56 protein-coding genes and 2 tRNA genes (2 of these 58 running past the window's edge) are annotated in these 56516 nt (G+C 67.0%); 38 read left to right on the forward strand and 20 right to left on the reverse strand.

Annotated elements, in window-relative coordinates; genetic code table 11:
- Nucleotides 1-1495: the 3' portion of an Asp-tRNA(Asn)/Glu-tRNA(Gln) amidotransferase subunit GatB gene (gene gatB / locus QQ25_RS12280; RefSeq protein ID WP_039318746.1), read on the forward strand. The gene continues 17 nt to the left of window position 1, outside the view; 1495 of the gene's 1512 nt are visible here — the last part of the coding sequence; the start codon falls outside the window, past its left edge; its stop codon occupies nt 1493-1495.
- 7 nt (nt 1496-1502) lie between these two features.
- Here gatB and QQ25_RS12285 read toward each other — a convergent pair whose 3' ends face one another.
- Nucleotides 1503-2162: a TetR/AcrR family transcriptional regulator gene (locus tag QQ25_RS12285; protein ID WP_052235787.1), complete on the reverse strand. Its 660-nt coding sequence runs from the start codon at nt 2160-2162 to the stop codon at nt 1503-1505.
- 101 nt (nt 2163-2263) lie between these two features.
- A complete protein-coding gene (locus QQ25_RS12290) occupies nt 2264-3385 on the reverse strand; it encodes a PQQ-dependent sugar dehydrogenase (RefSeq protein WP_198530789.1) in 1122 nt (373 codons plus the stop codon).
- 135 nt (nt 3386-3520) lie between these two features.
- On the opposite strand from QQ25_RS12290, the gene QQ25_RS12295 reads away from it, so the two are divergent.
- A complete protein-coding gene (locus QQ25_RS12295; RefSeq protein ID WP_039318750.1) occupies nt 3521-4363 on the forward strand; it encodes a DoxX family protein in 843 nt (280 codons plus the stop codon).
- Between the two features lie 11 nt (nt 4364-4374).
- Here QQ25_RS12295 and QQ25_RS12300 read toward each other — a convergent pair whose 3' ends face one another.
- Nucleotides 4375-4716 carry a PH domain-containing protein gene (locus QQ25_RS12300; protein WP_052235788.1) on the reverse strand — a complete coding sequence of 114 codons (342 nt, stop codon included), beginning with the start codon at nt 4714-4716 and terminating at the stop codon, nt 4375-4377.
- A 410-nt stretch (nt 4717-5126) separates the two neighbouring features.
- Between QQ25_RS12300 and QQ25_RS12305 the strand changes: the two genes are divergently transcribed.
- Genes QQ25_RS12305 through ilvC form a run of 3 tightly spaced genes read left to right on the forward strand, consistent with a single transcriptional unit; the run spans nt 5127 to nt 8569 of the window.
- Nucleotides 5127-6989: an acetolactate synthase large subunit gene (locus QQ25_RS12305; RefSeq protein WP_039378941.1), complete on the forward strand. Its 1863-nt coding sequence runs from the start codon at nt 5127-5129 to the stop codon at nt 6987-6989.
- Nucleotides 6989-7501, forward strand: a complete 513-nt coding sequence (gene ilvN, locus QQ25_RS12310; protein WP_019343133.1) for an acetolactate synthase small subunit — start codon at nt 6989-6991, stop codon at nt 7499-7501. Before QQ25_RS12305 ends, ilvN begins: the two co-directional genes overlap by 1 nt.
- 54 nt (nt 7502-7555) lie before the next feature.
- Nucleotides 7556-8569 carry a ketol-acid reductoisomerase gene (gene ilvC, locus QQ25_RS12315; RefSeq protein WP_029111412.1) on the forward strand — a complete coding sequence of 338 codons (1014 nt, stop codon included), beginning with the start codon at nt 7556-7558 and terminating at the stop codon, nt 8567-8569.
- A gap of 74 nt (nt 8570-8643) precedes the next feature.
- On the opposite strand, the gene QQ25_RS12320 is transcribed toward ilvC, so the two are convergent.
- The 5 genes from QQ25_RS12320 to QQ25_RS12340 form a co-directional block, all read right to left on the reverse strand.
- Nucleotides 8644-8982: a hypothetical protein gene (locus QQ25_RS12320; protein ID WP_039378942.1), complete on the reverse strand. Its 339-nt coding sequence runs from the start codon at nt 8980-8982 to the stop codon at nt 8644-8646.
- Nucleotides 8983-9072: 90 nt separating this feature from the next.
- Nucleotides 9073-9411, reverse strand: a complete 339-nt coding sequence (locus tag QQ25_RS12325; RefSeq protein WP_039318758.1) for a hypothetical protein — start codon at nt 9409-9411, stop codon at nt 9073-9075.
- A 135-nt stretch (nt 9412-9546) separates the two neighbouring features.
- On the reverse strand, nt 9547-9822 hold the full coding sequence (locus QQ25_RS12330) for a hypothetical protein (RefSeq protein ID WP_131546153.1): 276 nt from the start codon (nt 9820-9822) through the stop codon (nt 9547-9549).
- A 108-nt stretch (nt 9823-9930) separates the two neighbouring features.
- A complete protein-coding gene (wrbA, locus tag QQ25_RS12335) occupies nt 9931-10542 on the reverse strand; it encodes an NAD(P)H:quinone oxidoreductase (RefSeq protein ID WP_039318761.1) in 612 nt (203 codons plus the stop codon).
- A complete protein-coding gene (locus tag QQ25_RS12340; RefSeq protein WP_101906302.1) occupies nt 10539-11969 on the reverse strand; it encodes a phytoene desaturase family protein in 1431 nt (476 codons plus the stop codon). The genes wrbA and QQ25_RS12340 overlap by 4 nt, the downstream gene beginning before the upstream one ends.
- Before the next feature lie 60 nt (nt 11970-12029).
- Here QQ25_RS12340 and serA point away from each other — a divergent pair, with 60 nt between their 5' ends.
- The 3 genes from serA to QQ25_RS12355 all read left to right on the forward strand — a co-directional run bounded on the left by serA (nt 12030) and on the right by QQ25_RS12355 (nt 15349).
- Complete coding sequence (gene serA, locus QQ25_RS12345) at nt 12030-13616, forward strand: phosphoglycerate dehydrogenase (protein ID WP_039318763.1); 1587 nt, start codon at nt 12030-12032, stop codon at nt 13614-13616.
- Complete coding sequence (locus QQ25_RS12350; RefSeq protein ID WP_039378946.1) at nt 13613-14626, forward strand: 3-isopropylmalate dehydrogenase; 1014 nt, start codon at nt 13613-13615, stop codon at nt 14624-14626. Before serA ends, QQ25_RS12350 begins: the two co-directional genes overlap by 4 nt.
- Before the next feature lie 111 nt (nt 14627-14737).
- Entirely contained in the window at nt 14738-15349 is a 612-nt protein-coding gene (locus QQ25_RS12355) for a dihydrofolate reductase family protein (RefSeq protein ID WP_039318765.1), read from the forward strand.
- Between the two features lie 63 nt (nt 15350-15412).
- On the opposite strand, the gene QQ25_RS12360 is transcribed toward QQ25_RS12355, so the two are convergent.
- Complete coding sequence (locus QQ25_RS12360; RefSeq protein ID WP_039378948.1) at nt 15413-16603, reverse strand: MFS transporter; 1191 nt, start codon at nt 16601-16603, stop codon at nt 15413-15415.
- Nucleotides 16604-16688: 85 nt separating this feature from the next.
- Between QQ25_RS12360 and QQ25_RS12365 the strand changes: the two genes are divergently transcribed.
- The 5 genes from QQ25_RS12365 (at nt 16689) to QQ25_RS12385 (ending at nt 20544) form a co-directional block, all read left to right on the forward strand.
- Nucleotides 16689-17861, forward strand: coding sequence for an alpha/beta hydrolase family protein (locus QQ25_RS12365; RefSeq protein ID WP_082017564.1), 1173 nt, complete (start codon nt 16689-16691; stop codon nt 17859-17861).
- 60 nt (nt 17862-17921) lie between these two features.
- A complete protein-coding gene (locus tag QQ25_RS12370; protein ID WP_039378950.1) occupies nt 17922-18722 on the forward strand; it encodes a fumarylacetoacetate hydrolase family protein in 801 nt (266 codons plus the stop codon).
- A gap of 4 nt (nt 18723-18726) precedes the next feature.
- On the forward strand, nt 18727-20187 hold the full coding sequence (gene gltX / locus QQ25_RS12375; protein ID WP_039378951.1) for a glutamate--tRNA ligase: 1461 nt from the start codon (nt 18727-18729) through the stop codon (nt 20185-20187).
- A gap of 141 nt (nt 20188-20328) precedes the next feature.
- Nucleotides 20329-20403 (forward strand) — tRNA-Gln (locus tag QQ25_RS12380).
- Nucleotides 20404-20471: 68 nt separating this feature from the next.
- A tRNA-Glu gene (locus tag QQ25_RS12385) sits at nt 20472-20544 on the forward strand.
- A gap of 119 nt (nt 20545-20663) precedes the next feature.
- On the opposite strand, the gene QQ25_RS12390 is transcribed toward QQ25_RS12385, so the two are convergent.
- Entirely contained in the window at nt 20664-21365 is a 702-nt protein-coding gene (locus QQ25_RS12390; protein WP_029111385.1) for an IclR family transcriptional regulator, read from the reverse strand.
- A 118-nt stretch (nt 21366-21483) separates the two neighbouring features.
- Between QQ25_RS12390 and leuC the strand changes: the two genes are divergently transcribed.
- The 3 genes from leuC to QQ25_RS12405 all read left to right on the forward strand — a co-directional run bounded on the left by leuC (nt 21484) and on the right by QQ25_RS12405 (nt 24414).
- Nucleotides 21484-22938, forward strand: coding sequence for a 3-isopropylmalate dehydratase large subunit (gene leuC / locus QQ25_RS12395; protein ID WP_052235789.1), 1455 nt, complete (start codon nt 21484-21486; stop codon nt 22936-22938).
- Nucleotides 22939-22960: 22 nt separating this feature from the next.
- Entirely contained in the window at nt 22961-23554 is a 594-nt protein-coding gene (leuD, locus tag QQ25_RS12400) for a 3-isopropylmalate dehydratase small subunit (RefSeq protein WP_039318769.1), read from the forward strand.
- Nucleotides 23555-23769: 215 nt separating this feature from the next.
- Complete coding sequence (locus QQ25_RS12405) at nt 23770-24414, forward strand: HU family DNA-binding protein (protein WP_039318770.1); 645 nt, start codon at nt 23770-23772, stop codon at nt 24412-24414.
- A gap of 62 nt (nt 24415-24476) precedes the next feature.
- Here the strand turns inward: QQ25_RS12405 and mutT1 are convergent, their stop codons facing one another.
- From mutT1 to cofC, 3 genes are read right to left on the reverse strand one after another with little or no spacing between them, the layout of a single operon-like run.
- Entirely contained in the window at nt 24477-25415 is a 939-nt protein-coding gene (gene mutT1 / locus QQ25_RS12410; protein ID WP_039318771.1) for an 8-oxo-(d)GTP phosphatase MutT1, read from the reverse strand.
- Nucleotides 25416-25458: 43 nt separating this feature from the next.
- Nucleotides 25459-27666 carry an RNA degradosome polyphosphate kinase gene (locus tag QQ25_RS12415; protein ID WP_039378952.1) on the reverse strand — a complete coding sequence of 736 codons (2208 nt, stop codon included), beginning with the start codon at nt 27664-27666 and terminating at the stop codon, nt 25459-25461.
- A gap of 22 nt (nt 27667-27688) precedes the next feature.
- The gene (gene cofC, locus QQ25_RS12420) at nt 27689-28357 is read right to left on the reverse strand and encodes a 2-phospho-L-lactate guanylyltransferase (protein ID WP_039378953.1); all 669 of its coding nucleotides are present in this window, start codon (nt 28355-28357) and stop codon (nt 27689-27691) included.
- Nucleotides 28358-28420: 63 nt separating this feature from the next.
- On the opposite strand from cofC, the gene QQ25_RS12425 reads away from it, so the two are divergent.
- From QQ25_RS12425 to QQ25_RS12435, 3 genes are all read left to right on the forward strand, one after another.
- A complete protein-coding gene (locus QQ25_RS12425; RefSeq protein ID WP_234706081.1) occupies nt 28421-29419 on the forward strand; it encodes an NAD(P)H-dependent glycerol-3-phosphate dehydrogenase in 999 nt (332 codons plus the stop codon).
- A 30-nt stretch (nt 29420-29449) separates the two neighbouring features.
- On the forward strand, nt 29450-30556 hold the full coding sequence (locus QQ25_RS12430) for a cystathionine gamma-lyase (RefSeq protein ID WP_039378954.1): 1107 nt from the start codon (nt 29450-29452) through the stop codon (nt 30554-30556).
- A 61-nt stretch (nt 30557-30617) separates the two neighbouring features.
- Nucleotides 30618-31739 (forward strand): D-alanine--D-alanine ligase family protein, encoded by a 1122-nt coding sequence (locus QQ25_RS12435; RefSeq protein WP_039318777.1) that lies wholly within the window; start codon nt 30618-30620, stop codon nt 31737-31739.
- Nucleotides 31740-31741: 2 nt separating this feature from the next.
- Here the strand turns inward: QQ25_RS12435 and QQ25_RS12440 are convergent, their stop codons facing one another.
- Together QQ25_RS12440 and QQ25_RS12445 are read right to left on the reverse strand one after the other, a co-directional pair.
- Nucleotides 31742-32320, reverse strand: coding sequence for a DUF3515 domain-containing protein (locus tag QQ25_RS12440; RefSeq protein WP_039318780.1), 579 nt, complete (start codon nt 32318-32320; stop codon nt 31742-31744).
- A gap of 10 nt (nt 32321-32330) precedes the next feature.
- Nucleotides 32331-32573, reverse strand: coding sequence for an Lrp/AsnC ligand binding domain-containing protein (locus tag QQ25_RS12445; protein WP_039318782.1), 243 nt, complete (start codon nt 32571-32573; stop codon nt 32331-32333).
- Between the two features lie 108 nt (nt 32574-32681).
- Between QQ25_RS12445 and QQ25_RS12450 the strand changes: the two genes are divergently transcribed.
- Entirely contained in the window at nt 32682-33665 is a 984-nt protein-coding gene (locus QQ25_RS12450) for a thiamine-phosphate kinase (protein WP_039378955.1), read from the forward strand.
- Nucleotides 33666-33715: 50 nt separating this feature from the next.
- On the forward strand, nt 33716-34501 hold the full coding sequence (locus QQ25_RS12455) for a uracil-DNA glycosylase (RefSeq protein ID WP_234711901.1): 786 nt from the start codon (nt 33716-33718) through the stop codon (nt 34499-34501).
- A gap of 5 nt (nt 34502-34506) precedes the next feature.
- On the opposite strand, the gene QQ25_RS30835 is transcribed toward QQ25_RS12455, so the two are convergent.
- Nucleotides 34507-34809, reverse strand: a complete 303-nt coding sequence (locus QQ25_RS30835) for a hypothetical protein (RefSeq protein WP_131546155.1) — start codon at nt 34807-34809, stop codon at nt 34507-34509.
- Nucleotides 34810-34915: 106 nt separating this feature from the next.
- Complete coding sequence (rpmB, locus tag QQ25_RS12465) at nt 34916-35110, reverse strand: 50S ribosomal protein L28 (RefSeq protein WP_039318786.1); 195 nt, start codon at nt 35108-35110, stop codon at nt 34916-34918.
- A gap of 272 nt (nt 35111-35382) precedes the next feature.
- On the opposite strand from rpmB, the gene QQ25_RS12470 reads away from it, so the two are divergent.
- The 3 genes from QQ25_RS12470 to QQ25_RS12480 are packed head-to-tail and all read left to right on the forward strand — an operon-like array spanning nt 35383 to nt 39955.
- On the forward strand, nt 35383-37017 hold the full coding sequence (locus QQ25_RS12470) for a fatty acid kinase ATP-binding subunit FakA (protein WP_039378957.1): 1635 nt from the start codon (nt 35383-35385) through the stop codon (nt 37015-37017).
- The gene (gene recG / locus QQ25_RS12475) at nt 37017-39251 is read left to right on the forward strand and encodes an ATP-dependent DNA helicase RecG (RefSeq protein WP_039318789.1); all 2235 of its coding nucleotides are present in this window, start codon (nt 37017-37019) and stop codon (nt 39249-39251) included. The genes QQ25_RS12470 and recG overlap by 1 nt, the downstream gene beginning before the upstream one ends.
- Nucleotides 39248-39955 (forward strand): HNH endonuclease family protein, encoded by a 708-nt coding sequence (locus QQ25_RS12480; protein ID WP_039378958.1) that lies wholly within the window; start codon nt 39248-39250, stop codon nt 39953-39955. The genes recG and QQ25_RS12480 overlap by 4 nt, the downstream gene beginning before the upstream one ends.
- Nucleotides 39956-39961: 6 nt before the next feature.
- Here the strand turns inward: QQ25_RS12480 and QQ25_RS12485 are convergent, their stop codons facing one another.
- Together QQ25_RS12485 and QQ25_RS12490 are read right to left on the reverse strand one after the other, a co-directional pair.
- Nucleotides 39962-40804, reverse strand: a complete 843-nt coding sequence (locus QQ25_RS12485) for an aldo/keto reductase (RefSeq protein ID WP_039378959.1) — start codon at nt 40802-40804, stop codon at nt 39962-39964.
- 5 nt (nt 40805-40809) lie between these two features.
- Complete coding sequence (locus QQ25_RS12490; protein WP_039378960.1) at nt 40810-41652, reverse strand: aldo/keto reductase; 843 nt, start codon at nt 41650-41652, stop codon at nt 40810-40812.
- Here QQ25_RS12490 and QQ25_RS12495 point away from each other — a divergent pair.
- From QQ25_RS12495 to mutM, 11 genes are all read left to right on the forward strand, one after another.
- The gene (locus QQ25_RS12495) at nt 41651-42787 is read left to right on the forward strand and encodes an alpha/beta hydrolase (protein ID WP_198530790.1); all 1137 of its coding nucleotides are present in this window, start codon (nt 41651-41653) and stop codon (nt 42785-42787) included. The genes QQ25_RS12490 and QQ25_RS12495 overlap by 2 nt on opposite strands.
- Nucleotides 42788-42814: 27 nt before the next feature.
- Nucleotides 42815-43666, forward strand: a complete 852-nt coding sequence (locus tag QQ25_RS12500; RefSeq protein WP_039378961.1) for a DsbA family protein — start codon at nt 42815-42817, stop codon at nt 43664-43666.
- Complete coding sequence (locus QQ25_RS12505) at nt 43663-44286, forward strand: vitamin K epoxide reductase family protein (protein WP_039378962.1); 624 nt, start codon at nt 43663-43665, stop codon at nt 44284-44286. The genes QQ25_RS12500 and QQ25_RS12505 overlap by 4 nt, the downstream gene beginning before the upstream one ends.
- Nucleotides 44287-44320: 34 nt before the next feature.
- Nucleotides 44321-47776 (forward strand): pyruvate carboxylase, encoded by a 3456-nt coding sequence (locus tag QQ25_RS12510; protein WP_052235790.1) that lies wholly within the window; start codon nt 44321-44323, stop codon nt 47774-47776.
- A complete protein-coding gene (rsmD, locus tag QQ25_RS12515) occupies nt 47773-48339 on the forward strand; it encodes a 16S rRNA (guanine(966)-N(2))-methyltransferase RsmD (protein ID WP_082017512.1) in 567 nt (188 codons plus the stop codon). The genes QQ25_RS12510 and rsmD overlap by 4 nt, the downstream gene beginning before the upstream one ends.
- Nucleotides 48340-48390: 51 nt before the next feature.
- Nucleotides 48391-48867 (forward strand): pantetheine-phosphate adenylyltransferase, encoded by a 477-nt coding sequence (gene coaD, locus QQ25_RS12520; RefSeq protein WP_039378964.1) that lies wholly within the window; start codon nt 48391-48393, stop codon nt 48865-48867.
- Between the two features lie 85 nt (nt 48868-48952).
- A complete protein-coding gene (locus QQ25_RS12525; RefSeq protein WP_039318810.1) occupies nt 48953-49519 on the forward strand; it encodes a hemerythrin domain-containing protein in 567 nt (188 codons plus the stop codon).
- A 117-nt stretch (nt 49520-49636) separates the two neighbouring features.
- Nucleotides 49637-50374, forward strand: a complete 738-nt coding sequence (gene sepIVA / locus QQ25_RS12530; protein ID WP_039318812.1) for a cell division protein SepIVA — start codon at nt 49637-49639, stop codon at nt 50372-50374.
- Between the two features lie 66 nt (nt 50375-50440).
- Entirely contained in the window at nt 50441-51052 is a 612-nt protein-coding gene (locus tag QQ25_RS12535) for a YceD family protein (RefSeq protein ID WP_039318814.1), read from the forward strand.
- Nucleotides 51049-51741 (forward strand): ribonuclease III, encoded by a 693-nt coding sequence (gene rnc, locus QQ25_RS12540; RefSeq protein ID WP_039378965.1) that lies wholly within the window; start codon nt 51049-51051, stop codon nt 51739-51741. Before QQ25_RS12535 ends, rnc begins: the two co-directional genes overlap by 4 nt.
- 6 nt (nt 51742-51747) lie before the next feature.
- Nucleotides 51748-52614 (forward strand): bifunctional DNA-formamidopyrimidine glycosylase/DNA-(apurinic or apyrimidinic site) lyase, encoded by an 867-nt coding sequence (gene mutM / locus QQ25_RS12545; protein WP_039318817.1) that lies wholly within the window; start codon nt 51748-51750, stop codon nt 52612-52614.
- A 3-nt stretch (nt 52615-52617) separates the two neighbouring features.
- Here mutM and QQ25_RS12550 read toward each other — a convergent pair whose 3' ends face one another.
- The gene (locus QQ25_RS12550) at nt 52618-53463 is read right to left on the reverse strand and encodes an Rv0361 family membrane protein (RefSeq protein WP_039378966.1); all 846 of its coding nucleotides are present in this window, start codon (nt 53461-53463) and stop codon (nt 52618-52620) included.
- 138 nt (nt 53464-53601) lie between these two features.
- Here QQ25_RS12550 and QQ25_RS12555 point away from each other — a divergent pair, with 138 nt between their 5' ends.
- The 3 genes in view from QQ25_RS12555 to smc are tightly spaced (at most 26 nt apart) and all read left to right on the forward strand, a layout consistent with a single transcriptional unit that may run on beyond the window.
- Nucleotides 53602-54009 (forward strand): OsmC family protein, encoded by a 408-nt coding sequence (locus tag QQ25_RS12555; RefSeq protein ID WP_039318821.1) that lies wholly within the window; start codon nt 53602-53604, stop codon nt 54007-54009.
- A complete protein-coding gene (locus QQ25_RS12560; RefSeq protein WP_052235791.1) occupies nt 54006-54314 on the forward strand; it encodes an acylphosphatase in 309 nt (102 codons plus the stop codon). Before QQ25_RS12555 ends, QQ25_RS12560 begins: the two co-directional genes overlap by 4 nt.
- Nucleotides 54315-54340: 26 nt before the next feature.
- Nucleotides 54341-56516, forward strand: the 5' portion of a protein-coding gene (smc, locus tag QQ25_RS12565; RefSeq protein WP_039378967.1) for a chromosome segregation protein SMC. The gene runs 1412 nt beyond the window's last position; the window shows 2176 of its 3588 coding nt (coding positions 1-2176); its start codon is at nt 54341-54343; its stop codon lies off the right edge, out of view.

The following is a 56516-nucleotide window of genomic DNA, read 5'->3' on the forward strand; positions in this document are numbered from 1 at the left end:
TGAACTCGTTGACTACGACGACGTCATCGCCGCCTACGAGCCCGTGATGGGCATGGAGGTGCACGTCGAGCTGTCCACGGCCACCAAGATGTTCTGCGGCTGCGCCAATCGGTTCGGCGCCGAGCCCAACACGCTGGTCTGCCCCGTGTGCCTCGGGCTGCCGGGCTCTCTGCCGGTGCTCAACGACGCGGCCGTCGAGGCGGCGATCCGCATCGGCCTTGCGCTCAACTGCGACATCGCCCCGTGGGGCCGGTTCGCGCGGAAGAACTACTTCTATCCCGATCAGCCCAAGAACTATCAAATCTCGCAGTACGACGAGCCGATCGCCGTCGACGGATACCTCGACGTGCCGCTCGACGACGGCACCACCTTCCGCGTCGAGATCGAGCGCGCGCACATGGAGGAGGACACCGGCAAGCTGACGCACCTGGGCAGCGATACCGGGCGCATCGCTGGCGCGACGACCTCGCTGGCCGACTTCAACCGGGCCGGCGTTCCACTGATCGAGATCGTCACCAGGCCGATCGAGGGCACCGGTGCCCGCGCCCCCGAAATCGCCCGCGCCTATGTCACCGCACTGCGAGACCTGTTGCGCAGCTTGGGTGTATCGGATGTGCGCATGGACCAGGGTTCGATGCGGTGTGACTCGAACCTGTCCCTCAAGCCGGTTGGTGCCACTGAGTTCGGCACCCGCACCGAGACCAAGAACGTGAACTCGCTCAAGAGCGTCGAAGTTGCCGTCCGGTACGAAATGCGCCGTCAGGCAGCGGTTCTCAACTCGGGCGGCACGGTCACCCAGGAGACTCGGCATTTCCACGAGGACGGCTACACCTCGCCGGGGCGCAGCAAGGAAACCGCGCAGGACTACCGCTACTTTCCCGAGCCCGACCTTGAGCCGATTGCTCCCAGCGATGAGCTGGTCGACCAGCTGCGTCAGACCATCCCTGAGCTGCCGTGGTTGGCGCGCAAGCGGATTCAGGAGGAGTGGGGCGTCTCTGACGAGGTGATGCGCGACCTGGTGAACATCGGCGCACTCGACCTGATCACCGCCACCGTCGCCCACGGCGCCTCCAGCGAGCAGGCCCGCGCCTGGTGGGGCAACTTCCTGGTGCAGAAGGCCAACGAAAGCGGCGTCGAACTCGACGCGCTGCCCATCACCCCGGCCCAGGTGGCCACCGTGGTCAAGCTCGTCGACGAGGGCAAGCTGTCGAACAAGCTGGCCCGGCAGGTGGTCGAGGGCGTGCTGGCCGGTGAAGGCGAACCCGAGCAGGTCATGGCCGACCGGGGGTTGGCGCTCGAGCGTGACGACTCGGTGATCCAGGCGGCCGTTGATAAAGCGCTCGAGGCTCAGCCCGACGTCGTGGAGAAGATCCGCGGCGGCAAGGTCCAGGCCGCCGGTGCGATCGTCGGTGCGGTGATGAAGGCGACCAAGGGATCCGCCGACGCGGCCCGAGTTCGCGAGTTGGTCCTGGCCGCCTGCGGCCAGAGCGGATGAGCGCCGGTCAGCTCACCGAACGCGCGAACATCGTCATCGCCGCAGCGGCATATTGTTCGAGCCGCTCGCGCGGATAGTTGTCCGGATCGTGGACGGCCAGGCGGCCCAACATCTCGGCGAACGACAGCAAGGTATGCCCGAGCAGTTCCGGGTCAAGGGCGGCCAGCCGGGGATCGACCGCGATGCCGGCCTTGGCCATCTCCTCGACCTGCGTGAGGATCTGGTTGCGCGCGTTGCGGACGGCCGCCCGATAGTCCCGCGGAGCGCTGTCGGGCACCGTGAGGATCAGTCGCCAGCGGGTCGGATTCTCCAAGACGCAGCGCAGGAAACCGGTGACCGTCGCGGTGTAGGCGTCGGTCGGGCTCGCCGCGGACAGATTCTTGGGCATGGCGTTCAACACCTGGTTCAGCCCATGCTGATGTTCGCGGATGAGCAGGGCGGTCACCAGTTCGGTTCGCGTCCGGAATGCGGTGTAGAGGACGGGTTTGCCGACACCGCCTGCCTCGGCAACGGCTTCCATCCTCAGCTCGTGCAAGGGGCAGTCGTGGAGCACCGACAGCGCCGCGTCGAGTAGTTGCTCGCGCCGTTCTTCACGCGGTAGCCGCGGAGCATATCTGCGGCGCTGGCGGTCAGGCACCCGGCCAATGGTACGTGATAGGCGAACCATTTCTAAGGGTCTGTTGTGAGATTCCGATGCGTACCGAGCGGTCTGCGGGCTGGGTTCCACCGCAGTCCGCCGAGTCGCAGCGGAACGAAATATGTTGTGGCTCAGGTGTTATCGGCGTTGCTGCGCGGGAAGCCGCCGCCCTGCGGGAAGAGCGGGAACACGACGTCGTCGAAGCTCTCGGCATCGCCCGCGGTTCGATTGACCGTCGCGCCCCACACGTTGCCGTCGGGGGAGAGCTGCAACGCCCACGCGTGGCCGCGCACGTTATCGCGGACCACCTCCGGGTCACCGGTGACCGCGCCCGTATCGGGGGCCTGGCGCACCGCGACGGTCTTCTTGGAGCTGACGAGGTTGACCAGCACGGTGCCCTCCAGGGCAGCGCACCCGGCAACCCCGGGGCGGTCCGGCCAGGTCCACACCGTGGACACCTTGGAGTCCTTGGTGACCCGCTGCAGGCGGTCTGCGCTCGGGGTGCGGTCGGTGACGTAGAGCGAGCCGTCCGACGAATCGACACACATGGCCCCGGCGGCCCCCAGTCCGCTCAGCGCCGTGGTGATCGGGGCCTGGTTGACCGTGGTGGGCTGCTCGATGCGCAGCACCTTGCCGGCCAGCGACGCGGGATCGGCGGCCAGTGCCGGATCGCCGGCGTCGCCTGTCTGCACCAACAGGGTGGTCTTGCTGGTGAAGGTCAGTGACCCCATGTTGCCGCTGGCGCCCTTGGGGATTCCGGTGAGGATCGGCTTGGGTACGTCTCCGTCGGCGATGCGGATCACCCGGTTGTCGGTCGGTGTGCTGACGTAGGCGTACATCAACCGGTCCTGGCCGTAGGTCGGCGACAACACAATGTCCATCAGGCCGCCGTCGCCGGACGGATCGACCGGAATCGTGACCTTCACCTTCGGCTCGGCCTTCACCGACACCTGCTTGACCGCGCCGGTGAGCCGCTCTCCGACCAGGGCGGACTGGCTGTCGGGCAGCATGACCAAACCGCTGGTGCTGTCCAGGCAGCCCTGCATCACACCTGTCGCCTTGCATTCCTTGGGGAACGGCTTGGCCGGCAGTGGTGGAGGTGGCGGCGGGGTCGTGGTCGGCCCCGGTTCCATCTTCGGTTCCGTGGTGAAAGGCTCGGACTGGGCCGCGTCGAACCGGGCGCAGCCCGAACCGACCAGCATCGCGGCACACAGAACGGCGGCCACCCCCGTCATCCGCCGACGCGATTTCATGCCGCCAGATTACGGATGCCTCGGCAGTACGCGCCACGTCGGGACCACGCACCAGGTCCATAGCAGCCCGATACCAGGCAGAAGCGCCGGGGTAAATACCCCGATCGGACCGACCTTGCACTTACCCTGGCAGCTGTGACCAGTCACCCGCAGGACCCACAAGCCTGGCAACGACCGGGTTACTCGGACGATTCCGCCAGGCCGGCCGGGGCCAGCCTGGTCGACCCAGAAGACGATCTGCCGTCGGCGACATACGGCGGGGACTTCGAAACCACCGCGATTCCCCGCTACGACTCCAAATCGGACGACCAGTCGGCGTTCAGCATGGTCTCCGACCCTGAGCCACTGCCGTACGCGCAACCGGGCGGACCTGCCCCGATCGGGCCTTTCGCGGCCGAACCGGCCGAGATCGAGCGCGACGAATTCGTGGACGACCGGGTCAGGGCTGCCGGTCGCAGAGGTACCCAGGACCTCGGTCTGCTGATCCTGCGCGTGGCCCTCGGTGGGCTGATGATCATCCATGGCCTGCAAAAGGCCTTCGGTTGGTGGGGTGGCCCGGGACTGGACGGGTTCAACTCATCGCTGAACGAGATGGGCTTCAAGAACGCCGACATTCTCACCTATGCGGCCACCGGAGGGCAGATCGCCGCCGGTGTCCTTTTGGTTCTGGGCCTGTTCACGCCGATCGCGGCGGCCGGCGCGCTGGCTTACCTGATCAATGGGGTGCTCGCGACGGCGATGGCGGCCCATGAGCAGGCCCGGCTCTCGGAGGTCATCACCGACGGCACCGAATACCGGATGATCGTCCTCGTGGCTGCGGCCGCGATCATCCTGACCGGCCCGGGCCGCTACGGATTCGACGCCGGTCGCGGCTGGGCCCGACGACCCTTCGTCGGATCATTTGTGGCCCTGTTGCTCGGCGTGGCCGGCGGCATCGCCATCTGGGTGCTGCTCAACGGCGGTAATCCGCTCGGCTGAGCGCTGACCCGTCAGGCGTACGGATTCGGTACGCGGCCGCCGCTCACCTCGGTCAGCAACGGCAATGTCGCGAAAGTCACGGCGGGCAGGCGCAGGTCGGTTCCGTCGTCGAGGTCGGCAATCGCCCACGACGACCGGTCGAATCGCAGTCCCTTGATATCGCCCCACGACACTGTGCGGCTGCGGGTGAGGGAACGTGCTGTGACGGTGTCGGCATCGGCGGTGGTGCGGTACCGAATGATGGCCGCCGACAAGACAATCGGGATCACCAGCAGCACTGAGAACAAGGTTGGATTGCTCAGCACCAGGGTCAGTAGGCCGAGCGTCAGGAAGCCGACTGCCAGGTGCGCCATGGGCGATATCCGGATGACGACAGGGGCGGTTGCCGATCGTGCGCTCACGGGTTCATCCTTGCACCAGCGCACGCTCGGCCCGTCGGCCGTCACCCGGTTGCCCCAGCACATGGGCGGTCCGCCGCGCGGCTCGTGGTCGTCCTGTGGTCGTCCTGCTGAGGGCGAATTTGACCTTTAACCTGTACGGCAGCTACCGTCAGGTGCTATGCACACCCCCGGATCGCTCGTAGTAATTGGTTGGCGCGTTGATGCCGCGCTGGCCCCCTGCCGGGCATAGCCGACCGCATCGACGCGCCACCCTCGTACAGCTACCGGCTGACGGGGGTTTTTTATTTGCCAAAAGGCGCCGCCACCAGTGAAAAAAGAGATTTCCTGAAAAGGAACGTGAATAGGACCGTGAAGAGGACATCGTGAGCGCACCGACAACGCGACCGCCAGCCCGGTCGGGAGCAGCGCCTGCCAACGGCGCAGCCAAGTCCAAGTCAGATTCGGCACAGCCCAATCGGGTTGCACCGCAGCAACTCACCGGCGCCCAGGCCGTCGTCCGGTCGCTGGAAGAGCTCGGTGTCGACGTCGTGTTCGGTATCCCCGGCGGCGCCGTGTTGCCGGTCTACGACCCGCTCTTCGACTCGCAGAAGCTACGCCACGTGCTGGTTCGCCATGAGCAGGGCGCCGGCCACGCGGCCAGCGGCTATGCCCACGCCACCGGCAAGGTCGGCGTGATGATGGCGACCTCGGGTCCGGGCGCGACCAACCTGATCACGCCGCTGGCCGACGCCCAGATGGACTCCATCCCCGTGGTGGCCATCACCGGGCAGGTGGGTCGCAGCCTGATCGGCACCGACGCCTTCCAGGAAGCCGACATCACCGGCATGACCATGCCGATCACCAAGCACAACTTCCTGGTGCGCAACGGTGACGACATCGCCCAGGTGATGGCCGAGGCCTTCCACATCGCCCGCTCGGGCCGCCCGGGCGCGGTGCTCGTCGACGTTCCCAAGGACATCCTGCAGGGCCAGTGCACCTTCTCCTGGCCTCCGCAGATGGACCTGCCCGGCTACAAGCCCAACACCAAGCCGCACAGCCGTCAGGTGCGTGAGGCGGCCAAGCTGATCGCCGCGGCCGCCAAGCCGGTGCTCTATGTCGGCGGCGGTGTCATCCGAGGCGAGGCCAGTGCCGAACTGCTCGAACTGGCCGAACTGACGGGCATCCCGGTCGTCACCACGCTGATGGCCCGCGGGGCGTTCCCCGATAGCCACCCGCAGCACCTGGGTATGCCGGGCATGCACGGCACCGTGGCCGCTGTGGGTGCGTTGCAGCGCAGCGATCTGCTGATCGCGCTGGGTACCCGGTTCGACGACCGGGTCACCGGCCAGCTGTCCACCTTCGCCCCTGACGCGAAGGTGATCCACGCCGACATCGACCCCGCCGAGATCGGCAAGAACCGGCACGCCGACGTGCCGATCGTGGGGGACGTGAAGGCCGTCATCACCGACCTGATCGAGGTGCTGCGCCGCGACGGAATCACAAGCGCCGCACTGAAACTCGACAGCTGGTGGGAGTACCTGTCCGGCCTCAAGTCGACCTACCCGCTGAGCTACGGCCCGCAGAGTGACGGCAGCCTGAGCCCCGAGTACGTCATCGAGAAGCTCGGCCAGATCGCCGGACCCGAGGCGGTGTACGTGGCCGGCGTGGGCCAGCACCAGATGTGGGCCGCGCAGTTCGTCAAATACGAGAATCCGAAAACCTGGCTGAACTCGGGCGGCCTCGGCACCATGGGCTACGCCGTCCCGGCGGCCATGGGCGCCAAGTTCGCGCGCCCCGAAGCCGAGGTGTGGGCCATCGACGGCGACGGCTGCTTCCAGATGACCAACCAGGAGCTGGCCACCTGCGCCATCGAGGGCGCGCCGATCAAGGTGGCGTTGATCAACAACGGCAATCTGGGCATGGTTCGGCAGTGGCAGACGCTGTTCTACGAAAAGCGCTACAGCCAGACCGATCTGGCGACGCACTCGCGCCGGATCCCCGACTTCGTCAAGCTGGCCGAGGCGCTCGGCTGTGTCGGGCTGCGCTGCGAGCGGGCCGAGGATGTCGAGGACGTCATCAACCAGGCCCGGGCCATCAATGACCGCCCGGTCGTGATCGACTTCATCGTCGGCGCCGACGCGCAGGTGTGGCCGATGGTCGCCGCCGGTACCAGCAACGACGAGATCATGGCGGCCCGGGACATCCGGCCGCTGTTCGACGAGAACGACGCCGAGGGGCACGCCTGATGAGCAACACCACCCCCACGCACACCCTGTCGGTGCTGGTCGAGGACAAGCCCGGCGTTCTCGCCCGAGTGGCGTCGCTGTTCTCGCGGCGCGGCTACAACATCCAGTCCCTGGCTGTCGGTGCCACCGAGCAGAAGCACATGTCCAGGATGACGATCGTGGTCAGTGTCGAGGAATCGCCGCTGGAGCAGATCACCAAGCAGCTCAACAAGCTGATCAACGTGATCAAGATCGTCGAGCAGGAGGACGACAACTCGGTGTCCCGCGAGCTCGCGCTGATCAAGGTGCGTGCCGACGCGAGCAACCGAGGGCAGGTCATCGAAGCGGTGAACCTGTTCCGCGCCAAGGTCGTCGACGTTTCGACCGAGTCTCTGACCGTCGAGGCAACCGGCACCCCGGAGAAGCTGGAGGCCCTGCTGAGGGTCCTGGAGCCCTACGGTATTCGCGAGATCGCACAGTCCGGCATGGTGTCGGTCTCGCGCGGACCCCGTGGGATCAGCGCAGTGAAGTAAGCACGTCAAGTACGTTTATCGGCTGTAGAGCTAGAAAGAGAAGGAAAATTTCGCATGGCAGTTGAGATGTTTTACGACGCCGACGCGGACCTGTCGATCATCCAGGGTCGCAAGGTCGCCGTCATCGGCTACGGCAGCCAGGGGCACGCGCATTCGCTGTCGCTGCGCGACTCGGGCGTCCAGGTCAAGGTCGGCCTGAAAGAGGGCTCGAAGTCCCGCGTCAAGGTGGAGGAGCAGGGCCTCGAGGTCGACACCCCGGCCGAGGTGGCCAAGTGGGCCGACGTGATCATGGTGCTCGCGCCCGACACCGCGCAGGCTGAGATCTTCAAGAACGACATCGAGCCCAACCTTGAGGACGGCAACGCGCTGTTCTTCGGTCACGGCCTCAACATCCACTTCGACCTGATCACGCCGCCGGCCAACGTCACCGTCGGCATGGTCGCCCCGAAGGGCCCCGGCCACCTGGTGCGCCGCCAGTTCGTCGACGGCAAGGGTGTGCCCTGTCTGATCGCCGTCGATCAGGATCCCAAGGGTGAGGGCCAGGCCCTGGCGCTGTCGTACGCCGCCGCCATCGGTGGTGCCCGCGCCGGCGTCATCAAGACCACCTTCAAGGAAGAGACCGAGACCGATCTGTTCGGTGAGCAGGCCGTGTTGTGCGGTGGCACCGAGGAACTGGTGAAGACCGGTTTCGAGGTCATGGTCGAGGCGGGCTACGCCCCGGAGATGGCCTACTTCGAGGTGCTGCACGAGCTCAAGCTCATCGTCGATCTGATGTACGAGGGCGGTATCGCCCGCATGAACTACTCGGTGTCCGACACCGCGGAGTTCGGCGGTTACCTGTCCGGACCGCGTGTCATCGACGCCGGCACCAAAGAGCGGATGAAGGACATCCTCAAGGACATTCAGGATGGCACCTTCGTCAAGCGGCTGGTCGCCAACGTCGAGGGCGGTAACAAGGAGCTCGAGGGCCTGCGCAAGGCCAACGCCGAGCATCCCATTGAGGTCACCGGCAAGAAGCTGCGCGACCTGATGAGCTGGGTCGACCGGCCGATCACCGAAACGGCCTAGATTTCAGACGCCGACTGGCCAGTTGTTGCACGCGAACCACGAAAAAGCGTGCAATAACTGGCCTTTCGGCATTTCTAGATGATCGTGTAGCCCATCGCGGCCAGCGTGCGGACCACACTTCTGCCATCGGCGCTGCCCGGAAGTTTCTCGGTGCTGTCGATCTGCAGACCTTCGCCGACGACGCCGTAGAGCTCGGTCGACACCGGGTCGTCGGGCTCCGGCGGCTCGATCCGGCCGTCGGGATGGATGTACTGCGCGCGCATGGCCCACAACTGCTGAGAGGCGGCGACGACGTTGTAGCCGTGCAACGGGGGGCTCACGTGGTAGAGCTCCATGTCGCCTACCGCGAACAACTTCATGATCCGATCGGTATGGGGGACAGACCCCACCAACCGCGCGATGCCACTGCTCACCGCTCAAATCTAATTGCTCCCGGCAGGGCTGTGGCGCAGCAGTTTTCGGCGGGCGGGTGCTTTCGACCGCCCGATGTCGTGTGGTTCAGCTCAGCTGGCGCAGCCGATGGGTGCCGGCCCCTCGCCGTTCTGCGCGGCCTCACATGCTTCCCGGAACCAGGCTCCGCCGGCGTCCCCGGTCGCGTACCCGCCCCCGGCTTCGCCGCGCACATACCCGCCCCCGGCCGCGTCGCGCGAGTATGCGCCGCCGGCCTCGCCGGTCGCGAACCCGCCACCTGCGCTGTCGTTTGCATAGCCGCCGCCACCGGGATCGCCCGGCGCAGCGAATGCGACTCCCGCCGGAACGCACAGTCCGGCGAATGCCAGCGAACCTGCCGCGGCGACTCCACCGAGCACCAACTTCAGCCGCGTCGCCTTGTGCACCATCATTGCCGGTCCTCTGGTTGTGGCCCGCTGGTCGATGCCAGGCCGGTAAGCGCGCGGATAGCGCTTGCCCACAATTTTACGTGACCCAGATCACAATGGCCATTGGGCGGGCAAACACGCTGCAGGACGCAGCGGCGGTCAGTGCGGGTGGCCGAAGTCCGGTGGCGGGGTCGCGCTGACCGGCGGCGTGGCCTTCGGCGTCTGGGGCGTTGTCGGCGGCGTCGTCGGGGCTTGAGTGTCACCGGCCGGGACTTCGGGCTCACCCGTGATCGTCTCGCCGATCGTCATCCGCGGGATCGTGACGTCCTCTTCGATGTTCGGCATGGGTTTCCCCGAGTCGCAGGACACGACCACCGCCAACACGATGGCCGCTCCGCAGGTGGCCGCCACTTGCTGTAGGTATCGAGTCGACACTTCGTCACCTCCTCGATTTGAATCCAAGGCTTGACCAAGTCGACTGTAGAACGCCGGCGCACGGCCCTGGCGTCATTACGTGAATCGGACCACCACGTCGGAGGCTCCTTACGCACCCAGCCGCGCGGCAACGGCCACCACACGACGGGCCAGGTGATCCAGCGCGTCGTAGGTGGCATCGTCGAATTCGCCGATGTTGTCGTGGTTGGCGATCAGGCTCGCGCCATACGGGTTGCCGTCGACGAACTTGAGTGGATCGGTATAGCCCGGCGGCACGATGATCCCGCCCCAGTGCATCAGGGTGACGTACAGCGTCAGCAGCGTGGTCTCGTGTCCGCCATGTGGGGTATTGGTCGAGGTGAACCCGGCATAGACCTTGTCGGCGAGCTTGCCCTGTGACCACAAGCCGCCGAGCGAATCCAGAAAGCCTCGCAATTGCGAAGCGACAGAACCGAACCGGGTGGGCGAGCCGAAGATCACCGCGTCGGCCCACACGATGTCGTCACCGGTGGCGCTCGGTTGGTCCTTGGTGGCTTGGTAATTGGCGGTCCAGGCCGGATTGTGGGCGAACGACTCAGGGTCGGCGGTCTCGGCGACAGGCCGCAACCGCACCTCGGCGCCCGCCGCCTCGGCCGTGGCGGTGACGCGCCGGGCCATGGTGGTGCCGTGGCCGGTCGCGGAGTAGTAGACGACGGCGACCTTGGGTGCAGGGTTGGTCATGGCGCCAGCTTAGGCACGTCCGTGATGCCGAACTCGCGTTTCAGCACGGTGCGGGCCGCATAGAACCCGGCCATCCCGTGCACACCGCCGCCGGGAGGCGTGGCCGACGAACACAGGTAGGCCTTGGGAATCGGTGTGGTCCATGGGTTGAACCGCGGAGTCGGCCCCAGCAGCGCGCTGGCCATGTTGTTCCCGCCGACACCGATATCGCCGCCGACCAGGTTGGCGTTGTGCTCGTCCATCCGCGACGCGGGCACACTGCGTACCCCGACCACCAGATCGCGGAAGCCCGGAGCGAACCGTTCGAAGATCGCGGTCACGGTTTCGGCCAGGTCCAGCGTGGAGTTGTTGGGCACATGAACGTAGGTCCACAGCGGGCGGCGGCCGGCGTCGTCGATGCGGGACGGGTCGGCGACGTGGGGGAGTGCGGCCAACACCATGGGCCACTCGGCATGGCGCCCCGCCGCGACTTCGGACTCGGCCAGCGCCATCTGTGCCCGGCTGCCACCCAGGTGCAGCGTCGGCGCCTGAGCCAGACGTGGGTCATGCCAAGGAATCTCGCCGTTCAGCACGAAATCGACCTTCGCGACCCCCGGCCCGTAGGAGTAACGGCTCAATGCCCGCGCATAGCGCGACGGCAGGGCCTTGCCGTAGATCGACAGCAGGGCGGTGGGTGCCGTGTCGTAGATGACCACGCCGCCCGGCGGCTCGATGACTTCCTGTCCGACGATCAGCTCACCCCCATGTGCGGTGAGATCGGCGAGCAACGCGTCGGGGATGGCCTGGGAGCCGCCGATCGGAATAGGCCATCCAACTGCATGTCCCAGAGTCGCCAGCATCAAGCCGGCGCCTCCCGAAACCAAGGACGGCATGGTTGAGATCGTGTGTGCGGCAACACCACTGAACAGTGCCCGGGCATCCTCACCCCTGAGCGACCGCCACAGCGGGGTGCCCTGGGCCAGGAGCCGGGGTGCGACGCGCGCCGCCGCGCCCAGCGACGGGGGTATCGACCGTTTGTCGCCGAGGATGAGGCCCACCACGCCATCACAGTCGTCGGCCAGCGGGCCCAGCAGCCGACGCCAGGAATCTCCGGAGTCCAATTCGGCACAGGTGCGCTCGATGTCGCGGTAGCCGATCGCCGCGGACCGGTTCGGCAACGGACTCGCGTAGGAGATCTCGGGAACGGCCAGGCGCACCCCGCGCGCGGTCAGGTCGTAGGCGGCGAAGAACGGCGACGCCAACGCCAGTGGGTGCACCGCCGAACAGATGTCGTGGCTGACACCGGGGAATTCCGGGTCGGGCAGCGTACGGGCACCGCCGCCCGGCGTCGGCTGCGCCTCGATCACGCGTACCGACAGCCCGGCCCGGGCGCAGATGACAGCGGCGGACAGCCCGTTGGGGCCGCTGCCGACGACGGTGAGGTCCACGCCCATCAGTACACCGCACGCGGTTCGGCTGTGGTAGGGCCCACACATTAGGCTGTCCGCGTGAGTCTTCCCGTTGTTTTGATTGCCGACAAGCTCGCGGAATCGACCGTCGCCGCGCTCGGTGACCAGGTAGAGGTCAGGTGGGTCGACGGTCCGGACCGCGAGAAGCTGCTCGCCGCCGTGCCGGAAGCCGATGCGCTGCTGGTGCGTTCCGCCACCACGGTGGACGCCGAGGTCATCGCCGCGGCCCCCAAGCTCAAGATCGTCGCCCGCGCGGGTGTCGGCCTGGACAACGTCGATGTCGACGCCGCGACCGCCCGCGGCGTGCTCGTGGTCAACGCGCCCACCTCCAACATCCACAGCGCCGCCGAGCACGCCCTGGCCCTGCTGCTGTCCACGGCCAGGCAGATCCCCGCCGCCGACGCGACGCTGCGCGATCACACCTGGAAGCGGTCGTCGTTCTCCGGTGTCGAAATCTTCGACAAGACGGTCGGCGTCGTGGGCCTGGGCCGCATCGGCCAGCTGGTCGCTCAGCGCCTGGCCGCCTTCGGCGCGCACATCGTCGCGTACGACCCCTACGTCTCGCAGGCCCGCGCCGCCCAGCTCGGTATCGAGTTGCTGCCGCTGGACGAGCTGCTCGGCCGCGCCGACTTCATCTCGGTGCACCTGCCCAAGACCAAGGAGACCGCCGGCCTGCTCGGCAAGGAGAACCTGGCCAAGACCAAGCCGGGCGTCATCATCGTCAACGCCGCCCGCGGTGGCCTGATCGATGAGCAGGCCCTGGCCGACGCGATCACCAGCGGCCACGTGCGCGCTGCCGGCCTGGACGTCTTCTCCACCGAACCGTGCACCGACAGCCCGCTGTTCGAGCTGCCGCAGGTCGTCGTGACCCCGCACCTGGGCGCCTCGACCGCCGAGGCGCAGGACCGGGCCGGTACCGATGTGGCCGCCAGCGTGAAGCTCGCGCTGGCCGGCGAATTCGTACCGGACGCCGTGAACGTCGGCGGCGGAGCCGTCGGCGAAGAGGTGGCTCCCTGGCTGGACCTCGTGCGCAAGCTCGGGCTGCTGGCCGGCGCCCTGTCCGATGCGGCTCCCGTGTCGCTGTCGGTGCAGGCGCGCGGCGAGCTGGCTTCCGAAGACGTCGAGATCCTGCGCCTGTCGGCACTCCGTGGGCTGTTCTCCGCGGTGGTCGACGAGCAGGTGACATTCGTCAACGCGCCGACGCTGGCCGCCGACCGTGGAGTGGCCTCCGAGATCAGCACCGCCACCGAGAGCCCGAACCACCGCAGCGTGGTCGATGTGCGCGTCGTGCACGCCGACGGCAGCTCGCTGAACGTCGCGGGCACCCTGTCCGGGCCGCAACTGGTCGAAAAGATCGTCCAGATCAACGGACGCAACTTCGACCTGCGGGCCGAGGGCTACAACCTGATCGTCCACTACAACGATCAGCCGGGCGCGCTCGGCAAGATCGGCACCCTGCTCGGCGGGGCGAACGTCAACATCCTGGCCGCGCAGCTCAGCCAGGACGTCGACGGCGACAGCGCCATCGTCATGCTGCGCCTGGACACCGATGTGCCCGAGGACGTGCGTGCCGCGATCGCCGCCGCGGTCGACGCCACGACGCTGGAAGTGGTCGACCTGTCATGAAACTCGCTGTAATCGCCGGTGACGGCATCGGGCCCGAGGTCATCGCCGAGGCGCTCAAGGTGCTCGACGCGGTCCTGCCCGGTGTGGACCGCACCGAATACGACCTGGGCGCGCGGCGCTACCACGCGACCGGAGAGACTCTGCCCGAGGGCTTCGTCGACGAGCTCAAGGGCTACGACGCAATCCTGTTGGGCGCCATCGGTGATCCCTCTGTACCCAGCGGGGTGCTCGAGCGCGGACTGCTGCTGAACATGCGGTTTGCCTTGGACCACCACGTGAACCTGCGACCGTCGAGGTTGTTCGCCGGGGTGTCCAGCCCGCTGGCCGGCAACCCGGAGATCGACTTCGTGGTGGTGCGCGAGGGCACCGAAGGTCCGTACACCGGAACCGGTGGCGCCATCCGGGTGGACACCCCGCACGAGGTCGCCACCGAGGTGTCCACCAACACGCGCTTCGGTGTCGAGCGTGTGGTGCGCTACGCCTTTGAGTTGGCGCAGCGAAGGCCTCGTCATCACCTCACCCTGGTGCACAAGAACAACGTGCTGGCGTTTGCCGGCTCGCTGTGGAAGCGCACCGTCGATGAGATCGGTGTGGAATACCCGGACGTCGAGACGGCTTACCAGCACATCGATGCGGCGACCATCCACATGGTCACCGATCCCGGCCGGTTCGACGTGATCGTCACCGACAACCTGTTCGGCGACATCATCACCGACTTGGCGGCTGCGGTGTCCGGCGGTATCGGCTTGGCCGCATCGGGAAATATCGATGCGACGGGCACCAACCCGTCGATGTTCGAGCCGGTACACGGCAGCGCCCCCGACATCGCCGGGCAGGGTCTGGCCGACCCGACCGCCGCGGTGATGAGCGTGGCGCTGCTGCTGACCCACCTCGGGGAAACCGACGCCGCGGCGCGGGTCGACAAGGCTGTCGGTGAGCACCTGGCCACCCGGGGTGACACGAAGCTCTCGACCAGCGAGGTCGGCGAGCGGATCTTGTCTCTGCTGTAATTCTTTGCGCCGAGCGTGCGCTGAGAGCGGGATTTTCGACATTTCGGCGCTCTCAGCGCACGCTCGATGTGGGCGCGATGAGTCTGCCGACGCCGCCGGGTCTGTATGGGCATGGGACTCATCGAGATCGAAATATTCGCAACGCTAGATCTCGTCGCGCAGGCGCCCGGCGGCCCCGACGAAGATCCGATCGGATTCTCCTTCGGCGGCTGGCAGGCACCGCTGATCGACGAGGTGTCCGGCGCACAGGTCGGCTCCGCGTACGAGGGCACCGACGCGCTCCTGCTCGGCCGGCGAACCTATGACATCTTCGCCGCCTACTGGCCGCAGCAGGACGACGAATTCGGCACGTTGTTCAACAGCATCCCGAAATACGTGGCCTCGCGCGGAAATCCCGATCTCTCATGGGCCGGCGCTACACAAGTGGGGCCCGATCTGGCCGGGGCCGTACGCGAGATCCGGGACAGGCATGAGCGCGTGAAGGTGGTCGGAAGCCTGAACTTCGTCCAGACGCTCCTGCGGGAGAAACTGTTCGACCGACTCGACCTCTGGATACACCCGATCATGCTGGGCGCCGGCAAGAAAGTGTTCGACGGTGGCGCGGTGCCCACCAACGTCACACTGCTGCAACCGCCGGTGGCCAGTCCGAACGGCATCGTGTACCTGCGCTACGGCCTCGCCGACGGCACACCCGCGACGGGGGATATGAGCGAGGTGCAGTAGACCGCCTGGTCCTGTTCGCGCAAGCGCTCACGCGGCTAGTTCTGTTCGCGCACCGGATCGGGACTATTGATCTTCGCGCACCGCATCGGCTGGAACCAGGGGCACCGCCAGCAGCGGCAACAACGCACACACCGCGAAAGCCACCGGATAGCCGGCCACCCCGATCAGAGCGCCGAACAACGGTGCCGCACTGGCGGTCGCCATATGCTGTGCGGTGTTCTGCGTGCCCAGCGCACGCCCGCTCCAGAACGGGCCGGCGATCTCGGCGATGGCCGTGAAGGCCAAACCGTTGTCGGACACGGTGATCACCGAAGCGATCACGATCAGCGCGACACTGATCGGAGACCCCAGCCAGTCGGTGAGCGCCAGCAGCGCCATCGTGGCTGCCGCCGCCAATGCGATGGTCCGGATGGGCCGCAACCGTTGACCTACGACATCGGACCACCTTCCGGCGGCGATTCGCCCTGCCGCACCCAGTAACTGGGCCACCGTCACGAGCGTGCCCGCCGAGGCGGCCGACCAGCCTCTGTCGCTCATCAACCACACCAGGGTGAACGTCCACACCATGCCCTGCGGGACCACCAGCAGCACCGACACGGCGTGAATGCGCCACAACACGTTTGAGCCGCGGTACGGGTTGGCCAGGTGTTCGGCCGGTGCCTCGTGGCGGGGGAGTCGTGGCGGATCCAGCACGCCCACGGCACAGATGACGGCTGACAGCACGCACGCCGCCGCCGGGAACAGGAGCGCCGTCGCGGTGCCGTGGCTCTCGGCCAGGCGCGGAATCACCAAGGCGCCCAAGCCGACACCCAAAGGCGTTGCCGTCTGCCGGATTCCCATCGCCAGCCCGCGCTGTTCGGGCGGGAACCAGCCCACCACAACGCGCCCGCTCGCCGAATTGCTGCTGGCCGCAGCCATTCCGCCCAGCAGCAGGAAGATTCCGACGGCGACCAGGGAATGCGCTGCCGCCGCGCCGAACGCCGCGGCGGCGGTCAGCGCCGAGCCCACCGTCAGCACGATCCGTTCACCGACGCGGTCGACGACGTAGCCCCAGGCGATCAGGGTGATCACGAGCCCGAAGCTCGGCATCGACGACAGCAGACCGGCCTTGGCCAGATCCAGGCCGAGTTCGGCGTGCAGGGTGGGGATGAGGAACGCCGCGCCGTTGATGAAGACGTTGGCACATGTGGTCGCGGTCAACGCGATCGCCAACATCGACCAACGGCGCAACGTGCTGATCGACGAAACCGGCATGTGAACATCGTTTCACGGATGTCCCATCATATTGAATTGTGATCTCAATATATGAGACGCAGACCCGCTCGCTTAGGCTGTGACCGTGAAGTTGTGGTTTGCGGCAACCGTTTTGCTGATATGTGGACTTGTGACGGCACCGACATCGGCAGCTGCGCCGAACTGGTCGGGCCTGGATGCCCGTCACCACGACGCACCGATTCCGGCGGCCGGCACCCTGATCGAGGCGGTGCCGCTGGATCCCGAATTGTCGGTGCCAGGTGCGGCGAGCGCCTACCGCATCCTGTATTCGACCGTCGATCAACATGATTCGCCTGCCCTCAGCACCGCAGCGGTATTGATTCCACACGGTGAGGCGCCCGAAGGCGGCTGGCCGACCATCGCCTGGGCCCACGGCACCGTCGGACTCGGTGACGACTGCGCACCGTCGGCGCAGCCGCGCAGCGCAAGGGACGCGCAGTACCTCACGCATTGGCTCGACCAGGGCTACGCCGTCGTCGGCTCCGATTACGCCGGGCTGGGAACGCCGGGGCTGATGAGCTACCTCAACAGCGTGGCCACCGCCCACAGCGTCGTCGACTCGGTGATCGCGATGCACCACATGGAACTGCCGTTGTCGCCGAGATGGGCCATCGTCGGTCAGTCACAAGGTGGTGGGGCCGCGGTCAACAGCGCGCGCTGGGCCACCGAATTCAGCCGCGGCACCGGTCTGGACTACCGCGGCGTGGTGGCCACCGGCACGCCGTTCAATGTCGAGAGCATCGTCAAACAGTCAGGGCCCGACATGGCGCTGCCGCCTAACCTGGGGCCCGCGGCCAACAGCTACACGGGCTACATCCTGGCCGGGTTCCGGGAGGCCCGCCCCGACATCGATGTCGACAGCGTGCTGACCCCGGCCGGGCTGGCCGCGGTCGACAAGGCCGAGACGCTGTGCAAACCGGAACTGGATCAACAGCTCACCGGCATGACGCCCACCGGGTTCTTCAGCGCCCCGCTGGCCACCCTGCCCGGCGCGGCCGAAGCTCTCGATGCCTACCTCGGCACGCCGACCAGCGGCTATGACCGGCCGATCTTCCTGGGTGTCGGGCTTCAGGATCGAGATGTCCCGCCGAACATGACGCTGCAGCTCGACGACCAGCTTCGGGCCAACGGCCAGGACGTCACCCTCAAGGTGTATCCCGACGAGGACCACTCCGGCACCGTGCTGGCGTCGCTTCCGGATTCCACGCCGTTTCTGGCAGCGGCGTTCGCGGGCTGACGAAACCGGACGGGAGGCGTCAGCGCTGGTGGTAGGAGGCTGCGCACTACCCTGGTCAAAATGCGCCTAGGTCGAATCGCCAGTCCCGACGGCGTCGCTTTCGTCAGTGTCGAAGGCGACGGTGCCGATGCCGTCTGCAAAGAGATCGCCGAGCATCCGTTCGGTAATCCCAACTTCACCGGGCGGAGCTGGCCGCTGGCCGACGTCCGCCTGCTGGCACCCATCCTCGCCAGCAAGGTCATCTGCATGGGCAAGAACTATGAGGCCCACGCCGCGGAGATGGGCGCGGTAGCTCCCGAGGACCCGGTCATCTTCCTCAAGCCGAACACCGCGATCATCGGACCAAACGTGGCGATCCAGTTGCCGGCCGACGCCAATCCCGTCCACCACGAGGGCGAGTTGGCGATCGTCATCGGCCGGCCGTGCAAGGACGTGCCCGCCGCACGTGCGGCCGAGAACATCCTGGGCTACACCATCGCCAACGACATCTCGGCGCGGGACCAGCAGGCAAAGGACGGCCAGTGGATGCGGGCGAAGGGGCACGACACCTTCTGCCCTGTGGGTCCGTGGATCGTCACGGATCTCGACCCGTCGGACCTGGAGATCCGTACCGAGGTCACTCGTGGAAATGCCGGCAGCGCCGGCGGCGAAGTTCGCCAGCGCAGCCGGACCTCGTTGATGATCCACGACATCGGCGCCATCGTCGAGTGGGTCTCGGCGGTGATGACGCTGCTGCCGGGCGATCTGATCCTCACCGGAACACCCGAAGGCGTCGGCCCGATCGAAGACGGGGACACCGTGAGCGTCACCGTCGAAGGCATCGGCACCCTTACCAATCCCGTTGTGCGAAAAGGAAAGTAATAGAATGACGGCGTCAAATGTCCGGGTGAGGTTCTGTCCGTCGCCCACCGGCACCCCGCACGTCGGGTTGGTCCGCACCGCGCTGTTCAACTGGGCCTACGCCAGGCACACCGGCGGGACCTTCGTCTTCCGCATCGAGGACACCGACGCAGCGCGTGACAGCGACGAGAGCTACGCGGCGATCCTCGACGCGCTGCGCTGGCTGGGCCTCGACTGGGACGAGGGGCCCGAGGTCGGTGGCCCGTACGAGCCGTACCGGCAGTCGCAGCGTAGCGAGATCTATCGGGACGTGATCGCGCGCCTGCTTGAGGCAGGCGAGGTCTACGAGGCGTTTTCGACACCGGGGGAGGTCGAGGCCCGGCACATCGCCGCCGGTCGAAATCCCAAGCTGGGCTACGACAACTTCGACCGCACCCTCACCGACGAGCAGCGGGCGCGGTTCGTCGCCGAGGGGCGTGAGCCGGTGCTGCGGCTGCGCATGCCCGACGAAGACCTCGGCTGGACCGATCTGGTGCGCGGGCCCGTGAGCTTCCCGGCGGGCTCGGTGCCGGATTTCGCGATCACGCGCGCCAACGGGGACCCGTTGTACACCTTGGTCAATCCGGTCGATGACGCGATGATGAAGATCACCCACGTCTTGCGCGGCGAGGACATCATGCCCTCGACGCCGCGGCAGATCGCGTTGTACCGGGCGCTGATGAGGATCGGCGTGGCCGAGCGGGTTCCTGAATTCGCCCACCTGCCAAGCGTTCTCGGCGATGGCAACAAGAAGCTGTCCAAGCGCGATCCGCAGTCGAACCTGTTCCTGCACCGCGACCGCGGCTTCCTGCCGGAGGGGCTGCTGAACTACCTGGCGCTGCTGGGCTGGGGCATCGCCGACGATCACGACGTGTTCAGCCTGGACGAGATGGTGGCCGCGTTCGACGTGGCAGACGTCAACTCCAACCCGGCGCGGTTCGACCAGAAGAAGGCCGACGCGATCAACGCCGAGCACATCCGGCTGCTCACGCCCGACGATTTCACCGCCCGGCTGCGCGCCTATCTTGACGCCCACGGGCACGACACCGGTTTGGACGAGGCCGCATTCGCCGAGGCGGCCGCGTTGGTCCAGACCCGCATCGTCGTACTCGGCGATGCCTGGGGCCTGCTGAAGTTCTTCGACGACACGTCCTACGAGATCGAGGAGAAGGCCGCGGCCAAGGAGCTGCGCGAGGAGGCCGCACCGGTCCTGGACGCCGCGCTGAGCGCCTTGGAGGAGGTCGGCGAGTGGAACACCGCCAACATCGAGGCAGCGCTCAAGGCGGCGCTTCTGGACGGTCTGGAACTCAAGCCACGTAAGGCGTTCGGACCTATCCGCGTCGCAGTCACGGGCTCGACGATCAGCCCGCCGCTGTTCGAGTCGATGGAACTGCTGGGCGTCGACCGCAGCCTTGAGCGGTTGCGGGCCGCCCGGGCCACGCTGTGAACCCCCGGGAGTGACGGGGCTTGGTAAAGAGAGCCGAAAATCTTTGGTAGTCTGCTCGTCGGCCCGAAAAGTGAAACGGGGAAGCCCCCGCTGAGCCGATCGGATCGAAATTGCCCTTGACCTGCGGTGATGGGCAATTATTGGGGTATGGTGTAATTGGCAACACAGCGGTTTCTGGTACCGCCATTCTAGGTTCGAGTCCTGGTACCCCAGCCATCCGGACGGGTTCAGATGGATTAGGCGAGCACGATTGCCTGAGCTATGCTGACCACCCGGAAGTTCTAGCCCCCGTCGTCTAGCGGCCTAGGACGCCGCCCTCTCACGGCGGTAGCGTGGGTTCGAATCCCATCGGGGGTACAGAAGTAGAAGCGCCCAGTTCTCACGAACTGGGCGCTTTTGCGTTGTCTGGTTTGCGTTGTCTGGACAGGGGCCCCGGGCCGCCACGCCGGGCGCTCAACGCCGTGCTGAGATTCGTCTCACAGTCGTCGGGTGAGCGCGTCGGCGGCAGCGAGCAGGTCGGCGGCCCAGCGGGCCCCGGGCCGCCGGCCCATGCGGTCGATCGGCCCGGACACCGACACCGCGGCGATCACGGCGCCACGGCCGTCGCGCACCGGCGCCGAGACGCTGGCCACACCTGGCTCGCGCTCGGCGGCGCTCTGCGCCCAGCCGCGTTTGCGAACCTCGGCCAGCGTGCGATCGGTGAATTTGGCGGCAGGCAGCACCGCCTGCTGGGTGGCCGGGTCGGCGTACGCCAGTAGCACTTTGGCTCCGGAACCGGCCGTCATCGGCAGGTGGGTGCCCACCGGCACGGTGTCGCGCAGCCCGGCCGGAGGCTCCAATGCCACGACACACACCCGCGATTGCCCCTCGCGCCGGTACAGCTGCACGCTCTCGCCCGTAATTTCACGCAGGCGCGGCAGGACCGCGGCCCCGGCCGCCAGGAGCGGATCGTTGACGTGGGAGGCCAATTCGGTCAATGCCGGGCCAAGGCGCCAGCGTCCGTCGCCGTCACGGGCCAGCAGGCGGTGCGTTTCGAGCCCGGCGGCCAGTCGGTGCGCGGTCGCGCGGGGCAGTCCCGTGCGCTCGCAGAGTTCGGCCAGCCCGCAAGGTGACTCGGCCACGGTGTGCAGCACACCCACGGCTTTGTCGAGAACGCCGATGCCGCTATCATTTCTCACAGAGAGATACTAGCGTCTCGCATCGTGAGATGACAGACGAGATGGTGACAGTAACTCCCAGCCCTGGCGGACTCTTGATGCAAGCCCGCATTGCCGTTAATGGAATCGAGAAGTAGCGATGGACCAATCGACACAGACATCCGAAAAGCCGCGCACCCTGGCCGAAAAGGTTTGGGACGACCATGTCGTGGTGCGCGGTGAGGGAGAGGGCGCTGCCAAAGAGCCCGACCTGATCTACATCGACCTGCATCTCGTGCACGAGGTCACCAGCCCGCAGGCGTTCGACGGCCTGCGATTGGCGGGGCGGCCGGTCCGGCGGCCCGACCTGACGATCGCCACCGAGGACCACAACGTCCCCACGGTCGACATCGACAAGCCGATCGCGGATCCGATTTCGCGCACCCAGGTCGAGACATTGCGGCGCAACTGCGAGGAATTCGGTATCCGTCTGCACCCGATGGGCGATGTCGAACAGGGCATCGTGCACATCATCGGTCCGCAGCTGGGACTGACGCAGCCGGGTATGACGGTCGTGTGTGGGGACAGCCACACCTCTACCCACGGCGCCTTCGGTGCGATCGCGATGGGCATCGGCACGTCTGAGGTGGAGCACGTGATGGCCACGCAGACACTGCCGCTCAAGCCGTTCAAGACCATGGCGGTCAACGTCGACGGCGTGCTGCCGCCAGGGGTGAGCGCCAAGGACATCATCCTGGCGGTGATCGCCAAGATCGGAACCGGCGGTGGCCAGGGCCATGTCATCGAATACCGGGGAAGTGCCATCGAGGCGCTGTCCATGGAAGGCCGGATGACGATCTGCAACATGAGCATCGAGGCCGGGGCGCGCGCGGGCATGGTCGCTCCTGACGAGACCACGTTCGAATTCCTGAAGGGCCGCCCGAACGCTCCGAAGGGGGCTGACTGGGACGCCGCCGTCGCCGCGTGGAGTCAGTTGCGTACTGATGAGGGCGCCGAATTCGACACCGAGGTCTACCTGGACGCCGCCACGCTGAGCCCGTTCGTCACGTGGGGAACCAACCCGGGACAAGGTGTCCCGCTGTCCGCGTCGGTCCCAGATCCGGAGTTGATGGGCGACGACGACGAGCGTCAGTCGGCGGAGAAGGCTTTGGCCTACATGGATCTTCGACCCGGGATGGCCATGCGCGATATCGCTGTGGACACCGTGTTCGTCGGGTCTTGCACCAACGGCCGGATCGAGGATCTGCGGGTGGTGGCCGACGTGCTGCGCGATCGCAAGGTCGCCGACGGGGTGCGGATGCTGGTCGTGCCTGGCTCGATGCGGGTCCGGGCCCAGGCCGAATCGGAAGGCCTCGACCAGGTATTCACCGCCGCGGGGGCCGAATGGCGTCAGGCCGGCTGCTCGATGTGTCTGGGCATGAACCCCGATCAACTGTCGCCGGGACAGCGCTGTGCCTCGACGTCCAACCGAAATTTCGAAGGCCGGCAGGGCAAGGGCGGCCGCACCCACCTGGTGTCGCCGGCCGTCGCGGCGGCCAGCGCCGTGCGCGGAAAACTGGCGTCCCCAGCCGATCTGCCTGCCGCGACCCGCTAAGCAAATCAGAAGGAGAAGCGTGATGGAGGCTTTTAGCACTCACACCGGCATCGGTGTGCCGCTGCGACGGTCCAATGTCGACACCGACCAGATCATCCCCGCCGTCTATTTGAAGCGGGTAACCCGAACGGGTTTCGAGGACGGATTGTTCGCCGCCTGGCGCAATGATCCGTCGTTCATTCTGAATCTCCCGCCATTCGACAAAGGCTCGGTGTTGGTCGCCGGCCCCGATTTCGGCACCGGATCTTCACGCGAACATGCCGTCTGGGCGCTCATGGACTATGGCTTCCGGGTGGTTATCTCATCTCGATTCGCCGACATTTTCCGCGGCAACGCCGGCAAGGCCGGGCTATTGGCGGCAGAAGTCGCCCAAGACGATGTCGAGCTCTTGTGGAAGCTGATCGAGCAGAATCCGGGGCTGGAAATCACTGTGAATCTTCAAGATCGAAATATCGTCGCCGGAACGGTTGTGGTGCCGTTCAGAATTGACGACTACACGGCCTGGCGGCTGCTCTCCGGACTCGACGATATAGGCCTTACGCTGCGGAAACTCTCTTCGATCGAGGATTACGAGAAGCACCGGCCGGCCTGGAAGCCACGCACTCTGCCGGCCTGACCGAGGGCCTCCTACGGGTGCATCGGCGCCCGAATTCGCCGCCTGCCAAACCGGTTCTGGAACCGACCGAGCGGAGTCCAAGTGGGGCAAGCGGATTGCCGGATTGTTCGCTAGCTACGCCTGAAATTGCGCGTGGCTCTTGGAAATCAGTGGTCACAGGGTTTACCGTGTCCTCTAGTCGGTCCAAGGAGGACCACTGGTTTCGGAGGTTTTGGATGAACAAAGCGGAGCTCATCGACGTACTCACAACAAAACTGGGCACCGATCGTCGGCAGGCTACCGCCGCGGTGGAGAACGTTGTGGACACCATCGTCCGCGCGGTGCACAAGGGCGACAGCGTCACGATCACCGGCTTCGGTGTCTTCGAGCAGCGCCGGCGCGCTGCCCGTGTGGCGCGTAACCCGCGTACCGGCGAGACGGTGAAGGTCAAGCCCACCTCGGTGCCGGCGTTCCGTCCGGGCGCGCAGTTCAAGGCGGTTGTCTCTGGGGCGCAGCGTCTCCCGTCTGAAGGTCCGGCCGTCAAGCGCGGCGTGACCGCGGGCCCGGCCAAGCGTGCCGCCAAGAAGGCACCTGCCAAGAAGGCGCCGGCCAAGAAGGCGGCGACCAAGGCACCGGCCAAGAAGGCCGCGACCAAGGCGCCCGCCAAGAAGGCCGCTGTCAAGAAGGCGCCGGCCAAGAAGGCGGCGACCAAGGCACCGGCCAAGAAGGCCGCGACCAAGGCGCCCGCCAAGAAGGCCGCTGTCAAGAAGGCACCGGCCAAGAAGGCCGCGACCAAGGCACCCGCCAAGAAGGCCGCGACCAAGGCACCCGCCAAGAAGGTGGCTGCAAAGAAGGCACCGGCCAAGAAGGGCCGCAAGTAATTACGGTAAAGGCACGTCGTGAGCCCTAGCTGAGCTCACGACGTGTCTTTTCTCGTGTGGATCTAGCTGTCGGCGGGCAGGGGACTACCGAGGTGGTCCGCGGCGACCAGCCGGCCGTCCGCCAACGACAGCACCCAGGTACTGCCTTTGCGATTACCGGTGGTCTGGGGTCGCACATCTGAGCGCGCGCACCACCACGCGATGAGATCGGGAATCACCTTGCCCTGTGTGCAGATCACCGGGGTGCCCGCCCGGCTCGCCAGCTCGAGCACACGGTTGCGGCCGGCCTTGTGGTCGGAGTTGTACTCCTCTTCGGTCAGCCCCGGCTCGTTGTGAATGTCCACGCCGAGTTCCTGGGCCAGAGGCTCCAGAGTCTGGTGGCAGCGCAGCCGATCGGCGGCGTAAAGCGTTGTGGCACCGAATGCCAGTAGTTGGGCGACGAGTGCCTCGGCCTGCGCCCGGCCCTTCTTGTCCAGCGGACGCTTGCGGTCGTCGCCCTTGAATCGCGATCGGCTGCCGGCCGTACCGTGTCGCACGATCAGTACCGTCTTGGTATCCGATGGCTTTTTCGCGAAGCGGCGCAACACTTTTCGGTCATGCGGGTACACCAGCTGATCTATCGCCGCATTCACGGGAAGCCAGATCAGCTTGTCCACCTCGTCGTTGGGTGTGAAGTCGCCGCCCGTCGCGCGGGCAGCCCAGTACCACACCCGTTTGGTCCCCTGCGGAATGTCATACGAGATCGAGCCGAGCCGCCGACCCAGCTGCGCGGTGTAACCGGTCTCCTCGTGAACCTCGCGTACCGCGGCCACCGGATCGGTCTCGTCGAACTCGACCTTGCCCTTGGGCAGTGACCAATCGTCGTATCGCGGACGATGGATGACGGCCACCTCGGTCACGGCTGTACCTGCGGCATCCTCGCCGCCACGCCACAACACGGCGCCCGCCGCGGGCACGACCTTGTCGCCCCGCTTCGCTGCTGTCGTGCTGTCGTTCGACACCTCAACTCCTGCAGGTCATTCACCGGCCTTGGCCAGGTGGGGATCAGGGGTGCCGGTGACGTTCCATCAGCGACACCTGGTGGTCGCGGACTGTCTGCCCTTCCTGAGGCAGCGCCGTCCAGTGACCATCGTGTCGTAGCTCCCAGCATCGGGTGGCCGGATCCATCGCGGAGTCGAACACCTCGTCGAGTTGTGCGGCCAACCTCGGATCCTTGACCTGAGCCATCACTTCGACACGGCGGTCGAGATTACGATGCATCATGTCGGCGCTGCCGATCCAGAACTCGTTCATGGCGCGAAAGTGAATAATCCGCGAGTGCTCAAGGAAGCGCCCGAGGATCGAGCGCACCCTGATGTTGTCGGAATACCCGGGTACACCGGGCCGCAGGGCGCAGATGCCCCGCACCACGATCTCGACCGGGATGCCGGCCTGCGACGCCCGGTACAGCGCATCGATCACCTGCTCGTCGACCAGTGCGTTGGCCTTCAACCGGATTCCGGTCGTGGCTCCCTCACGGTGAGCGGCGATCTCGCGGTCGATGCGCTCGATGATGCCCTTGCGCACACCGCGCGGAGCCACCAGCAGGTTGCGGTAGGAGTCCTTGCGTGAGTACCCGGTCAGTGAATTGAACAGGTCGGTGAGGTCGGCGCCGATGTCGGGATCGGCGGTGAGTAGCCCCACATCTTCGTACAGCCGCGCGGTTTTCGGGTTGTAGTTGCCGGTGCCGATGTGGCAGTAGCGTCGGATCGTCGACCCCTCACGCCGCACCACGAGGCAGGTTTTGCAGTGCGTCTTGAGGCCGATCAGCCCGTAGACCACATGCACCCCGGCCTGTTCGAGTGCTCTGGCCCATTTGATGTTGGCCTGTTCGTCGAAGCGGGCTTTGATCTCGACGAGCGCGACCACCTGCTTGCCGGCCTCGGCCGCGTCGATCAGTGCGTTGACGATCGGCGAGTCACCGGAGGTGCGGTAGAGCGTCTGTTTGATCGCCAGCACGTTGGGGTCGGCGGCGGCCTGCTCGATGAAGCGTTGCACGGTGGTGGAGAACGAGTCATAGGGATGGTGCACCAGCACGTCCCCGTCACGCAGGGTGGAGAAGATGCTCTTCGGTGTCTCGCGTTCGCCGAAAGCCGGTGGGGTGGCGGGTACGAACGGCCGATCCTTGAGCGCGGGCCGGTCGACGGCGTAGATCTGCCAGAGCGCGGACAGGTCGAGCAGGCCGGGCACCTCGATGACATCGCCTGGGGCCACATCCAGCTCCCGCAACAGCAGTTCGAGCATGCTCTCGGTCATGTCGTCGGACACTTCCAACCGCACAGGCGAGCCGAATCTCCGGCGCGCCAGTTCCCGCTCGAGGGCCTGCAGCAGATCCTCGTCGCGATCTTCCTCGACCTCGAAGTCGGCATTGCGGGTGATCCGGAACGCATGATGCTCGACGATCTCCAGGCCGGGGAACAACACCGGCAGGAACGCCGCGATGAGTTCTTCCATCGGCAGGAACCGGACAACGGCCGATCCGTCGGCGGGCGGGCTCAGTTCCACGAAGCGGCCGACGTTGTCGGGAACTTTGATCCTGGCGAAGTGCTGTCCGCCGTCTTCGGGATGTTTGACGGTGATCGCCAGGTTCAGGCTCAGCCCACTCACGAACGGGAACGGGTGGGCCGGATCGACCGCGAGCGGGGTGAGCACCGGGAACACCTGCTCGTGGAAGTAGGTGGAGAGCTTCGCGCGTTCGGTCTCGTCGAGTTGCGCCCAGTTGACGATGACGATGCCCTCTTCGGCCAGTGCCGGGCGCACCGAGCTGAGGAACACCTTGGCGTGCCGGTTGGCGATCTGCTGGGTGCGTTCGTTGATGCGACGCAACTGTTCGCGCGGTGACAGGCCATCGGCCGAGCGCACCGAAAGTCCCATCTCGTCGCGGCGTTTGAGCCCCGCCACCCGGACCATGTAGAACTCGTCGAGGTTGGACGCGAAGATCGCCAGGAACTTCGCCCGCTCGAGTAACGGCAGAGACGGGTCGGCGGCCAGCGCCAGGACCCGCGCGTTGAAATCCAGCCAGCTCAGCTCGCGGTTGAGGTAGCGATCCTCGGGCAGCGCGTCGTCCACTGCCGGCCACGTGGCCGCCGGTGGGGCTTCCGGTGTTGCCGACTCGACTGCCTGGCCCGATGCCGCCGGGGCGCTGTCCCGGTGGGAGTCGTCCGAACGGGTGTCCAGCTCGGCTTCGGTGGCTTCGCTCATCTGTCCGATCATTCCCTATCCCACGGGTGTGCGGCTACCTGCCGGCGTGCCTGCCGAGGGTGCGGGTGGTGGCGGTACCGACCCCGAGGCGGCGCGCCGCCTGAAGATCGTCGGGTGTGTCGATGTCGCAGCGCAGACCGGGCCACGCCCCGGTGAGCTCGATCGCGCCGGAGTGTCGATGGCGCGCAGCCGAATCGGATCCGAAGTGCGGTGCCAGCGAAGTGCCGAAAGCGAACAGCGCCGAGGTTCCCGTGCCGTGCCGGTCCCCGACGAAACTGCGTTGATAACCACGGGCCATGGCCAGAGCCTCGGCCAACTCCTGGGGCTGCAGGGCAGGAAGATCCCCTTGCAGAACAACGATATTCGATGCGGTGGAGCGAAGTTCGGCCTCAGCCGCGGCGATGGCGTTGTTCAGTGGGTCACGATGACCGGCCGGTGTCGGGTCCATCAACACCCCGGCACCGAGTTGCCGGGCGGCCTCTGCCGCGGTGTCGTCAGGGGTGACGACGGTCACCGGCGCGATCGCGGACGCCGCGGTGATGGTGTCGACGAGCATCGCCAGCACTACAGCCTCGCGCGTGGATGCGGAGAAGATGGGCGCCAGCCGGGTTTTGGCGGCTGACAGCCGTTTCACCGCGATGACGAGGGTGACGTCAGCGGCCTGCGTTGCTGCTGCGGCGTTGTCGCTTCGGGAGCCGCTCATGGGTTCATCCTGCCAGCCCGGCGGCGTCGGCGAGTGCCGCAGCCGCCGGGATAGGGTGAACGGGTGGTAGAGGCTGCGGTGATGGGTGCCGGTGCGTGGGGGACGGCGCTGGCCAAGGTGCTGGCGGACGCGGGTAATCCGGTGACGGTGTGGGCGCGGCGCCCCGAGGTTGCCGACGAGATCAACACCGATCATCGCAACAGTCGTTACCTCGGTGACGTCGTTCTGCCGCCGACGGTCAAGGCCACCGCCGATCCGGCCGAGGCGCTGTCCGGCGCCTGCACGGTGCTGCTGGGCGTTCCGGCGCAGCAGCTGCGGTCCAACCTTGAGGGCTGGAAGCATCTGATCGGTGACGACGCGACATTGGTCAGCCTGGCCAAGGGAATCGAGCTCGGCACGCTCATGCGGATGAGCCAGGTCATCGTCCAGGTCACCGGCGTCGATCCGTCCCGGGTCGCTGTCGTGACCGGGCCGAACCTGGCCAGCGAGATCGCCGACGAGCAGCCTGCGGCCACCGTCGTCGCATGCAGCGACTCCGGCCGCGCGGTCACGCTGCAACGGGCGCTGGCCACCGGATACTTCCGGCCTTACACCAACGCCGACGTGGTGGGCGCCGAAGTCGGCGGAGCTTGCAAGAACGTCATCGCACTGGCCTGTGGCATGGCGGTGGGAGTCGGGCTGGGGGAGAACACCGTTGCCGCCATCATCACGCGCGGCCTGGCCGAGGTGATGCGGTTGGGCATCGCCCTGGGCGCCACCCCCGCCACGCTGGCCGGGCTGGCCGGCGTGGGCGATCTCGTGGCCACCTGTACCTCCGAGCACTCCCGTAACCGCACCTTCGGCGTGCGGCTGGGCAGGGGCGGCACCATGGAATCGGCGCTGACCGCGGCGGGTGGGCACGTGGCCGAGGGCGTGGCCTCGTGTGAATCGGTGCTGGCGCTGGCATCCAGTTACGGTGTCGAGATGCCGCTGACCGACGCCGTTCATCGGGTGTGCCACAAGGGACTGTCGGTTCACGAGGCCGTCGCGGGGCTTTTGGGCCGCAGCACCAAACCGGAGTAGAGATCCTCCGGGGCGAGGAGGAAAACGGGCATGGACGGCTTGTACGGGGATTCCACCCGGAGCGTCAAAGCTGTTGGACTGAAACCTGTTCCGGGGCAGCCGGTGGCGCCGACGCCGGTGCCGGCATCGGCATTCCACCTCTCACCCGACGAGGCCGAACCGCTGGACAGCTACGGTCGCAGCTCCAATCCGTCGTGGCGGCAACTGGAAGCAGCGCTCGCCGAACTGGAGGGGGCGGCCGCAGCGCTGACGTTCGGATCCGGGATGGCTGCGATCACCTCGACCCTGCGCGTGCTCGCGAAACCGGGAACCACCCTTGTGGTCCCGGCTGACGGCTACTACCAGGTGCGCCGGTATGCATCTGAATACCTTGCACCCCAAGGGATCACGGTGATCGAGGCGGGTGTTTCCGACATGTGCGAGGCCGCCGCTCGGGCTGACGTGGTGCTCGCCGAGACACCCGCCAACCCAGGGCTGGACGTAGTCGACCTGCACCGGCTGGCGATGACCTGCCGCGGTCGCGGGGCCACCCTTGTCGTCGACAACACCACTGCCACTCCGCTTGGCCAGCAACCGCTTTCGCTCGGCGCCGACCTCGTGGTGGCCAGCGCCACCAAATCACTGTCGGGGCACAGCGATCTGGTGGCCGGTTATGTCGCCGGCTCTCAGCCCGAGCTGATGGCGGCGGTGGAATCCGACCGGCTGCTGGCCGGGCCGATCCTGGGCGCCTTCGAGGCGTGGCTGGTGTTGCGCAGCCTCGGCAGTGCCGGGCTGCGGTTCGAGCGCCAGTGCCAGAACGCCGCAGCACTGGCGGTGATGTTGTGCAGCCATCCTGCGGTGCGTTCGGTGCGCTATCCCGGGCTGCCCGAGGATCCGGCTCACGAGCTCGCGGCCACCCAGATGAAGCGGTTCGGCGGATTGGTGTCGATCGAACTGGCCGATGCCGCCGCCGTTCATGCGCTGGTGGAGCGCAGCGCTCTGCTCATCGCCTCGACGAGCTTCGGCGGAATTCACACCTCGGTGGACCGCAGGGCCCGCTGGGGTGACCCGGTTCCTGCCGGCTTCGCGCGCATCTCGGCCGGGATCGAGGACACCGAAGACCTGATCGTCGATATCGAGCAGGCCCTTCAGGGGTGAAAGTGCAGGTCGGGATGCGCCGACAGGCAGGAACCGACCGGGACGGTAGCCTCTCTAGGTTGTGACAGCCCGCAATCAGACCGGATCCCGCACCCGCGTCGCCGTCGTCTACGGCGGGCGTAGCTCCGAGCACGCGATCTCGTGCGTGTCGGCAGGCAGCATCCTGCGCAATCTCGATCCCGAGCGGTTCGAGGTGGTCGCCGTCGGGATCACCCCCGATGGTTCCTGGATGTTGACCGACGGGCGTCCCGAAACGCTGGCGATCACCGACGGCCGGCTGCCCGAGGTCACGGAGACCTCCGGAACCGAACTGGCGCTGCCCGCTGCCCCGAACCGCAGCGGCCAGCTGCTGGCGCTGAGCAACGGCCCCGGTGAGCTGCTGGCCGCCGTCGACGTGGTCTTCCCGGTGCTGCACGGCCCTTACGGCGAGGACGGCACCATCCAGGGGCTGCTGGAGTTGGCCGGGATTCCCTATGTTGGTTCCGGCGTGCTGTCCAGCGCCGCCGGGATGGACAAGGAGTTCACCAAGAAGCTGTTGGTCGCCGAGGGCCTGCCGATCGGTGACTTCGTGGTGCTGCGCCCCAACCAGCCCACTCTGGACCTGGAGCACCGCGAACGGCTCGGCCTGCCGGTGTTCGTCAAGCCCGCGCGGGGCGGCTCCTCGATCGGCGTCAGCCGGGTCGCGGCCTGGGACGAACTGCCCGCGGCGATCGAACTGGCACGCCGCCACGATCCGAAGGTCATCGTCGAGGCCGCGGTGCCGGGCCGGGAACTGGAATGCGGTGTCCTCGAATTCCCCGACGGCAGCGTCGAAGCCAGCACGGTCGGCGAGATCCGGGTGGCCGGAGTGCGCGGACGCGAGGACGGCTTCTACGACTTCGCCACCAAATATCTTGTCGACGCAGCCGAGTTGGATGTGCCGGCCAAGATCGACGACGACGTTTCCGAGGAGGTTCGCCGGCTGGCCGTGCGGGCCTTCACCGCGATCGACTGCCAGGGGCTGGCCCGCGTCGACTTCTTCCTCACCGATGCAGGCCCGGTGATCAACGAGATCAACACCATGCCGGGCTTCACCACCATCTCGATGTTCCCGCGGATGTGGGCGGCCAGCGGTGTCGACTACCCGACGTTGCTGACTGCGATGGTCGAAACCGCGCTGGCGCGGGGCACCGGCCTGCGCTGAGCTCAGCCCGCCGGGGCCGGTGCCGGTTCCTGCGCCGGCATCGTGCGAGCGACCTGACCGGAGATCTGCTGAATGGGTGTCGGCCCGGAGCCGGCCGGCAGGGTCAACGCGACGTACACCGGGCGGTCCACCGCGTACCAGGTGCTGCGGCCCTGACCATCGGCCTGCGCACCCGGGCCCGCGACGCCTGTGTCTCCGACCCGGAACCACTGGACCTCGTCGACCACCTGTAGTGGGGTGCCCACGACAAAATCGGTGGGGCGGTCCAGCCCGCAGCGCAGGACCACCGGCTCTGTGTCCGGCTCGGCGCGCCACGCCGCGGTGCCCGGTGGGGTCGGATCGACGGTCGGGGCCCGCCGGAAATCGCCGAGTTGTTCGGGCAGCGCGTTCAGCAGATCGCGACAATGTTGGTTGTCGGCCTGGGGCGCCGGTATCGCCGGGATGGCCACAGGTTGCTGATCGGGGGATTGCTGCCGTGACGCCGCGATACCGAGGACGGTGATCAGCACCGAGACCGCGACGACGACCGCCGCGATGAGGATGGCGCGGGGCGGTCCGTCGACGGCATGCGAATCGGTCACACCACCAACTCTATGGCTGGCCTGTGTTGGCGATCGGGCAGGTCAACGTACGGGTGATGCCGGGTACCTGCTGGACGGCGGGCACCACGTCTGCTTGCAGCACCGTCAAGGTGTCGGCGCTGATGCGCAAGACCACGTCATAGGGCCCGGTCACGTATTCCGCGGACGTCACGCCCGGCAGGCCGGCGAGTTGTTTGGCGACGACTTCGGCGCGGCCCACCTCGGTCTGGATCAGGACGTAAGCCTCCACCACCGGCTGTCTCCTCCATCTCGCTGCATAAACTGCTGGCCGCAGGCACCAAACGTACCGCAGGTCGGGTCCGGGTTCTCAGGACGCGGCAGCCGACCGGCAGGAGGCCATATGACGGGTGAGACCACCGGCGACGATCCCGGTGACGACAACGACGACACCCTGGCGGGAGCGGGTGAATTCGTCGTCATCGACCGCTTGGTGGCCGGGCGCACGCAAGCCGACGCCGTGACGCTCGGTCCGGGCGACGACGCGGCGGTGGTGACGGCAGCCGACGGCCGCACCGTGGTCTCCACCGACATGTTGGTGCAGGACCGTCATTTCCGGTTGGACTGGTCCTCGCCGCACGACATCGGGCGCAAGGCCATCGCCCAGAACGCTGCCGACATCGAAGCCATGGGCGCTCGGAGCACCGTATTCGTGGTGGCGTTCGGCGCACCGTCGGACACATCGGTGGCCGCCGCGTCGGAATTGGCCGACGGACTGTGGGACGAGGCACGCCGGCTGGGCGCGAGCATCGCAGGCGGAGACCTGGTCAGTGCCCCGCAGTGGGTGATATCGGTCACGGTGCTCGGGGACCTCGGTGGCCGGGAACCGGTGTGTCGCAGCGGTGCCCGACCCGGCGATACCGTCGCGGTGGTGGGCGCACTTGGCCTCTCCGCGGCGGGATATGAGCTTCTGCGCCGTGGTGTCGACGGATTTCCGGACCTGCGGCAGCGACACCTGACACCGCAACCGCCTTACGGTCAGGGTGCGGTTGCCGCCGCCGCCGGAGCCACCTCCATGACCGATGTGTCCGACGGCCTGCTCGCCGATCTGGGCCACATCGCGACGGCATCCGGGGTCGGCATCGACGTGGACAGCGGCCTTCTCGACGGCGACCGTCGAGCGGTCGCCGAGGCCGCCGGGGCAATGGATGCCGATCCGTGGCAGTGGGTGCTGGGCGGCGGCGAGGACCACGCTCTGGTCGCCACATTCCCGGATGAACTTCCCGCGGGCTGGCGCGCCATCGGACGGGTGATCGACAGCCCGGCAGTGGTGCTCGTAGACGGCGCGCCGTGGGGCGGTAATGCCGGATGGCAATCGTTCGGCTAGTGGCTCACGCTAGGTTGGTTTCTCGTGATGCGGACGCGAGGAGCGAAAAGATGACGGCGGACGCGAGGAGCAAAACGATCACGGCGGACGCGAGGAGCAAAACGATCACGGCGGACGCGAGGAGCGAAACGATCACGGCGACCGGCAGTTCAGCCGGTGCACGTCCCCTCGACGAGCTCGTCGACGCCGGCTGGGCCCGGGCGCTCGAGCCGGTGGGGGCGCAGGTCGCACAGATGGGGCAGTTCCTGCGCGACGAACTCTCTGCCGGCAGGCGCTATCTGCCTGCCGGCCAGAATGTGCTGCGCGCCTTCACCTTTCCATTCGAGAAGGTGCGCGTGCTGATCGTGGGCCAGGACCCCTACCCGACTCCGGGCCATGCCGTCGGCCTCAGTTTTTCGGTGGGTGCCGACGTGCGTCCGCTGCCGCGCAGCCTGTCGAACATCTTCACCGAGTACTCCGAGGATCTGGGATATCCGCTGCCGGCCAACGGCGATCTCACCCCGTGGGCAGAACAAGGAGTGATGCTGCTCAACAGGGTGCTGACGGTGTCCCCGGGCACTCCGGCCTCGCACCGCGGCAAGGGCTGGGAAGCGGTGACCGAATGTGCGATCCGGGCCCTGGTCGCGCGGGAGCAGCCGATGGTTGCCGTGCTGTGGGGCCGGGATGCGTCGACGCTGAAACCGATGCTCGCCGAAGGTGACTGCGCGACGATCGAATCGCCGCACCCGTCACCGTTGTCGGCGTCGCGCGGATTCTTCGGATCACGCCCGTTCAGCCGGGCCAACGAACTCCTTCAGCAGAAGGGTGCCGATCCGATCGACTGGCGATTGCCCTGAGGTGGTCACGGCCTGGGGATTGCCGGCGGCTGCGGGATGGCGGGCGGAGCCGGGATCCCCGGTGACGGAATCTCGATGGTCACGTCACCGTTGCCCTCGGTCGGGGAGGGAGGCATCTCAGCGGGCGACGTCGGCGCAGGCGAGACCGGCGTTTCGATGACCGTGGTCTCGGTGCGGGTCGCCGGGCCTTCCGAGGTCACCGGAGCCTCGGTCGTCAACGGAGTCTCCGAGGTGGTGGTGTCGTCGTCGGAGCTGTTGTCACCACACGCGGTCAGCATCGAGCCGACCGCAAGTGCGGCAGCGAACACGTAGAGCGGTGTATGTGATGCACGACATGGAGTCATGAGGCCAGCAGATACCCTGCCGTGCCCTCAGGTAAACCAGACTGTCGCGCCACAGGTCAGGCGCGCGACGTCAGCCGCGCGCGACCTTACCGGCCTTGATGCAGGAGGTGCAGGCGTTCACGCGCTGCTTGTTGCCACCCGGACGTGACACGGCACGCACCGACTGGATGTTCGGATCCCAGCGTCGGCTGGTCCGCCGATGCGAGTGCGACACCGACTTGCCGAAGCCAGGCGCCTTTCCGCAGATATCGCACACGGCAGCCATATCAACAACTCCTCGAAATCAGTACTTGGGGGGCCTGGGCCCACTCGCCGCAAACGGCGGGGCTCGACCCGACAACCTGATCAGAATACCGGCAGCCCTGAGGATCGCCAAAACGGCTCGTGAACACGATTCCAGGTTGTCCACAGCCGACGATGCTCTGATCGGGTTTGTCGCTGTCAGTGGATAGGCTGGCGCCACGGCGGTGACCGCGTCGCACACGGGGGTTCGCACCGGGTTTCGGTGGGGATCTGATTCGGGGATTGGGAGGTCCGATGTCGGCACGGCGGCTGGATGCCCCTGCGCTGCGGGCTTGGGCCCACGCCGCCGTCGATGACCTGATCGCGCACACCGACGAGATCAACCGGCTCAACGTCTTCCCGGTGGCCGATGCGGATACCGGGACAAACATGCTGTTCACGATGCGTTCGGCGTGGGCGCATGTCGATGCCGAGCCGGTCGGCGGGGACATCCCCGCGGTGGCCAGTGCTTTGGCCGCCGGGGCGTTACAGGGCGCGCGGGGCAACTCCGGGGTGATTCTGTCGCAGATTCTGCTCGGCCTGGCTGAGGTGATCACCAACGCGGCGGCCCAGCGTGACGGCGCTCTGTCCGCTGTGGACGGCGCGTTGTTCGCCGCGGCGCTTCGCCATGCCGCAGCACTGGCCGGCACGTCGATGGGTGCACCGGTGCCGGGCACGATCGTGTCGGTGCTGGAGGCCGCGGCCGAGGCCGCCGAGCGCTGTGCGGCCGAGGGCGGTGATGTCGCCGATGCGGCGGCCGCGGCCGGCGAAGCCGCCTCGGCAGCCCTGGATCGCACTCCGCAGCAACTCGACGTGCTGGCCAAGGCCGGCGTGGTCGATTCCGGTGGGCGTGGCCTGCTCGTCCTGCTCGACGCGATGACGGCGACGCTGGTCGGCCACGCTCCCCGCCGGCCGGTCTACGCCCCGGCCGCACCCCCAGCGGCGTCGGCAGACCTGGCCGCCTCTGAGGCACCGCCGCAGTTCGAGGTCATGTATCTGCTGACCGGATGCGGCGCCTCCGCCGTCGAGGGACTGCGCGCGACGCTGGAGCAGATGGGTGAGTCGGTGGCGATCGCCGCCTCGGGCAGTGATCAGTTTTCGGTCCACGTCCATGTGGATGACGCCGGGGCGGCGGTCGAGGCCGGCCTCGGGGTGGGGTCGCTGAGCCGCATCCAGATCACCGCGCTGACCGGCGCTCCGAGCGTGAAGTCCGCCGGTGGCTGGGCCCGCGAACGGGCGGTGCTGGCCGTCGTCGACGGGGACGGCGGCGTCGAACTGTTCGCGGGGGAGGGTGCGCACGTGCTGCGGCCCGAGGAGGGCGAGCCGATCAGCGCCCAACAGTTGCTGCGCTCCTTGATCGACGTGGGCGCCGCCCAGGTGATGGTGCTGCCCAACGGATACGTCGCCGCCGAGGAGTTGGTGGCCGGCTGCACCGCAGCGATCGGCTGGGGTATCGACGTCGTACCGGTGCCGGCCGGTTCGATGGTGCAGGGGCTGGCCGCGCTGGCTGTCCACGATGAGAGTCGGCAGGCAGTCGACGACGGTTACACCATGGCGCGGGCGGCCGCGGGCGCGCGGCACGGGACGGTGCGCGTCGCCACCGAAGAGGCGTTGACCTGGGCGGGCGGATGCAAACCGGGTGACGGGCTCGGCATTGCCGGCGACGAGGTGTTGATCGTCGGGTCCGACATCACCGCGGCTGCTGCCGGCTTGATCGACCTGCTGATGGTGGCAGGTGGTGAGCTGATCACGGTGCTGACCGGTGAGGGTGTGGATGGCGCCGTGGGGGAGGCGTTGCAGGCGCACGTGCACCGCGAGCACCTCGGCGCCGAGTTGGTCACTTATCACACCGGCCACCGTGGAGACGCCTTGCTGATCGGGGTGGAATAGTGGCCGCCCTCGGTGATCGGCTCGACTTCATCCTCGGCAAGAAGGGCGCCGACAAGCTCTTCGACAATTTCGGTCTGCGCACCGTCAACGACCTGCTGCGCCACTATCCCCGCAAATACAGCGAGGGCATGTCGGTACGTGGTGAGGACGACGCCCTCGACCTCGAGGAAGGTGAGCACGTCACGTTCGTCGACGTGGTGACCGACACCAAAGACGGGTTCATGCGCAGCCAACCCGGCAAGCGTGCCCGCAAATGGCTGCGCGTCACGCTGGGAGAACACCGGCCCAAGGTGACCGCCACGTTCTTCAACGCCGGCTGGATGATCGATCAACTGCCAACCGGAACCCGGATCATGCTGTCGGGTGAGGTCGGATTCTTCAAGGGCGCAATGCAATTGACGCACCCGGCCTATCTGGTGCTCGATTCCCCGACCGGCAAGACCCCCGGCAGCAAGGCGATGAAGGCGATCGCCACCAGCTCAGGGGCGACGGGTGACGAATTGCTGTCGGCGTTCGAGCGGGACTTCTTCCCGATCTATCCGGCCAGCGCCAAGGTACAGAGCTGGGACATCTACGCCTGCGTGCGTCAGGTGTTGGACGTGCTCGACCCCGTCCCGGAGCCGCTTCCGGAATCCTTTGTGCGCGAGCGGGATCTGATGAGTGAGGACGAGGCGCTCCGGGCCATCCACCTGGCCGAGAACTCGGTCGACCGGGATCGGGCTATGGAGCGCTTGACCTACGACGAGGCGATCGGCCTGCAGTGGGGTCTGGTGGCACGGCGCTACGGCGAGCTCAGCGAATCCGGGCCCGTCGCGGTGCGCAGGACCGACGGACTTGCCGCCGAGATGGCGACCCGCCTGCCGTTTGCGCTCACGCAGGGCCAGGCCGAGGTGCTCGACGTGATCTCGGACGAACTGGCCGCGACGCGTCCGATGAACCGGATGCTGCAGGGCGAGGTCGGCTCGGGCAAGACGATCGTCTCGGTGTTGGCCATGCTGCAGATGGTCGATGCCGGCTACCAATGTGCCCTGCTGGCGCCGACGGAAGTGCTTGCCGCCCAGCATGCCCGGTCGGTCCGCGACGTCCTGGGGCCGCTGGCCATGGCGGGCCAACTCGGTGGGGCCGAGCACGGTACCCGGGTTGCGCTGCTGACGGGTTCGATGACGCCGCAGCAGAAGCGGGAGGCTCGCGGCGAAGTGGCCTCCGGCGCGGCGGGCATCGTCATCGGTACCCACGCACTGCTGCAGGAGGCCGTGGAGTTCCACAACCTCGGGATGGTCGTGGTCGACGAGCAACACCGATTCGGGGTCGAGCAGCGGGATACCTTGCGCGCCAAGGCACGTGACGGGGTCACCCCCCATCTGCTGGTGATGACCGCGACGCCGATTCCGCGCACGGTAGCACTGACTGTCTACGGTGACCTGGAAACCTCGACGTTGCGCGAGCTTCCCCGCGGTCGCCAGCCCATCACGACCAACACCATCTTCGTCTCGCAGAAGCCGACCTGGCTGGACCGGGCGTGGGCCCGGATCCGGGAGGAAGTCGGCGCCGGCCGCCAGGCCTATGTGGTGGCCTCGCGCATCGACGAGTCGGACAAGTCCAAGGACAACAACGATGGCGAGGGCGGCCCCCCGCCGGTCACGGTCCTCGAACTGTTCGACCGACTCGGCGCGGGACCATTGGCAGGGTTGCGGCTCGGCCTCATGCACGGCCGGCTGTCCGGGGAGGACAAGGACCTGGTCATGGGCGCGTTCCGCGCGGGAGAGATCGATGTTCTGGTGTGCACCACGGTGATTGAGGTCGGTGTCGACGTGCCCAATGCCACCGTCATGGTGGTGATGGATTCCGACCGTTTCGGGATCAGCCAGCTTCATCAGCTGCGCGGCAGGATCGGTCGCGGTCAGCATCCCAGTCTGTGTCTGCTCGCCACCCGGTTGCCGGAGACCTCGAAGGCCGGCGAACGGATCAAAGCCGTCGCTGCCACGCTCGACGGGTTCGCCCTGGCCGATCTCGATCTGCGGGAGCGTCGTGAGGGGGATGTGCTGGGGCTCAACCAGTCCGGGCGCACAATCAATCTGCGTTTTCTGTCGCTCGCCGATCACCTGGGTGTGATCACCGACGCCCGGGAGTTCTGCGAGTCGCTGTATGAGAAAAGCCCTGACGATCCCGGGATGGCACTTCTGGCGGCCCAATTCGTCGACACCGACCGCGTCGAATACCTGGACAAGGCATGACCCGACGCCGGGTGTGGTGGCTGGCCGCCGCCGTCGCACTCGCGGTGGTGGTCGCCGTTCAGGTGAGCATGTCGTCCGACCGCTCGTCGCGGTTCGCCGCGCAGGCGCAGCCGCCCACCGTCGCTCCCGGGTTCGATCTGTTGGCCGGAGTGCCAGAGGTGCCGGTCCGCTTACACGGCAACGACTATCGCCGCGCGGCGTTCGGTGAGTCCTGGGACGACGACAACAGCGCGCCCGGCGGACACAACGGCTGCGACACCCGTAACGACATCCTCAACCGCGACCTCGTCGACAAGACATTCGTCGCGATCAAGCGGTGTCCCGCCGCGGTGGCGACGGGCACGCTGCACGATCCCTACACCAACGCGGTGGTGCCGTTCGTGCGCGGCAATCAGACGGGTGCCTCGGTGCAGATCGACCACCTGGTGCCGCTGGCGTTGGCCTGGGACCTCGGAGCCCGGGACTGGCCCGACGACCTGCGACTGCGGTTCGCCAACGACCCGGCCAATCTGCTGGCGGTAGGCGGTAAGGCCAACCAGGACAAGGGGGATCAGGAGCCGGCCCACTGGATGCCGCCGAACCAGGCGTTCTGGTGTCAGTATGCGGTGCAGTTCGTCGAGGTGCTGCGTGGCTATGCGCTTCCGGTCGACACCGCGTCGGCCGGGGTGCTGCGTGAAGCGGTCGCCACCTGCCCGACGAGCTGAGGTTGGTCAGCCGGTGAAAGTCGCCGGGTCGGGCCGGAACCGGGTGCCGTCGTCCAGGCCGTTGAGGCTGTCCATCTGCTCGGCGGTCAGCTCGAACCCGAACACGTCGAGGTTGGACGCGATCCGTTCCGGGTTGGTCGACCGGGAGATGACGATGTTGCCCAGCTGGATACTCCAGCGGATCAGCACCTGCGCAGGCGTCCTACCGTGCGCGTCGGCGATGGCCGTGACAGCCGGGTTGTCGAGCAGGTTGCCGACCCCGAGCGGGCTGTAGGCCTCGGTGACGACGTTGTACTGGGCATTGGCCGCGCGCCAGGTGCTCTGGTTGAGCAGCGGGTGCAGCTCGATCTGATTGACCGCGGGTGCCGTGAAGGTCAGGTCGACGATCGTCGAGAGATTCTCGGGGCTGAAGTTGGACACCCCGGTCGAGCGCGCGAGCCCTTCCTGCTTGAGCGCCATCAGCCCGCCCCAGCTGTCGACGTACTTGCCGATGTCGCTGCCCGGCCAATGGATCAGGTAGATGTCCACGTAGTCCAGGCCGAGGCGCTCCAAGCTGGCCCGCCCGGCGTTCTGGGACGACTGGAAACCGTGATCGGTCACGGCCAGCTTGGTGGTGACCGACAACTCCTCGCGCGGAATGCCCGATGCCGCAATGGCACGCCCCACGCCCGCCTCGTTGCCGTACGCGGCAGCCGTGTCGATCAACCGGTGGCCTGCCTCCAGCGCCGCGGACACCACGCGCTCTGCCTCGGCATCCGAGAGGCCGCCGACACCAAGGCCGACGACGGGCATCGTACGGTCGTCGTTGAGCGTGACGGTGGGAATCGCAGCCCCGTCCGAGGAGGTCATGTCACCTATCCTGTGAAGTTGAAGGTTCGGGGATCGGGCCCCAGGCGTGTGTTGGTATCCAACGTGGCGATGGCCGCCATGTCCGTTTCGTCCAAATCGAAATCGAACACGTCGAAGTTACTCACAATCCGCTCGGGGTTGACCGACTTGGGGATGACGATATTACCCAGATGTATATGCCACCTAATCAGTACCTGTGCGGGGGTTTTACCGTGCCGTTCGGCGATGCCGGAGACCACCGGATCGGTGAGCAGGGACCCCTGACCGAGCGGGCTCCACGCCTCTGTGGCGATGCCCAATCTGGCGTGGACCTCGCGAAGCTCGTGTTGCGGTAGCAGCGGATGCAATTCGATCTGATTGACCGCAGGCACGATGCCCGTGGAGTCGATGAGCACGGTGAGGTGCTCGGGCTCGAAGTTGCTCACCCCGATCGAACGCACCCGGCCCTGATCGTGCAGGTGCGCGAAGGCCTTGAACGTGTCGACATAGTCGTTGTTGGCCGGCACCGGCCAATGGATCAGATACAGATCGAGGTAGTCGACACCGAGCCGGTCCAGGCTCGCGTCGAACGCGGCCAGCGTCGCGTCATACCCCTGATCGCTGTTCCACAGCTTGGTCACCAGGAACACGTCCTCGCGGGGCACGCCGGAGTTGACCAGGCCACGGCCGGTCTCTGCCTCGTTGCGGTACGCGGCGGCGGTGTCGATGTGCCGGTAACCGGCCTGCAGGGCCGCGGTCACCGCGCGCTCGGTCTCCTCGGCAGGGGTCTGCCAAACCCCCAACCCGACTTGCGGTATCGAATTACCGTCGTTGAGCGTGACACGAGGACTCGAAGAGGGAGCAGCCATGACTGAAAGTCTGCCAGGCGGACCAGCCCGAGGCGGAGCTGATGGTCAGCGGCATGACGCGATCAGACAGATGCTGCTCGCGCGGGCGACCGCATTCACCTTGGCTGCGATTCCCCGGATGTCGGATCGGACCAAGCGAATGCTGCTGGGCGGGCGTTCGGTCGTCGTCGACGGCAACACCTTGGACACCACCTTGCAATTCACCCTGGCCGCCGAACGCGCGGCCGGCGTCGGCGGTCTGGTCGCCGATTACCGGCCCGGCGTCGGTGTCGACGTCTCACGGGCCGCACTACGTGCCACGGCCGCCATGATGAAGGTCCGGATCCACGCGGACGTGAGCGACATTTCGATTCCCGGGCCCGCCGGGCCGATCCCGGCGCGACGGTACGTCCCCGACGGCACCGGATCCTCGCCGATCTCGGCGTTGCTGCTGTACTTCCACGGCGGCGGCTTCGTGATCGGTGACCTCGACACCCACGACAGCCTGTGCCGGCTGATCTGCCGGGACGGCGGAATCCAGGTGATCTCCGTCGACTACCGGCTGGCCCCCGAGCACAAGGCGCCGGCTGCCGTCGACGACGCCTACGCCGCCTACCGCTGGGCACTGGACCACGCCGCCGGTCTGGGTGCCACCCGCATCGTGATCGGGGGAGACAGCGCGGGCGGCAACCTGGCCGCCGTGGTGGCCCAGCAGGCTCGGGACTCCGAACTGCCGCTGCCTGCGCTGCAGCTGCTCCTGTACCCGGCCACCGACTGGTCCAGCGAGACGCGATCCAAGACGCTGTTCTCCGACGGCTTCTTCCTGGAGAAGCGTGACATGGACTGGTTTGCCGGGCACTACCTCGACGGCGCCGAGGTGTCGGCCGAGGATCCGCTGGTCTCACCGTTGCTCAGTGAGGATCTTTCCGGGCTGCCGCCCGCTCTGGTGGTCACCGCCGGGTTCGACCCGTTGCGCGATGAGGGCAACCGGTACGCCAGGGCGATGCAGGATGCCGGGGTGGTGGTGGACCTCCGTGAGGAGCGGTCGATGATCCACGCGTTCGCCAACTTCTTCCCGCTGGGAGGCGGCAGCGCCACTGCCATGGGCGCGCTGATCTCCGCGCTGCGCGCCCATCTCAGCCACGCCGAAAGTTGACCTGTCGACGCCGGTACGCTTGTCGACGTGGCCAAACCGAAGAAGACCGCGAAGTACGACCTCAAGGCGGCTGACCGCAAGCGCAACCTGTGGGTGCAGATCGGGCTGACAGCCGTGGTGGTGCTGTTCGCCGCCGGTCTGGTGCTCTACATCGTGACGACCGGCCACAAGCGGCCGGCCTCCGGGGAAGCCCGAGCGGTGCACGTCTCGGCGCCCAACGTGATCACCAAAGAGGGCACCTCGGAGCCCAAGGTGACACTGAGCCTCTACGAGGATTTCCTGTGCCCCGCGTGCGGTCATCTGGAGCAGCAGTTCGGCCCGACCATCAACAAGCTCATCGACACCGGTGCCGTGGCCGTCGACTACCACATGGTGGCGATCCTCGACAAGGCCGGCAACGGCTACTCGTCGCGGGCCGGTGGCGCCGCGTACTGCGTCGCCGACGAGTCCGTCGACGCGTTCCGCCGCTTCCACTCGGCGCTCTACACGCCCGGAATCCAGCCGGAGGAGGGCGGCGGTGTCTACCCGGACAACGCCCGGATCATCGAACTCGCGCGCCAGGCCGGTGCCGCCGGTGAAGTGCCCGACTGCATCACCAAGGGTCGCTATGTGGAGATGGTGCAGGGCATGGCCGCAGCCACCGGTATCAACTCGACACCGACAGTTCGCTTCAACGGCGAGGACTACGACCCGACCACTCCTGACGCGCTGATCGCGAAAGTCAAAGAGGTCGTCGGCGACCTGCCCGCGCTGAAGGGCCCGGCCCCCGGCCCCGGCGCACCCGCAGCCCCCGCGCCGGGCGCACCGGCCCCTGCCGCACCCGCTCCCGCCCCGGCGCCCGCTCCGGCCGCACCCGCCCCGGCGCCGGCCAACCCATGAGTGACACCGCCGCCGAGCTCGACGAACTTGGGACCGAGGATTCCTCGGGAGTAGCCGTCGGCAAGCCCAGCGCCGTCTGGGTACTCATCGCAGGTGTCGTCGGCCTGGCGGCGGCGATGGCGTTGACTGTCGAGAAGATCGAGCTGCTGATCGATCCCTCCTATGTACCGTCCTGCAGCATCAACCCGGTGATCTCCTGCGGCTCGGTGATGACCACCCCGCAGGCATCGGTCTTCGGATTCCCCAACTCGCTCATCGGCGTCGTCGCATTCACGGTCACCCTGGTCACCGGGGTGTTGGCCGTCACGGGTGTCCGGCTGCCCCGGTGGTACTGGGTCGGGCTCGCAGTCGGAAGCTTGCTGGGCACCGTCATGGTGCACTGGCTGATCTACCAGAGCCTCTACAGCATCGGCGCGCTGTGCCCGTACTGCATGGTGGTGTGGTCGGTGACCATTCCTCTGCTCGTGGTCTCCGGCTCGATCGCCCTTCGGCCATTGCACACCAACGCGCTGGCCCGGGTGATCTACCAGTGGCGCTGGTCGCTGGTGGCCCTCTGGTTCACCTCACTTCTGCTGTTGATCTTGGTGCGTTTCTGGGAATACTGGTCAACGCTGCTGTAACACTTCCGAAATAACTTGTCGGTTAGGTCTACCCGTGATTTCCAAGCTGTTAGTCGCCAATCGTGGCGAGATCGCGATCCGCGCGTTTCGTGCTGCTTATGAGATGGGCATCGCGACGGTGGCCGTGTACCCGTACGAGGATCGCAATTCGCTGCATCGGCTGAAGGCCGACGAGTCGTATCAGATCGGTGAGATCGGCCATCCGGTACGGGCGTACCTGTCGGTGGACGAGATCATCAGGGTCGCCAAGCATTCCGGCGCGGACGCGGTGTATCCGGGTTACGGGTTCTTGTCGGAGAACCCGGAGTTGGCGTCGGCGTGCGTGGAGGCCGGGATCACCTTTGTGGGGCCGTCGGCGCAGGTGCTGGAATTGACGGGCAACAAATCGCGGGCGATCGATGCCGCCCGAGCTGCGGGGCTGCCGGTGCTGGCCTCCTCGGCGCCGTCGTCTTCGGTGGATGAATTGGTCGCTGCGGCAAGAGATATGGCGTTCCCGGTGTTCGTCAAGGCGGTGTCCGGCGGCGGTGGGCGCGGGATGCGCCGGGTGACCGATCCGGAGGCGTTGGCCGAGGCGGTGGAGGCCGCTTCGCGTGAGGCGGAGTCGGCGTTCGGTGATCCCGCGGTGTATCTGGAGCAGGCGGTCATCAACCCGCGGCACATCGAGGTGCAGATCCTGGCCGATACCCAGGGCAACGTGATGCACCTGTTCGAGCGGGATTGCAGTGTGCAGCGGCGGCATCAGAAGGTGATCGAGCTGGCGCCGGCACCGAACCTGGACCCTGCTCTGCGGGAACGGATTTGCTCCGACGCCGTGGCGCTGGCCCGTCAGATCGGTTACAGCTGTGCGGGCACCATCGAGTTCCTGCTCGATGAGCGCGGCAATCACGTGTTCATCGAGTGCAATCCTCGGATTCAGGTGGAGCACACGGTGACCGAGGAGATCACCGATGTGGATCTGGTCGGCTCGCAGCTGCGGATCGCGGCGGGGGAGAGCCTGGCCGATCTGGGGTTGAACCAGGACACGTTGGTGATTCGCGGCGCGGCGTTGCAGTGCCGGATCACCACCGAGGATCCGGCCAACGGTTTCCGTCCGGACACCGGCCGGATCACCGCGTACCGGTCGCCCGGCGGTGCCGGTGTTCGCCTGGACGGTGGCACCAACGTCGGGGCCGAGGTGTTGGCGCACTTCGACTCGATGCTGGTCAAACTGACCTGTCGCGGCCGTGACTTCTCCACGGCGGTGGCCCGGGCCCGGCGTGCGCTGGCGGAATTCCGCATCCGCGGGGTGTCGACGAACATTCCGTTCCTGCAAGCTGTCATCGACGATCCCGATTTCCGTGCCGGACGGGTCACCACGTCGTTCATCGACGAGCGTCCGCAGCTGCTGACGGCGCACACGCCGGCCGACCGCGGTACCAAGATCTTGAACTACCTCGCCGACGTCACGGTGAACAAGCCGAACGGGGAGCGGCCGACGGGGGTGTACCCGCAGGACAAGCTGCCTGTGCTGGATCTGTCGGCGGTACCGGCGGCGGGCTCCAAGCAACGTCTGATCGAGTTGGGGCCCGAAGGCTTCGCACGGTGGATGCGTGACAGTAAGGCTGTCGGGGTCACCGACACGACGTTCCGCGATGCGCACCAGTCACTGTTGGCCACCCGGTTGCGTTCCACCGGTCTGCTCAAGGTGGCGCCGTATGTGGCCCGGATGATGCCGCAGTTGTTGTCCATCGAGTGTTGGGGTGGGGCGACTTACGATGTGGCGCTTCGGTTTTTGAAGGAAGATCCGTGGGAGCGGCTGGCCGCCTTGCGGGAGGCGGTGCCCAACATCTGTCTGCAGATGCTGTTGCGGGGCCGCAACACCGTGGGATACACGCCGTACCCGGAGCTGGTGACCTCGGCGTTCGTGGAGGAAGCCACGGCAACAGGTATTGACATCTTCCGGATCTTCGACGCGCTGAACAACGTCGAGTCCATGCGTCCGGCGATCGACGCGGTCCGCGAGACGGGTACGGCGATCGCCGAGGTGGCGATGTCCTACACCGGGGATCTGAGCAACCCTGGTGAGAATCTGTACACGCTGGATTACTACCTGAAGCTGGCCGAGCAGATCGTCGACGCGGGTGCCCATGTGCTCGCGATCAAGGACATGGCCGGATTGTTGCGCCCGCATTCGGCTCATCTGTTGGTGAGTGCGTTGCGGTCGCGGTTCGACCTGCCGGTGCATGTGCACACCCATGACACCCCGGGTGGGCAGTTGGCGACCTACCTTGCGGCGTGGCAGGCCGGCGCGTCGGCGGTGGACGGGGCCGCAGCGCCGTTGGCCGGCACCACCAGCCAGCCGGCGTTGTCCTCGATCGTGGCCGCGGCCGCGCACACCGAGTACGACACCGGGCTGTCCCTGGACGCGGTCTGCGATCTGGAGCCGTACTGGGAGGCGCTGCGCAAGGTCTATGCGCCGTTCGAGTCGGGGTTGCCCGCTCCGACGGGACGGGTCTACACCCACGAGATTCCCGGTGGGCAGTTGTCCAACTTGCGTCAGCAGGCCATCGCGCTGGGGTTGGGGGATCGGTTCGAGGAGATCGAGGCCAACTACGCCGCCGCCGATCGGGTGTTGGGCAGGTTGGTGAAGGTGACACCGTCGAGCAAGGTGGTCGGCGACCTGGCGCTGGCGATGGTGGGGGCCGGAATCAGCGCCCAGGAGTTCGCCGCCGATCCTGCGCGCTACGACATCCCCGACAGCGTGATCGGATTCCTGCGGGGCGAACTCGGTGACCCGCCGGGCGGGTGGCCGGAACCGTTGCGCACCAAGGCTCTTGAGGGCCGGGGTCCGGCCAAGCCGATCCAGGAGCTCTCGGTCGAGGACGAGCAGTTGCTTGCCGCACCGGGACCCAAGCGGCAGGCCGCGTTGAACCGGTTGCTGTTCCCGGGGCCGACCAAGGAGTTCGAGGCGCACCGCGAAACCTACGGTGACACCTCCAGTCTGAGCGCCAACCAGTTCTTCTACGGGTTGCGCTACGGCGAGGAGCATCGCGTGGAGCTCGAGCGCGGTGTGCAGCTGCTGATCGGTCTGGAAGCCATCTCCGATGCCGACGAGCGCGGGATGCGCACGGTGATGTGCATTCTCAACGGGCAGCTGCGCCCGGTACTGGTGCGCGACCGCAGCATCGCCAGTGAGGTGCCCGCCGCGGAGAAGGCCGATCGCAACAATCCCGATCATGTGGCGGCTCCGTTCGCCGGTGTGGTCACCGTCGGCGTATCCGCCGGTGACACCGTCGAGGCCGGCGCGACGATCGCCACCATCGAGGCGATGAAGATGGAAGCCGCGATCACCGCACCCAAGGCCGGCACCGTCGAACGTGTCGCGGTGGCCACCACGGCACAGGTCGAGGGCGGTGACCTCCTGGTGGTGGTCGGCTCGGCGGGCAGGAGCGAAGCCACCGGGGAATCGGGTTCGGCGGGCAGGAGCGAAGCGACCGGGGGATTAACCTGACCCGCATCATCGCCGGTGCGTTCGGCGGCCGCCGGATCCGGGTTCCCCAGCATGGGTCCGGCCTGGGCACCCGGCCGACCTCCGACCGGGTCAGAGAGGCCGTCTTCAACGCCTTGGCGGCGCGGCTGAATTTCGCCGGATTGGCGGTGTTGGACCTGTACGCGGGGTCGGGAGCGCTTGGCCTGGAGGCACTTTCGCGGGGTGCGACATCGGCGGTGTTTGTCGAGGCCGATCAGCGCGCGGCCGCGGTGATCGCGGAGAACATCGCGTCGCTGGGTGTCCGGGCGGCGTCGGTGCGCCGGGGCAGTGTCGAGAAGGTGCTGGCCGAGGGTGTCACACGCCCGGTGGATCTGGTGTTCGCCGATCCGCCGTATGACCTCGACGACGCTTCGGTCGACGCGATGCTCACGGTGTTGGCCGATGCCGGGTGGGTCACCGTAGGCAGCGTCGTCCTGGTGGAGCGGCGCGCATCGAGTCGGCCGGTCAATTGGCCGGAAGGCTGGGATGCGCTGAGTGCCCGGCGATACGGCGATACGCGTGTGGAACTCGCCGAAGCGGGCTAGGGGATCGGTCGATGCCCGTGCCGGGCGGGCCGGCCTGTAGCGTCGTCACCCATGAGTGGCGCGGTATGCCCCGGCTCCTTCGACCCGGTGACCCTTGGCCATGTCGACATTTTCGAGCGTGCGGCTGCGCAGTTCGACGAGGTCGTGGTGGCGGTTCTGGTGAATCCCAACAAGAAGGGCATGTTCGATCTCGACGAGCGCATCGCGATGATCGCCGAGTCGACCACACACCTGCCGAATCTGCGGGTCGAGTCCGGTCAGGGCCTGGTGGTCGATTTCGTCAAGACGCGTGGGCTGACCGCCATCGTCAAAGGACTGCGTACCGGCACGGACTTCGAGTACGAGCTGCAGATGGCGCAGATGAACAAGCATGTGGCCGGTGTCGACACGTTCTTCGTGGCGACCACGCCGCAGTACTCCTTCGTGTCGTCGTCATTGGCCAAGGAGGTTGCGTCGTTGGGCGGCGACGTGTCGGCGTTGCTGCCTGAAGCGGTGAACCGCAGGTTGCAGGAAAAGCTGGGCGGTTAGCCCACCACTGCGACGGGTATTGGTTTTAGTGGCGCTCAGCCCATGGCGCCCTACTTCGAAAACCGATTCCGCGGAGGTCCGTGCCGTGCCCAAGACATTCGTCCAATCCACCGAAGATGTCGTGAAGTTCCTCAAAGATCAGCACCGCCTGATCGATGATCTGTTCGATGAGGTGTTCTCCGCCTCCACACCTCAGGCCCGCGAAAAGGCGTTCGTCGAATTGCGTCAACTCCTGGCAGTGCACGAGACCGCCGAGGAGATGGTGGTGCACCCGCGGGTGCGTCATGTGGTGGCCGATGGCGACGACATCGTCGATGCCCGCCTGCACGAGGAACACGCCGCCAAGGAACAGCTGTCCAAGCTGGAGAGCATGGACGTCGAGTCCGACGAATTCATCAAGGAACTCGCCAGTTTCCGCGAGGCTGTGATCGACCATGCCGAGCACGAGGAGCATGACGAGTTCGACAAGCTGCACCGCAAGCTCGACGCCCACGAACTTGAGCGGATGGTGAAGGCCGTGCAGGCGGCCGAGGCGATCGCGCCCACCCGCCCGCATCCCGGGGTGGAATCCGCCGGGCTCAACTTCGCTGTGGGACCGTTCGCATCGATGCTCGACCGGGCGCGAGACCTCATCGGCGCGGCGATGCGCTGACGTTGCCGGTGCTGACGGCCGGCGATGGCTGTGGGCGACACACCGATTGTGCTCCCCAGTCACAGGCGTAACACCAGGCACACTAGTCACTAACAACGAGGCCTGGAGGGTTTTGCCGTGTACCGAGTTTTTGAAGCGCTCGACGAGCTCGGCGCGATTGTGGAAGAAGCGCGCGGTGTGCCGATGACCGCTGGTTGCGTGGTCCCGCGCGGGGATGTGCTGGAACTGATCGACGACATCAAGGACGCGATCCCCGGCGAGCTCGACGACGCCCAGGACGTGCTCGATGCGCGTGATTCGCTGTTGCGCGAGGCCAAGGAGCACTGCGAGTCGGTGATGTCGAAGTCCAACGCCGATGCCGACGGCATGCTCAACCACGCCAGGAGTGAGGCTGATCGCCTGCTCGCCGACGCCAAGGCGCAAGCCGACCGGATGGTGGCCGAGGCCCGTCAACACACCGAGCGCATGGTCGGTGAGGCGCGCGAAGAGGCGGCCCGCCTGGCGGCCTCGGCCAAGCGCGAGTATGACGCGAGTACCGGCCGGGCCAAGGCGGAAGCTGACCGCCTGATCGAGAACGGGAACCTGTCCTACGAGAAGGCCGTGCAAGAAGGCATCAAGGAGCAACAGCGCCTGGTGTCGCAGACCGAGATCGTGGCGACGGCGACCGCCGAGGCCACCCGGCTCGTCGATGCGGCGCACGCCGAAGCCGACCGGCTGCGCGGCGAGTGCGACATCTACGTCGACAGCAAACTGGCCGAGTTCGAGGACTTCCTCAACGGCACGTTGCGATCCGTCGGGCGTGGGCGTCATCAGCTGCGCACGACGGCGGGCACGCACGACTACGCCACCCGCTGACCACGGCGTGCGACATCGTCGCGCACTGCGTCGTGGTGTGATCGGGCGTCGCCGTAGGATCGATGCATGGCGACGCATGCGAGATCAGGCAGGCATGGCGCGGGCCACAGAGGCCCCCGATCGCCCTTGGTGATCGATGTCTCCCGATTGGGTCGGCGACCGGGTTCGTTCCTGGCCCACCAGGAGACGGTGCCCAGCCCGGTCCGAATCGGGGCCGAGCTGGTGGCGATCGAGAAGGGCGCTCCACTCGAACTGGACCTGCAGCTGCAGGCGGTGTCGGAGGGCGTGCTGGTCAGTGGAACCGTCTCGGCTCCGACGGTTGGCGAATGTGCCCGGTGTCTGACCGCACTGACCGGTGACGTCGAGATCGAACTCACCGAGCTGTACGCGTACCCGGACAGCACCACCGACGAGACCACCGAGGCGGACGAGATGGGGCGGGTCGGCGCGTCCGGTCAGGCCGATACGGTCGATCTGGAACAGCCGATCATCGACGCGGTCGGATTGGCTCTGCCGTTCTCCCCGTTGTGCCGTCCGGACTGCCCGGGCCTGTGCCCTGACTGCGGGGTCGCGCTGGCCACCGCCGAGCCGGGGCACCACCACGACAAGATCGACCCGCGATGGTCCAAGCTGGCTTCCATGCTGCCCGACGACGATCGCCCCAGGGGCGACGAGTGAGCGACTCGCACGATGCGTTGCTGGAGGCACTCGGTGTCGACCTCGCCGGCGACCTGCTCACCATCGCGTTGACACATCGCAGCTATTCCTACGAGAACGGCGGCCTCCCGACCAACGAGCGGCTGGAGTTTCTCGGGGATGCGGTGCTCGGGCTGACGATCACCGAGGAGCTCTATCATCGCCACCCCGAGCGCTCCGAGGGTGATCTGGCCAAGCTTCGGGCCAGCATCGTCAATACCCAGGCGCTGGCCGATGTCGGTCGTGGTCTCACCGATGCCGGCCTGGGCAGCCATCTGCTGCTCGGCAAGGGGGAGGAGAACTCCGGTGGTGCCGACAAGTCCAGCATTCTCGCCGACGGTGTCGAATCCCTGCTCGGCGCAATCTATTTGCAGCATGGCCTGACCACGTCTCGTGAGGTGATCCTGCGGTTGTTCGGTGAGCTGCTCGACACGGCGCCGACACTGGGTGCCGGGCTGGACTGGAAGAGCAGCCTGCAGGAGCTGACCGCCTCGCGCGGTCTCGGCGCCCCCAGCTATGTGGTGACCTCCACCGGGCCCGATCACGACAAGGAATTCTCTGCCGTCGTGGTGGTGGCCGATGTCGAATACGGCAGGGGCGTGGGGCGCAACAAGAAAGAGGCCGAGCTCAAGGCCGCCGCGGCGGCCTGGAATGCGCTCGACAATGCGTGAGCACCGATGCCAGAGCTCCCCGAGGTAGAGGTAGTCCGCCGGGGTTTGCAGGAACATGTTGCGGGCAAATCGATTTCGGCGGTACGCGTACACCACCCGCGGGCGGTGCGTCGTCACGAGGCCGGCCCCGGGGATCTGACGGCGCGTCTGCTCGGCGCCCGCATCACCGGAACCGGCCGCCGCGGCAAGTACCTCTGGCTGACGTTGGGGGAGGACGGCGGCCACGACGAGACCGAAGCCCTGGTGGTGCATCTGGGGATGAGCGGCCAGATGCTGCTCGGGCCGATCCGTGACGACCGGCACCTGCGCATCGCCGCGGTGCTCGACGACGGTACCGCCCTGAGTTTCGTCGACCAACGTACGTTCGGTGGCTGGCAACTGGCCGATTTGGTGACCGTGGACGGCACCGCTGTGCCGCAGCCGGTGGCACACGTCGCGCGCGATCCGCTGGACCCGCTCTTCGACCGCGACCATGTGGTTACGGTGTTGCGGCGCAAGCATTCCGAGATCAAGCGTCAGCTACTCGACCAGACCGTGGTGTCCGGTATCGGCAACATCTATGCCGACGAGGCGCTGTGGCGCACAAAGATCAACGGCGCCAGAACCGCGGCACTGCTGCCGCGCCGCCGTCTGGCCGAGTTGCTCGACGCCGCCTCCGAGGTGATGACCGACGCGCTCGGTCAGGGCGGAACGTCGTTCGATTCGCTGTACGTGAACGTCAACGGCGAATCCGGTTACTTCGAACGGTCTTTGGACGCCTACGGCCGTGAAGGCGAACCGTGCCGGCGTTGTGGCGCGGTGATGCGCCGCGACAAGTTCATGAACCGGTCATCGTTCTACTGCCCGAAATGTCAGCCCCGTCCCCGGGGCTGACGATCAAGGGATGCTGGGCATGCCCGGCATGTCGGACATGCAGATCTTCCACGATCCGCTTTCCTTGCGCAGGTACAGCTTGCCGGGGCCCGCGCTGCTGGAGATGTCGACGACTGCCTTGTTGCCATTCACCGTGATGTCGGTGATCTCCGCGGTACCGCTGGAGTCGGTGGTCTTCGGGATGTCGATCGCATCCAGACCGCCGATCTTGTCGAACAGGTCCTGATCGGCCTGGCAGAAGTACGGCAGCGCCTCGTTCAGGTCGCTGCTGCTCGACATCACCTCATCGAGGAAGTCCCGGACCTCCTGCTCGGCGGAGCTCTCGCCGGACTGCGAGGAGCCCGCGCTGTTGCGGCTCCCTGAATCCGAACCGCCGAACGCGAAGAAGGCGATGCCGCCGACCAACACCAGCACGGCCAAGACGACACCGGCGATCGCGAACAGTTTCCCGTTGCCTCCGCCGGGTGGCTTGGGCGTCGGGTAGCCGTACGGCTGTTGCGGTGCACCGTAGGGCTGGGCCCCGTATGGGGAGCCGTACGGCTGCTGGGGCGCTCCGTACGGCGAGCCGTACGGATCCTGGGGCTGTTGGGGTGCTCCATACGGTGAGCCGTACGGATCCTGGGGCTGTTGAGGTGCTCCATACGGTGAACCGTAGGGCTGCTCGGGCTGTTGGGGCGCTCCATACGGTGAGCCGTAGGGCTGCTCAGGCTGTTGAGGTGCTCCGTACGGATACGCAGGGTTGGCGCCGGTGTTCGGATATCCCTGAGGCCCGCCCTGCTGATACGGCTGCTGCCACGGCCCGGGAGAACCCGATGGCGGGGTGGGCGGATTGCTCGGCGGATAGGTCACGGTGCTCCTCGGCGAAGTCGGTCTACCGAGTCTATCGTCGCTGCCTGCTCCACCGCCGTGGTGAACCGGGGCCGCCGAGGCGCTGGGGGGAGCATCACCGCTGGAATAACCGGGTGTCGCGGCGTGTAGAAATACCGCATGACCGAACTTTGGGTTGACCGCACCGGCGTCCGCAGGTACGTGGGGCGCAGTTCGCGGGGTGCAGAGGTGCTCGTCGGCAGTGAGGACGTCGAGGGCGTGTTCACACCGGGGGAACTGATGAAGATCGCCCTCGCCGCCTGCAGTGGGATGTCCAGCGATCAGCCGTTGCGGCGACGCCTGGGCGACGACTATCCCGCGACGATCCGGGTGTCGGGTCCGGCGGACCGGGAGCAGGAGCGCTACCCGCTGCTGGAGGAGAAGCTCGAGATCGACGTGTCCGGCCTGTCGGAGACCGAGGTCGCCAGGCTGTTGACAGTGGTCGAGCGGGCGATCGATCAGGTCTGCACAGTCGGACGCACGCTGAAATCCGGCACCGAGGTGAAGTTCGAGGTCGCCACTCGATGACCGGACCGGAACTCCCCGAAGCCGGGCCCGAATCCGAGGTGCGTCTGAGCGCCTGGGTGCACGGTCATGTGCAGGGCGTGGGGTTCCGCTGGTGGACCCGGTCCCGGGCGCTGGAGTTGGGTCTGACCGGGTTTGCTTCGAATCGGCCCGACGGCCGCGTGCATGTCGTGGCACAGGGGCCCCGGGAGAAGTGTCAGCGATTGCTTGAGCTGCTGCAGAGCGGCCAGACCCCGGGTTCGGTGGATAACGTCGTCGCAGATTGGGTAGATGTCGACGCCCCGATGGTGGGGTTCACCGAACGGTAGCCGAGTCGGCGGTAGGGTAAATCGCCGTGCACCTCAAGAGTCTGACGCTGAAGGGCTTCAAGTCCTTCGCCTCGCCGACGACTCTGCGATTCGAACCCGGCATCACCTGCGTCGTCGGCCCCAACGGATCGGGCAAGTCCAACGTCGTGGACGCCCTGACCTGGGTGATGGGCGAGCAGGGCGCCAAGACTTTGCGCGGCGGCAAGATGGAGGACGTCATCTTCGCCGGCACGTCTTCGCGGGCGCCGCTGGGCCGCGCCGAGGTGACGCTGACCATCGACAACTCGGACAACGCGCTGCCCATCGAGTACTCGGAGGTGTCGATCACCCGCCGGGTGTTCCGCGACGGCGCAGGCGAATATGAGATCAATGGCAGCAGCTGCCGGTTGATGGACGTCCAGGAGCTGTTGAGCGACTCCGGCATCGGCCGCGAGATGCACGTCATCGTCGGCCAGGGCAAGCTCGCCGAGATCCTTGAGTCGCGTCCCGAGGACCGCCGCGCCTTCATCGAGGAGGCCGCCGGGGTGCTCAAGCACCGCAAACGCAAAGAAAAGGCGGTTCGCAAGCTCGACTCGATGGCGGCGAACCTGGCCCGCCTGACCGATCTGACCACAGAGTTGCGCCGCCAGCTCAAACCGCTGGGACGTCAGGCCGAGATGGCCCGCCGTGCGGCGACCATCCAGGCCGATCTGCGCGACGCCCGGCTGCGGCTGGCCGCGGACGACCTGGTGAGACGGCAGGTCGAGTTCCACAACACCAACCAGGCCGAGACGACATTGCGCCGCGAGCATGACGAGGCGACCGTCCGCCTGGAAGCATCGACCGTCGAACTGCAGGCCCACGAGGCCGCCGTGGCCGAACTGACCCGCCGTGCCGAGGCCGCCCAGCAGACCTGGTTCCGGGCCTCGGCCCTGGCCGAACGGGTGAGTGCCACGGTGCGTATCGCGACCGACCGAGCTCAGTTGTTCGAGTCCGAACCCGACGTTTCCACGGGGCAGGACCCGGAGGCGCTGGAGGCCGAGGCCGACGAGGTTGCCGAGCTTGAGATGGAGTTGCTCGGCGAGCTCGAGGAATCGCGCATCGTCTTGGAGACCGCTCGCGCCGAGTTGGCCGAGCGGGAGCGAATCGCCTCTGAGGCCGAGCGGGCCGCGCGCGAGGCCGCACGCGCCGAGGCGGACCGGCGCGAAGGGCTGGCGCGATTGGCCGGTCAGGTCGACACGATGCGCACCCGGGTGGAGTCGATCGATGAGGGTGTCATGCGCCTGTCGGTCAACATCGAGGAGGCTGCCGCCAAAGCTCAACAGACGCAAGCTGAATTCGAGACCGTGCAGAGTCGGGTCAGCGAGCTCGACGCCGGCGAAGTGGGGTTGGACGAGCAGCACGATCGCTCGGTGGCCGCGCTGCGGCTCGCGGATGAGCGGGTGGCCGAATTGCAGGCTGCCGAGCGTGCCGCTGAACGTCAGGTCGCCTCGTTGCGGGCCCGGATCGAGGCCCTCTCGGTCAGCCTGGACCGGCGGGACGGCGCCGCCTGGCTGCAGAAGAACCACAGTGGCACAGGCCTTTTCGGCAGCATTGGTGAACATCTGAAGGTGCGGCCGGGGCATGAGGTGGCGGTGGCCACCGTTCTGGGTGCGGCTGCCGACGCGTTGGCAGCCGAGGATTTCGGCGTCGCCGCAGCCGCCGTCGCCGCGCTCAAGGAGTCCGACGGCGGCCGGGCAGCGCTGTTGCTGGGGGACTGGAAGGCCAACGGTTCGGCGCCCTCGGGTGTGCTGCCCGACGGTGCGATCTGGGCCAACGACGTGGTCTCCGTCCCGGATCGGTTGCGGGGGCCGATCACCGCGATGCTCGCCGGGGTGGCCGTGGTCGCCGATCTGCCCGCCGGGGTGCGATTGGTGTCGGATCGGCCGGACCTGCGTGCGGTGACCGCCGACGGTGACCTGGTCGGTGCCGGCTGGATCAGCGGTGGCTCTGACCGCAAACCCTCCACACTCGAGATCAGCGCCGAGATCGACAAGGCCCGAGCGGAATTGGAGGTCACCGAGCGGCAGACCGGTGAACTGGCGGCAGCATTGTCTGGTGCGTTGGCCGAGCAGGCGGCGCGGCAGGAGTCAGCCGAAGAGGCGATGGCCGCACTCAACGAATCCGACGCCGCGATCTCGGCGATCTATGAGCAGCTGGGCCGGCTGGGGCAAGACGCGCGTG

Source organism: Mycolicibacterium setense (assembly GCF_000805385.1).
In the GTDB taxonomy this organism is placed as follows: Bacteria; Actinomycetota; Actinomycetes; order Mycobacteriales; family Mycobacteriaceae; genus Mycobacterium; species Mycobacterium setense.

Excerpts from the sequence above, each read along its gene's own strand:
- QQ25_RS12285 (WP_052235787.1), bottom strand. The coding sequence starts at position 2,162 with ATGGTTCGCCTATCACGTACCATTGGCCGGGTGCCTGACCGCCAGCGC.
- QQ25_RS12290 (WP_198530789.1), bottom strand. The coding sequence starts at position 3,385 with ATGAAATCGCGTCGGCGGATGACGGGGGTGGCCGCCGTTCTGTGTGCC.
- QQ25_RS12300 (WP_052235788.1), bottom strand. The coding sequence starts at position 4,716 with ATGGCGCACCTGGCAGTCGGCTTCCTGACGCTCGGCCTACTGACCCTG.
- ilvN (WP_019343133.1), top strand. The coding sequence starts at position 6,989 with ATGAGCAACACCACCCCCACGCACACCCTGTCGGTGCTGGTCGAGGAC.
- ilvC (WP_029111412.1), top strand. The coding sequence starts at position 7,556 with ATGGCAGTTGAGATGTTTTACGACGCCGACGCGGACCTGTCGATCATC.
- QQ25_RS12325 (WP_039318758.1), bottom strand. The coding sequence starts at position 9,411 with ATGATGGTGCACAAGGCGACGCGGCTGAAGTTGGTGCTCGGTGGAGTC.
- wrbA (WP_039318761.1), bottom strand. The coding sequence starts at position 10,542 with ATGACCAACCCTGCACCCAAGGTCGCCGTCGTCTACTACTCCGCGACC.
- QQ25_RS12350 (WP_039378946.1), top strand. The coding sequence starts at position 13,613 with ATGAAACTCGCTGTAATCGCCGGTGACGGCATCGGGCCCGAGGTCATC.
- QQ25_RS12355 (WP_039318765.1), top strand. The coding sequence starts at position 14,738 with ATGGGACTCATCGAGATCGAAATATTCGCAACGCTAGATCTCGTCGCG.
- QQ25_RS12360 (WP_039378948.1), bottom strand. The coding sequence starts at position 16,603 with ATGCCGGTTTCGTCGATCAGCACGTTGCGCCGTTGGTCGATGTTGGCG.
- QQ25_RS12370 (WP_039378950.1), top strand. The coding sequence starts at position 17,922 with ATGCGCCTAGGTCGAATCGCCAGTCCCGACGGCGTCGCTTTCGTCAGT.
- gltX (WP_039378951.1), top strand. The coding sequence starts at position 18,727 with ATGACGGCGTCAAATGTCCGGGTGAGGTTCTGTCCGTCGCCCACCGGC.
- leuC (WP_052235789.1), top strand. The coding sequence starts at position 21,484 with ATGGACCAATCGACACAGACATCCGAAAAGCCGCGCACCCTGGCCGAA.
- leuD (WP_039318769.1), top strand. The coding sequence starts at position 22,961 with ATGGAGGCTTTTAGCACTCACACCGGCATCGGTGTGCCGCTGCGACGG.
- QQ25_RS12405 (WP_039318770.1), top strand. The coding sequence starts at position 23,770 with ATGAACAAAGCGGAGCTCATCGACGTACTCACAACAAAACTGGGCACC.
- QQ25_RS12415 (WP_039378952.1), bottom strand. The coding sequence starts at position 27,666 with ATGATCGGACAGATGAGCGAAGCCACCGAAGCCGAGCTGGACACCCGT.
- cofC (WP_039378953.1), bottom strand. The coding sequence starts at position 28,357 with ATGAGCGGCTCCCGAAGCGACAACGCCGCAGCAGCAACGCAGGCCGCT.
- QQ25_RS12430 (WP_039378954.1), top strand. The coding sequence starts at position 29,450 with ATGGACGGCTTGTACGGGGATTCCACCCGGAGCGTCAAAGCTGTTGGA.
- QQ25_RS12450 (WP_039378955.1), top strand. The coding sequence starts at position 32,682 with ATGACGGGTGAGACCACCGGCGACGATCCCGGTGACGACAACGACGAC.
- QQ25_RS12455 (WP_234711901.1), top strand. The coding sequence starts at position 33,716 with ATGACGGCGGACGCGAGGAGCAAAACGATCACGGCGGACGCGAGGAGC.
- rpmB (WP_039318786.1), bottom strand. The coding sequence starts at position 35,110 with ATGGCTGCCGTGTGCGATATCTGCGGAAAGGCGCCTGGCTTCGGCAAG.
- QQ25_RS12470 (WP_039378957.1), top strand. The coding sequence starts at position 35,383 with ATGTCGGCACGGCGGCTGGATGCCCCTGCGCTGCGGGCTTGGGCCCAC.
- QQ25_RS12480 (WP_039378958.1), top strand. The coding sequence starts at position 39,248 with ATGACCCGACGCCGGGTGTGGTGGCTGGCCGCCGCCGTCGCACTCGCG.
- QQ25_RS12485 (WP_039378959.1), bottom strand. The coding sequence starts at position 40,804 with ATGACCTCCTCGGACGGGGCTGCGATTCCCACCGTCACGCTCAACGAC.
- QQ25_RS12495 (WP_198530790.1), top strand. The coding sequence starts at position 41,651 with ATGACTGAAAGTCTGCCAGGCGGACCAGCCCGAGGCGGAGCTGATGGT.
- QQ25_RS12490 (WP_039378960.1), bottom strand. The coding sequence starts at position 41,652 with ATGGCTGCTCCCTCTTCGAGTCCTCGTGTCACGCTCAACGACGGTAAT.
- QQ25_RS12505 (WP_039378962.1), top strand. The coding sequence starts at position 43,663 with ATGAGTGACACCGCCGCCGAGCTCGACGAACTTGGGACCGAGGATTCC.
- coaD (WP_039378964.1), top strand. The coding sequence starts at position 48,391 with ATGAGTGGCGCGGTATGCCCCGGCTCCTTCGACCCGGTGACCCTTGGC.
- QQ25_RS12535 (WP_039318814.1), top strand. The coding sequence starts at position 50,441 with ATGGCGACGCATGCGAGATCAGGCAGGCATGGCGCGGGCCACAGAGGC.
- mutM (WP_039318817.1), top strand. The coding sequence starts at position 51,748 with ATGCCAGAGCTCCCCGAGGTAGAGGTAGTCCGCCGGGGTTTGCAGGAA.
- QQ25_RS12555 (WP_039318821.1), top strand. The coding sequence starts at position 53,602 with ATGACCGAACTTTGGGTTGACCGCACCGGCGTCCGCAGGTACGTGGGG.
- QQ25_RS12560 (WP_052235791.1), top strand. The coding sequence starts at position 54,006 with ATGACCGGACCGGAACTCCCCGAAGCCGGGCCCGAATCCGAGGTGCGT.